The 42,392-nt window shown below is 71.1% G+C and carries 42 protein-coding genes; 21 read left to right on the forward strand and 21 right to left on the reverse strand.

Going from position 1 to position 42,392, the window contains the following annotated elements:
• Nucleotides 1-129 precede the first annotated feature (129 nt).
• The gene (locus tag MFF13_RS18410; RefSeq protein WP_147830298.1) at nt 130-372 is read left to right on the forward strand and encodes a hypothetical protein; all 243 of its coding nucleotides are present in this window, start codon (nt 130-132) and stop codon (nt 370-372) included.
• 9 nt (nt 373-381) lie between these two features.
• Here MFF13_RS18410 and MFF13_RS18415 read toward each other — a convergent pair whose 3' ends face one another.
• Both MFF13_RS18415 and MFF13_RS18420 read right to left on the reverse strand, forming a co-directional pair.
• Entirely contained in the window at nt 382-1,872 is a 1,491-nt protein-coding gene (locus MFF13_RS18415) for an amidase (RefSeq protein WP_187273703.1), read from the reverse strand.
• A gap of 315 nt (nt 1,873-2,187) precedes the next feature.
• On the reverse strand, nt 2,188-2,709 hold the full coding sequence (locus MFF13_RS18420) for a DUF2244 domain-containing protein (protein ID WP_147751283.1): 522 nt from the start codon (nt 2,707-2,709) through the stop codon (nt 2,188-2,190).
• Nucleotides 2,710-2,729: 20 nt separating this feature from the next.
• Here MFF13_RS18420 and nth point away from each other — a divergent pair, with 20 nt between their 5' ends.
• Complete coding sequence (gene nth / locus MFF13_RS18425; protein ID WP_147751282.1) at nt 2,730-3,458, forward strand: endonuclease III; 729 nt, start codon at nt 2,730-2,732, stop codon at nt 3,456-3,458.
• Nucleotides 3,459-3,850: 392 nt separating this feature from the next.
• A complete protein-coding gene (gene purC, locus MFF13_RS18430) occupies nt 3,851-4,645 on the forward strand; it encodes a phosphoribosylaminoimidazolesuccinocarboxamide synthase (protein WP_147728905.1) in 795 nt (264 codons plus the stop codon).
• Here purC and MFF13_RS18435 read toward each other — a convergent pair.
• From MFF13_RS18435 to MFF13_RS18450, 4 genes are all read right to left on the reverse strand, one after another.
• On the reverse strand, nt 4,593-6,338 hold the full coding sequence (locus MFF13_RS18435; RefSeq protein ID WP_238272670.1) for a glycosyltransferase family 2 protein: 1,746 nt from the start codon (nt 6,336-6,338) through the stop codon (nt 4,593-4,595). The genes purC and MFF13_RS18435 overlap by 53 nt on opposite strands.
• Nucleotides 6,339-6,340: 2 nt before the next feature.
• Nucleotides 6,341-8,224 carry a glycosyltransferase family 2 protein gene (locus MFF13_RS18440; protein ID WP_373322578.1) on the reverse strand — a complete coding sequence of 628 codons (1,884 nt, stop codon included), beginning with the start codon at nt 8,222-8,224 and terminating at the stop codon, nt 6,341-6,343.
• 184 nt (nt 8,225-8,408) lie between these two features.
• On the reverse strand, nt 8,409-9,062 hold the full coding sequence (locus MFF13_RS18445) for a hypothetical protein (RefSeq protein ID WP_238272672.1): 654 nt from the start codon (nt 9,060-9,062) through the stop codon (nt 8,409-8,411).
• Between the two features lie 17 nt (nt 9,063-9,079).
• The gene (locus tag MFF13_RS18450; protein ID WP_373322575.1) at nt 9,080-9,589 is read right to left on the reverse strand and encodes an invasion associated locus B family protein; all 510 of its coding nucleotides are present in this window, start codon (nt 9,587-9,589) and stop codon (nt 9,080-9,082) included.
• A 328-nt stretch (nt 9,590-9,917) separates the two neighbouring features.
• Here MFF13_RS18450 and MFF13_RS18455 point away from each other — a divergent pair, with 328 nt between their 5' ends.
• Nucleotides 9,918-10,292, forward strand: coding sequence for a hypothetical protein (locus tag MFF13_RS18455; protein WP_147751280.1), 375 nt, complete (start codon nt 9,918-9,920; stop codon nt 10,290-10,292).
• Between the two features lie 96 nt (nt 10,293-10,388).
• Here MFF13_RS18455 and MFF13_RS18460 read toward each other — a convergent pair whose 3' ends face one another.
• From MFF13_RS18460 to MFF13_RS18470, 3 genes are all read right to left on the reverse strand, one after another.
• The gene (locus MFF13_RS18460; RefSeq protein WP_147830304.1) at nt 10,389-11,120 is read right to left on the reverse strand and encodes a M48 family metallopeptidase; all 732 of its coding nucleotides are present in this window, start codon (nt 11,118-11,120) and stop codon (nt 10,389-10,391) included.
• Between the two features lie 68 nt (nt 11,121-11,188).
• On the reverse strand, nt 11,189-12,463 hold the full coding sequence (locus tag MFF13_RS18465) for a polyhydroxyalkanoate depolymerase (protein ID WP_147830344.1): 1,275 nt from the start codon (nt 12,461-12,463) through the stop codon (nt 11,189-11,191).
• Between the two features lie 188 nt (nt 12,464-12,651).
• Nucleotides 12,652-13,269 carry a YqgE/AlgH family protein gene (locus MFF13_RS18470; RefSeq protein WP_147751278.1) on the reverse strand — a complete coding sequence of 206 codons (618 nt, stop codon included), beginning with the start codon at nt 13,267-13,269 and terminating at the stop codon, nt 12,652-12,654.
• 276 nt (nt 13,270-13,545) lie between these two features.
• Here MFF13_RS18470 and MFF13_RS18475 point away from each other — a divergent pair, with 276 nt between their 5' ends.
• Both MFF13_RS18475 and MFF13_RS18480 read left to right on the forward strand, forming a co-directional pair.
• On the forward strand, nt 13,546-14,028 hold the full coding sequence (locus MFF13_RS18475) for a peroxiredoxin (RefSeq protein ID WP_147751277.1): 483 nt from the start codon (nt 13,546-13,548) through the stop codon (nt 14,026-14,028).
• Between the two features lie 97 nt (nt 14,029-14,125).
• Complete coding sequence (locus MFF13_RS18480; protein WP_147751276.1) at nt 14,126-14,767, forward strand: DedA family protein; 642 nt, start codon at nt 14,126-14,128, stop codon at nt 14,765-14,767.
• Between the two features lie 15 nt (nt 14,768-14,782).
• On the opposite strand, the gene rnhA is transcribed toward MFF13_RS18480, so the two are convergent.
• The 5 genes from rnhA to MFF13_RS18505 form a co-directional block, all read right to left on the reverse strand.
• Nucleotides 14,783-15,253, reverse strand: coding sequence for a ribonuclease HI (rnhA, locus tag MFF13_RS18485; RefSeq protein WP_147830306.1), 471 nt, complete (start codon nt 15,251-15,253; stop codon nt 14,783-14,785).
• Nucleotides 15,250-16,215, reverse strand: a complete 966-nt coding sequence (locus MFF13_RS18490; protein ID WP_147830308.1) for a homoserine kinase — start codon at nt 16,213-16,215, stop codon at nt 15,250-15,252. Before MFF13_RS18490 ends, rnhA begins: the two co-directional genes overlap by 4 nt.
• A gap of 113 nt (nt 16,216-16,328) precedes the next feature.
• Complete coding sequence (gene ispH / locus MFF13_RS18495) at nt 16,329-17,336, reverse strand: 4-hydroxy-3-methylbut-2-enyl diphosphate reductase (protein ID WP_147751273.1); 1,008 nt, start codon at nt 17,334-17,336, stop codon at nt 16,329-16,331.
• Nucleotides 17,337-17,621: 285 nt separating this feature from the next.
• Nucleotides 17,622-18,554: a cytochrome c oxidase assembly factor Coa1 family protein gene (locus MFF13_RS18500; RefSeq protein WP_147751272.1), complete on the reverse strand. Its 933-nt coding sequence runs from the start codon at nt 18,552-18,554 to the stop codon at nt 17,622-17,624.
• 291 nt (nt 18,555-18,845) lie between these two features.
• A complete protein-coding gene (locus MFF13_RS18505; protein WP_147830310.1) occupies nt 18,846-20,534 on the reverse strand; it encodes a methyl-accepting chemotaxis protein in 1,689 nt (562 codons plus the stop codon).
• Between the two features lie 311 nt (nt 20,535-20,845).
• Here MFF13_RS18505 and MFF13_RS18510 point away from each other — a divergent pair, with 311 nt between their 5' ends.
• The 3 genes from MFF13_RS18510 to MFF13_RS18520 all read left to right on the forward strand — a co-directional run bounded on the left by MFF13_RS18510 (nt 20,846) and on the right by MFF13_RS18520 (nt 25,254).
• Nucleotides 20,846-22,876, forward strand: a complete 2,031-nt coding sequence (locus MFF13_RS18510) for a monovalent cation:proton antiporter-2 (CPA2) family protein (protein ID WP_147830312.1) — start codon at nt 20,846-20,848, stop codon at nt 22,874-22,876.
• On the forward strand, nt 22,866-24,320 hold the full coding sequence (locus MFF13_RS18515; protein WP_373322576.1) for an MATE family efflux transporter: 1,455 nt from the start codon (nt 22,866-22,868) through the stop codon (nt 24,318-24,320). Before MFF13_RS18510 ends, MFF13_RS18515 begins: the two co-directional genes overlap by 11 nt.
• A 157-nt stretch (nt 24,321-24,477) precedes the next feature.
• Complete coding sequence (locus tag MFF13_RS18520) at nt 24,478-25,254, forward strand: DUF937 domain-containing protein (RefSeq protein WP_147830314.1); 777 nt, start codon at nt 24,478-24,480, stop codon at nt 25,252-25,254.
• A gap of 99 nt (nt 25,255-25,353) precedes the next feature.
• Here MFF13_RS18520 and MFF13_RS18525 read toward each other — a convergent pair whose 3' ends face one another.
• The 3 genes from MFF13_RS18525 to MFF13_RS18535 form a co-directional block, all read right to left on the reverse strand.
• Nucleotides 25,354-25,563 (reverse strand): Flp family type IVb pilin, encoded by a 210-nt coding sequence (locus MFF13_RS18525; RefSeq protein WP_238272673.1) that lies wholly within the window; start codon nt 25,561-25,563, stop codon nt 25,354-25,356.
• A gap of 336 nt (nt 25,564-25,899) precedes the next feature.
• On the reverse strand, nt 25,900-26,184 hold the full coding sequence (locus MFF13_RS18530) for a DUF3072 domain-containing protein (RefSeq protein WP_147830316.1): 285 nt from the start codon (nt 26,182-26,184) through the stop codon (nt 25,900-25,902).
• A 429-nt stretch (nt 26,185-26,613) separates the two neighbouring features.
• A complete protein-coding gene (locus MFF13_RS18535) occupies nt 26,614-27,501 on the reverse strand; it encodes a branched-chain amino acid aminotransferase (RefSeq protein WP_147830318.1) in 888 nt (295 codons plus the stop codon).
• Nucleotides 27,502-27,716: 215 nt separating this feature from the next.
• Here MFF13_RS18535 and MFF13_RS18540 point away from each other — a divergent pair, with 215 nt between their 5' ends.
• Both MFF13_RS18540 and MFF13_RS18545 read left to right on the forward strand, forming a co-directional pair.
• Entirely contained in the window at nt 27,717-28,259 is a 543-nt protein-coding gene (locus MFF13_RS18540) for a MarR family winged helix-turn-helix transcriptional regulator (protein WP_147751267.1), read from the forward strand.
• Nucleotides 28,259-28,972, forward strand: a complete 714-nt coding sequence (locus tag MFF13_RS18545) for a response regulator (protein WP_147751266.1) — start codon at nt 28,259-28,261, stop codon at nt 28,970-28,972. Before MFF13_RS18540 ends, MFF13_RS18545 begins: the two co-directional genes overlap by 1 nt.
• Nucleotides 28,973-29,122: 150 nt before the next feature.
• On the opposite strand, the gene MFF13_RS18550 is transcribed toward MFF13_RS18545, so the two are convergent.
• Nucleotides 29,123-31,033 carry a potassium transporter Kup gene (locus tag MFF13_RS18550; RefSeq protein WP_238272680.1) on the reverse strand — a complete coding sequence of 637 codons (1,911 nt, stop codon included), beginning with the start codon at nt 31,031-31,033 and terminating at the stop codon, nt 29,123-29,125.
• A 249-nt stretch (nt 31,034-31,282) separates the two neighbouring features.
• A complete protein-coding gene (locus MFF13_RS18555; RefSeq protein WP_147751264.1) occupies nt 31,283-31,513 on the reverse strand; it encodes a pentapeptide MXKDX repeat protein in 231 nt (76 codons plus the stop codon).
• A gap of 218 nt (nt 31,514-31,731) precedes the next feature.
• Here MFF13_RS18555 and msrA point away from each other — a divergent pair, with 218 nt between their 5' ends.
• The 4 genes from msrA (at nt 31,732) to MFF13_RS18575 (ending at nt 35,434) form a co-directional block, all read left to right on the forward strand.
• Nucleotides 31,732-32,460: a peptide-methionine (S)-S-oxide reductase MsrA gene (gene msrA, locus MFF13_RS18560; protein WP_147830323.1), complete on the forward strand. Its 729-nt coding sequence runs from the start codon at nt 31,732-31,734 to the stop codon at nt 32,458-32,460.
• Between the two features lie 248 nt (nt 32,461-32,708).
• Nucleotides 32,709-33,068, forward strand: a complete 360-nt coding sequence (locus tag MFF13_RS18565; RefSeq protein WP_147830324.1) for an HVO_A0114 family putative DNA-binding protein — start codon at nt 32,709-32,711, stop codon at nt 33,066-33,068.
• Nucleotides 33,069-33,180: 112 nt separating this feature from the next.
• Nucleotides 33,181-34,488, forward strand: coding sequence for an MFS transporter (locus tag MFF13_RS18570; protein WP_147763548.1), 1,308 nt, complete (start codon nt 33,181-33,183; stop codon nt 34,486-34,488).
• A gap of 76 nt (nt 34,489-34,564) precedes the next feature.
• Entirely contained in the window at nt 34,565-35,434 is an 870-nt protein-coding gene (locus MFF13_RS18575) for an amidohydrolase family protein (RefSeq protein WP_147830326.1), read from the forward strand.
• Between the two features lie 50 nt (nt 35,435-35,484).
• Here the strand turns inward: MFF13_RS18575 and MFF13_RS18580 are convergent, their stop codons facing one another.
• Complete coding sequence (locus MFF13_RS18580; RefSeq protein ID WP_147830329.1) at nt 35,485-35,793, reverse strand: YciI family protein; 309 nt, start codon at nt 35,791-35,793, stop codon at nt 35,485-35,487.
• A gap of 317 nt (nt 35,794-36,110) precedes the next feature.
• Between MFF13_RS18580 and MFF13_RS18585 the strand changes: the two genes are divergently transcribed.
• The gene (locus MFF13_RS18585; protein ID WP_373322577.1) at nt 36,111-37,337 is read left to right on the forward strand and encodes an ABC transporter substrate-binding protein; all 1,227 of its coding nucleotides are present in this window, start codon (nt 36,111-36,113) and stop codon (nt 37,335-37,337) included.
• A 106-nt stretch (nt 37,338-37,443) separates the two neighbouring features.
• Here the strand turns inward: MFF13_RS18585 and catC are convergent, their stop codons facing one another.
• Entirely contained in the window at nt 37,444-37,719 is a 276-nt protein-coding gene (gene catC, locus MFF13_RS18590; RefSeq protein WP_147751258.1) for a muconolactone Delta-isomerase, read from the reverse strand.
• 205 nt (nt 37,720-37,924) lie between these two features.
• Here catC and MFF13_RS18595 point away from each other — a divergent pair, with 205 nt between their 5' ends.
• The 5 genes from MFF13_RS18595 to MFF13_RS18615 all read left to right on the forward strand — a co-directional run.
• The gene (locus MFF13_RS18595) at nt 37,925-38,173 is read left to right on the forward strand and encodes a FitA-like ribbon-helix-helix domain-containing protein (protein ID WP_147830331.1); all 249 of its coding nucleotides are present in this window, start codon (nt 37,925-37,927) and stop codon (nt 38,171-38,173) included.
• Entirely contained in the window at nt 38,170-38,592 is a 423-nt protein-coding gene (locus tag MFF13_RS18600) for a type II toxin-antitoxin system VapC family toxin (protein ID WP_147830333.1), read from the forward strand. Before MFF13_RS18595 ends, MFF13_RS18600 begins: the two co-directional genes overlap by 4 nt.
• Before the next feature lie 187 nt (nt 38,593-38,779).
• Nucleotides 38,780-40,135, forward strand: a complete 1,356-nt coding sequence (aptA, locus tag MFF13_RS18605; RefSeq protein ID WP_238272674.1) for an omega-aminotransferase AptA — start codon at nt 38,780-38,782, stop codon at nt 40,133-40,135.
• Nucleotides 40,136-40,239: 104 nt separating this feature from the next.
• Nucleotides 40,240-41,301 carry an SDR family oxidoreductase gene (locus MFF13_RS18610; RefSeq protein ID WP_147830337.1) on the forward strand — a complete coding sequence of 354 codons (1,062 nt, stop codon included), beginning with the start codon at nt 40,240-40,242 and terminating at the stop codon, nt 41,299-41,301.
• Nucleotides 41,302-41,489: 188 nt separating this feature from the next.
• The coding region (locus tag MFF13_RS18615) for an MCP four helix bundle domain-containing protein (protein WP_238272675.1) at nt 41,490-42,392 on the forward strand (903 nt) is incomplete at its 3' end.

Here is a 42,392-nt window from a genome sequence, read left to right on the forward strand (position 1 = left end):
AGACTGGAAGGCGGCCCCGAGGCGAACAGCGACGCCCTTCCATGACCCGGGGGGCATCCGCATCGCGGAACGATCCGCCCCCCGATCCGTAGAACCGCGTCGCCACGGGGGCGGCACGGAGCATGCGCGATGGCGATCAAGGCCTTGAACGACCGCAAGAAGCTGTCGAACGACTTCAACGAGGCCAACGACGCCTTCATCGATGCGGTGCTGACCGCGCTGAAGGCCGACGAGATGCCTCTGGAGCTGGCGCGCGCCTACCTCGCCCACCCGGTGGCGATGATGCATTCGGACGGGGCGCAGGCGGTGGCCAACTACTTCGACCGCATTCTGGCGCAGCGCCCGCGGATCGACTGGACGCCGGGCGAGTAAGGCGATCGCTCAGAGCGCAGGCGGGGAGAAGCCGCCGAAGCTCGCCTCGAGATGGCGGCCGAGCGCCAGGGCGACGTCCTCGCGCCACGGATGGGCCGCCACCTGCAGGCCGATCGGCATCCCCTCCGGCGAGGTCCCGACGCGGACCGCCACCGCCGGCCAACCGGTGAGGTTGTGGTTCTGGGCATAGCCCGCCCCCCGTTGCAGCACCGGATCGAAGCTGGTGCCGTGCGGCGGCGCCACGTAGGGTAGAACCGGGGAGAGCACCGCATCGTAGCCGTGCAGGAACGCGAGCTGCGCGTTGCGGAACGCGTCCCAGCGGTTGAACGCCGCCAGCGCCGCGGTGATGTCGGGCATGGCCGGGGCCGCGCGCGAGTTCAGCGACTGCTCGAACAGCGGGGAGATCCGGTCGGTGCCGATCGATCTCAGGAAGGCGCGGGTGCCGGCGCCGCCGTCGCCCCGGGTCATGTCGTAGTAGATGGCAGCCGCCTTGTCCGCGTCCGGCAGGCGACGCTCCTCGACAGCGAGGCCCGCCTCCGCGAAGGCCCGCGCCGCCGAGCGGATCGCGGCGGCGATCTCCGGGGTCGGGGCGGAGGCGCCGTCGTCGTCGAAGTAGGCGAGCTTCATTCCGCGCAGGACGACCGCGCGGGGATCGCGCAGGGGCATGTCGACGATGGTGTAGTCGGAAAAATCCGGCCCGGCGACGACGGGCAGCGCCAGCGCGAGGTCGTCGACGCGACGGGCGATCAGGCTGACGTGGAACACGCTGTTGCGCGCGCCCATCGGCCGGGGGAACTGCCCGGTGCGCGGAATGCGGCCGGAGGTCGGCTTCAGGGCGGCGAGGCCGCAATAATGCGCCGGCACGCGGATGCTGCCGCCGGCATCGGTGCCGAGGCCGAGGGGCGAACCGCCGGCGGCGACGATCGCCGCCTCGCCGCCGCTGCTTCCGCCCGGGGTGCGGGCGAGGTCGTAGGGGTTGTTGGTGCGGCCGTAGACCAGGTTGTCGGTCTCCAGCGCGCCGGCGAGCTCCGGTACGTTGGTCTTGCCCAGCACGATCGCGCCGGCCGCGCGGAGGCGGGCCACCGCGGTGGCGTCGGCCTTCGGCACGAAGCCGGCGCGGCCGAGCGTGCCGCCGGTGCAGATTACGCCCGCGGTCTCCAGCGTGTCCTTGATCGTGACCGGCACGCCGTGGAGGGGTTTTGGTGCCTCGCCCCGCGCCAGGGCAGCGTCGGCGGCGGCGGCCTCGCGGCGGGCTGACTCCGCCGTGACCTGGACGACGGCGTTGAGCCGCGGGTTGACCGCGGCGATGCGGGCGAGATGCGCCTCCACCACCTCGACCGCACTGTAGCGCCGGCTGCGAATCGCCTCGGCCAGCTCGCCCGCCGAGGCGGCGGTGATGGCGTTCGCCTCGGTCCCACGGGCGGGCGACGCCGCGACGGCCGCAGCCGTCGCGATGCCGCCGAGCAGGGTGCGCCGGTCGATGGTGGGGGTGTCGTGCACGTGCGCCCTCCGCTCAGGTGTGAGGACCGAGGCATCTTCCGTGCCGACGAGGCCGGGAATGACAGGTGGTGCCGCGCATCCCCTCTCCCCGCATGCGGGGAGAGGCCCGCACGGACCTCGTCGTCCGTGCGGGGAGCGAAGGCGAAGCCGAAGCGGCGGTGAGGGGGAGGTGGCGGACTTGGCTCTTCCGGCCAAGCCCCCTCACCTTCGGCTACCGCCTCGCTTTGCCGACGACGAGATCGGCAAAGCCCTCTCCCCGCACGCGGGGAGAAGGGGTGCACCTTAGTTTGGGTGATGCGTCGTCGGTTCCTTCCGTCAGTACCCCTTCTTCACCTGCGCGAGCGCCCCGGTGAGGCCGCGGGCGATGCGGGCGCGCTCGTCGGGCGATGCGTCGCGGGCGACGACCACGTATTCCCGGCGCGAGACCAGGGTCAGGCGCTGCAGCCCGTATTCCTCGTCCTCGACCTGGGTGAGCTTGGTCCAGAGCGGGTTGAAGCGCCATTGGTGGCGCTCGCCGCGGTGGCTGACGCGGGTGAGCAGGATTTCGAGCTGCGAGATCATCACCTCCTCGAAGGAGCGGCCGCGGCGGAAGCTGACCTTGAGCGCGGCGTAGATCGCCAGCATGTCGAGTCCGAAGAAACCGGCGATCGGCCAGAAGCCCATGCGCCAGCACCACACCGAGATCACCAGGGAGACCAGGCAGCAGCCGGTCATCACCACCTTGAAGCCGACGCGGCTGAGGGATTGGGCCGGCCGGATGGTAGCCGAGAAGACCGGCTGGTCGATGGTGTCGGGATCGAGGCCGTCCGGGTGGACGTGGAGGTTGCCGCTCGCCATGGGGCCAATATAACCCGACGATGCCAGCCAGGAAGCCGCCCGCCGTGAAGAAAGCCGCGATCGGGGCCACGCTCGCCCGACCGATCGTCGCACGCGCCACCCGCGCGCCCGAGCCCGTCGGGCCGGAGACCCTCGTCGAGATCTTCTCCCGCCTGCGGGCGGCCGACCCGGAGCCGCGGGCCGAGCTCGAATTCCTCAACCCCTACACGCTGCTCGTGGCGGTGGTGCTGTCGGCCCAGGCGACCGATGTCGGCGTGAACCGCGCGACCGGGCCGCTCTTCGCCGTCGCCGACAACCCGGAGGCGATGCTGGCGCTGGGCGAGGAGCAGGTGCGCGGGTTCATCCGCACGATCGGGCTGTTCAACACCAAGGCGAAGAACGTCGTCGCGCTCTCGCGCATCCTGGTGGAGCAGCACGGCGGCGCGGTGCCGCGCAGCCAGGCCGAGCTGCAGGTGCTGCCCGGCGTCGGCGCCAAGACCGCGAGCGTGGTGCTCAACGTCGCCTTCGGCGAGCCGCGCATCGCCGTCGACACCCACATCTTCCGCGTGGCCAACCGCATCCCCCTGGTGGTGGCCGCCACCACCGACAAGGTCCAGGCCGGGCTGGAGGCGCTGGTGCCGGAGCCCTTCCGGCTCAACGCCCACCATTGGCTGATCCTGTTCGGGCGCTACGTCTGCAAGGCGCGCAAGCCCGATTGCCCGCGCTGCCCGATCGCCGACCTGTGCCGCTACCCGGACAAGACGGTGTGAGGGCGGCCCGCGGCTCTATCGTCCAGAGGGAGTGGGAACCCGCGCTTTTACCTTTCCTCTACCGTGATCGAACTTTCGCATCCGTGGGCGACGGCATCGAAGGAGTCGCTCGAAACGCCGACCGTCTCCCTGTCCCGAACGGGAGAAGGGACTGGCGCCCGCTTCGGTACCCGCGGAGCTCGACGAAACCGGCGGCCTTTCCGGGGAAGTGAAGAGCGCACGGCGCGTATCCCCCACCCGGCTAACGCGTTGTGCTGCCAACGCGCTTCGGGTAGTTTGCGGCACGGCCGCCGGAGTTCTGGAGTCATGACTTGTGCCCGCGGCCCGACCTCTCGCGAGGTCTGAACGCCGCGGAATCCGCGCACGTCACGTCGCCCAGGAGCCACGGCCCGATGGACTTCCTCAAACCACGGTACACGCCTATGAACCGCCGCCGTCGCATCTACGAGGGCAAGGCGAAGGTCCTCTACGAGGGTCCGGAGCCGGGAACGCTCATCCAGCACTTCAAGGACGACGCGACCGCCTTCAACGCGAAGAAGCACGAGATCATCGACGGCAAGGGCGTGCTGAACAATCGGATCTCGGAATTCGTCTTCCAGCACCTCAACGACATCGGCGTGCCGACCCATTTCATTCGCCGGCTCAACATGCGCGAGCAGCTGATCCGCGAAGTCGAGATCATCCCGCTCGAGGTGGTGGTGCGCAACGTCGCCGCCGGCTCGCTGGCGACGCGGCTGGGCCTCGAGGAAGGCACGCAGCTGCCGCGCTCGATCATCGAGTTCTATTACAAGAACGACGCGCTCAACGACCCGATGGTCTCCGAGGAGCACATCACCGCGTTCGGCTGGGCCACGCCCCAGGAGATCGACGACATCATGGCGCTGGCGATCCGCGTCAACGACTTCCTGTCTGGCCTGTTCCTCGGCGTCGGCATCCGCCTCGTCGACTTCAAGATCGAGACCGGCCGCCTGTGGGAAGGCGACATGATGCGCATCGTCGTCGCCGACGAGATCTCCCCGGATTCATGCCGCCTGTGGGACATCAAGTCCGCGGACAAGCTCGACAAGGATCGGTTCCGCAAGGACCTCGGGGGGCTGATCGAGGCCTACACCGAGGTCGCCAAGCGTCTCGGCATCATGTCGGAGAACGAGAAGGTCCAGACCGGCGGACCGCGCTTGGTCCAGTAGGCCGGTCGAACCATCCCGCGCGCAGCCGCGCGTGGGTCGAAAGGTTCGGGTCGAAGGCCGGATGATAATGGGGGTCCTGCGCCAGCAGCGGCCCCCATCGCATTTGAAATGCCGCGACCTCGCGGGCGTGGCGGCTTTCGGCCTCCTGCGAGCGCTTCCGGCTCGCCCCCTCGTGGTGATGCAGCACCGCGCCCGGCGCCACCAGCGTGCGATGGCCGGCCGCATTCAGGCGCAGGCATAGGTCGACGTCGTTGAAGTCCACCGCGAAGTGCTCGGCGTCGAAGCCGCCGACCGCGCGGAATTTCCGCGCCTCGACCACGAGGCACGCGGCGGTGACGGCCGACACCGCGTGCGTCGCCTGGAGGCGCATCCCGTAGCCGGGGGCGGCGCCCGGAAAGTGCCGGTGCGCGTGGGTCGCCAGCCCGCCGGTGCCGAGCACGATGCCGCCGTGCTGGATCCGCCCCGCCCCGTCGAGCAGCTTGGCGCCGACCGCGCCGACCTCCGGCCGCAGCGCCTCGCGCACCATCCGCCCGAGCCAGCCCGGCGCGAAGGCCTCGACGTCGTTGTTGACGAAGGCGAGCACCGCGCCCTGCGCCAGGGCGGCGGCGGCGTTGTTCATGCCGGCGAAGTCGAAGGGGCCGGGGCAGTCGACGATGCGCACCCCCTCCCCTTCCAGGATGCGGAAATAGGCCCGCGTCTCGGGCGCGCCGCTGTCGTTGTCGGCGACCAGGATCTCGAGGTTCGGCCAACCGGTCTGCGTGCGCAGGCTTTCCAGGCAGGGCCGCAGCAAATCGACCCGGTCGCGGGTCGGCACGATCACGCTGACGAGCGGGAGCGGGTCGGGCAGCGGATGCAGGACGACGACGACGCCGTCGGGTTCGCGCGCGAGCTCCGTCTCGGCCCGCCCGGTGCGGTCGAGGTGGCGGCGGAGGATCGCGAGACGCCGATCCAGCGAATGCTCCTTCTGCGGACTCGATGTTTCCACCTCGCCGACCGGCCCCCTCTCCCGTCCGGGAGGGGGTTGGGGTGAGAGGTGCGACCGCGCCGGAAAAACCTGGTCCCTCACCCTGTCCCTCTCCCGGACGGGAGAGGGGACCCGCGCCGCGCTTCGGACACCGGCGTCGCCCACATCCGCCCCGATTTGAACCGACGCGATCCCCGGCAGGTGCCCGATCGCGCCGACGCCGTAGCGCTCGGCGATGCGCAGCACGGCCTCCCGCGCAGAGATCTCCGCATCCGCGCCGGCGATCTGCAAAAAGCTCGTTCGGCGCAGCGCCAGCACTGGGCCGAGCCAGTCGACGGCCATCAGGTAGTCCGCATCGAAGGCCGGGCGCAGCAGCGGGAACACCGGCCCCCCGGGCGTCGGCTGGATCAGCGCGTCGCCGTAGAGCGCGTGCAGGCTGGGATCGGCGGCGAAGGCGTCGGCGAAGGTTCGGCACGCGCCCGCGACGAGGGTATGGCCCGGCGCGGTGAGCACGCGCAGGTCGGGCTCGTCCGTCGCCTCGCGTTCGATCGGGAAGCGGTCGAGGATGGCGGCCGGCAGCGCCAGTTGGTGGTCGATCCCGACGAGGGCGGCGAGGCGCTGCCGAGCGCGCAGGCGCCGGCCGGTCAGCCGCGCCCAGAGGATGTCGAGGGTCCGCTGCGGGTGACGTGCCAGGGTGGCGACGATGCCGGGGGGCCTTGCGCGCGCCATGGCTATTCCAGGTCCTCGCCGAAGGTCGTAAGCGACAGGCCTGGATGGTAGTACGGGTCGTGCCGGATCGCGTCGCGCCAGCGCTCGGCGAACCGGGCGGCCTCCTGTTCGAATCGGACGCGTTTAACCCCGACCGAAGGGCCGCGGCTCACCGATTCGAGATGGGCCAGGGTCGCTGCCGGCGTCCACATCGTCTTGCGTCCGGTGGCTTCGAGGCGGAGGCAGAAATCCACGTCGTTGAAGTCGACCGGGAACGCCTCCGCGTCGAAGCCGCCGACGGCGAGGTAGTTTTCCCGTGAAACAGCGAGGCACGCGGCGGTGACCGCCGAGACCTCGTGCGCGACGCGCAGGCGCCCGAGATGCCCTGCGGTGTCGCCCGGGCGCTTGCGCAGGATGTGCCCGGCCCGGCCGCCGAGCCCGACGACGACGCCGGCATGTTGCAGCGTGCCGTCGGCGTAGAGCAGCTTGGCCCCGACCGCACCGACTTTAGGCCGCAGCGCCTGCCTCACCATCGCGTCGAGCCAATCGGGGCGCAGCACCGCCACGTCGTTGTTGAGCAGGACGACGACCGACCCGGTCGCGGCGGCGACCCCGGCGTTGACCATCGCCGAGAAGTTGAACGGCGCGTCGTAGGCCACGATCGTCACTCGCGGATCGCGCCGGAGCGCGTCGTAATGCGCGAGCACGGCCGGATCGGTCGAGCCGTTGTCGACGATCACGCATTCGATCGCGGGATAGGCGGTCTCGTGCAGCACGCCGCGGCAGACCCGTTCGATCAGGTCGAGCCGATCGCGCGACGGGATCACGATGCTGACGCGTGGCGCTGGATCGGGCAGCGGCCAGAGCAGGTCGACCACGCGATCGCGGATCAAAGGCTCGGCGACAGCGGTCCGATGCTGGATGAGCAAATCGGCGCGCGCGACCGCATCCGGGTCGGCGCCGACCGTCTCGGCCAGCACGCGCGGCAAGTGTGCCACGCCGGCCGCGGCCTGCCCGAGCATCAGGTCGAGGGCGAGGGGAAAGGTTTCCCTCGGCCCGACCGGACCATCCGGCAGCCGCGCGAGCAGGGCCGGCGCAGCGAGCCAGGGCCGGCCCTGGTAGCCGGTGACGCGCGCGAGGTCGGGGCTCCAATCGGGCTTCAGCCGCGGGGCGCCGTCGCGCAACTCGTCGGCATAGATCAAGTCGGCCTGCCCGATTTCAGTGGCGAGCAAGCCCAGCGCCTCCGATACGAGGCGGTCTCCGGCGCGGAGGAGGCAGAGGGAGGCGTCCCCGACGAGATCGCGAAGGCTGCGGTCGTCCCGCCACGGCGCGTGCGCGATTCGGGGGTCGTCGAGCGTGGCTTGGTGGGGGGCCTCATGCAGGACGACGGCGCGCCAGCCGGGATGGCTCTGCGCCCGCAGGCTACCGAGCGTCGCAGCGAGGCTTTTGGAATCCGCATCCGCCAGGACGAGCACGCGGATCGCCATTGGATCGCGGGTCCCCTCTCCCGTTCGGGAGAGGGGGTCGGTCGCGGCAGCCGCGTTCCGTCGGTCCATGCCGCCACGGGGTTCGGGCAGCGGTGCGGCCCGCTCCGCCGCCCAATCCGAATACCGTGCGCGCGGCGTCACCGCGCAGGTGCCGCGGAGGGTGTCGCGGTAGCGGCGTTCGTCGCCGCGCAGGCCTTCGTAGAGCGCGGAGATTCCGCGCAAGGGCTTGGTCGCCAGGGCCTGCAGGAACAGGCTCGCCGTGCTGCGGCGCCCGACGCGCTCCAGCACGAAGCCGGGTTCGGCGGCGAGGTGGATCTCGCACAGGTCGTCCGGCAGCAGACCGAGCCAGTGGGCGTAGGCCTGTGTGACGCCGGGCAGCACCACGTCCTCGACGCCCTCCGCTCGGACCAAGCGAAGCATCGGCCGGCGCGGGCGAGTCGTCGGCGGTTCGCGATAGGTGAGGACGATCCAGCCGCCGCCCGCCATCTCCGGCAGCACCAGGCGCAGGTCGAAGACCGGGTCGGCGGCCGGCACGAGGCGGAACGGGGTCGCGCGCCCGAGGCGGGCGGTCAGGCGCGGAACGGGCCGTGTCCCGGCTGCGGCCTCACTGCGCGGCGCCCGCCTCGACGGGGGCTTCGGACGTCGTCGCTTGAGACGGCGCCGCGGCCACCGGGGCGCGGCGGCGAGGTTTCGGCTTCGTCGGCGCCTTCGGGGCGCCGCCCAGGCCGACCACGATCTCGTAGTCGGCGCTCATCGCCGCGGGGACGGGGATGTCGTCCTCCACCATCGAGGTGAAGCCCTGCGCCTCGCCGGGGCCGACCACCACCGCGACGCGGCGGGTGCGCGTGGTGACGGTCTTGTCGTCGTGCTTGATCGCGATGGTGAAGGGCACGTCGAACCGGCCCGCCGCGCCGGAGGGACCGAGCAGGACGCGCGCCTCGACGCCGACCTTGACGGAGATCGACCCGTCCGCGCGCCGGGTGCATTCGCGGGCGACGCGCCCGAGGGAGACCTGGCTGCGGATGCCGGCCGCCGTGGCGCCAGGCGGGTTGGTCAGCGCGGCGCCGCCCTCCGGCACGTCGACGGTCGGGCAATAGGCCGCCTCGAGTTCCTTGGGCTGCGACGGGGGCACGGTGGTGCCGCCGTACTTGAACAGGTTGGAGAAGACGTTGCCCTCCTCGGCGCCCGCCGGCGCCGCGCCGAGCGCCAAGACGAGCCCGCAAAGCGCCGCTCGTCCGATCCCCAAAGCCCCGATCATGCCGCGCCTCCCGATGGTCACTTCAGGCTGTCGAACCCGGCGGCGAAGCCCTTCATCGACAGCGGGATGCCAACGCCCTCTTCCGGCGTCTGGAACACGATGAAGGTCGCCTGCGTGCCGGCCTTGAACTGGCGCACGAGGCCCTCGTCCATCACCACCTCGGCGACACAGCCGGTGGTGAGGCAGCGCACGAAGCCGGCGCGGCCGACATCGGTCTGGTCGATCTTCAGCCCGAGCCCGGAGGGCAGCAGCACGCCGAGCGGCGCCACCACGCGGAGCAGGTAGCCGCGGTTGTCGGCGGTTTTCAGCACGATCACGACGAGGGTGAGGTTCGGCCGGTCCTCGGCGGCGAGGTACTGCACCATGGCGCATTGCTCGGCCTTGGCCCCGGCCGGCGTCTCGCAGCGCAGCTGCCAATCCTCGAAGGTCTTGCGCACCATCCCCTGCGCCTGAGCCGCCCCGCCCAGGCCGGCGAAGAATCCGGCACCGAGCAAGCCGGCGGCGAGGGCCGCGGATGCCAGGCCCAAGGCCGGGCGCCGGACGCGATCGAAACTCCTCCCGAAACTCCTGCGCAGCCGCACGGACGATCCCTTCACGAGCGTACCCCAAACCCGCCGCGGGCGGGGCCTTGCCGAAAACCCGGGTGTTCCGACCATGCGGGGGCCGGCGCTGTCAAGCGAGGCACACGCGCAGGCGCGGCATTCGAGGGAAGCCGACACTCGGTTCGGTCCGCGGAGCCGTCGAACACGCGGGACCCGGCCTTCCGCGGACCAAATGTTGCCGCAATGCGCTATCCCCCGAATGCGGCGCGGCCTAGATATCGCTGCGATGCATCACCACACGAGAGCCGGCGCCATGCGTGTCCTCGCCCTGACCGTCCTGCTGCTCGGAGCCTCCGGCGTCGCCGCGACGGCCGAGCCGCTTCCCATCGGCGAGACGACCTATGTCGAGCGCTCGCTCAACCACGACGGCCTGCTCACGGTGGAACACCCGCCGGTGGAGCGGAATCCCTACGGCCGCCGCAACGGCAACGCCGCCATCGCCGGCTTCTGCCGCGAGGGCGGCCTGGTCCGCCGCCGCGACGAATACGGCAACCCGATCATCGTCCGCCAGCGCGAGCTCTGCGACAGCGTCGCCCCCCGCACCCTGGCCCCCGGCGAGGTCGACCCGCGCCCGACCTGGCCGGCGGAACGGGTCTCCCGCGAGCGGGTGCTGCGCTCGAAGGGCTGAGGGGCGCTGCCTTCGATACTGCGGCCGAGGGCGTCATGACTTCTCGCGACGCATCCCTCCCCCCTCTGCGCGGGAGGGAATGTTCCGCTTACGCCCTCACCCGTAGCGATGCAGCGCCGTGCCGTTGCGCTTGAGCCAAGCTTCCGCCGCGTCGACCTCGGGGCAGAGCTGGCCCAGCAGGGTCCAGAACCGGGCCGAGTGGTTCATTTCGCGCAAGTGCGCCATCTCGTGGGCGACGAGGTAGTCGAGCACGAAGGGCGGTGCGAGGATCAGGCGCCAGGAGAAGTTGAGGGCGCCGCCCGCGGTGCAGGAGCCCCAGCGGCTGCGCGTGTCGCGCACGGTGATCCGCACCGGCCCCTGGCCGAGCTTGGCGGTGTAGTGCGTCACCGCGCGCGCGAGGTCGGCCCGCACTGCCTCGTCGAGGAAGGCCCGCACCCGGCGGGCGACGTGCTCGGGGCCGCACGAGACCGAGAGCGTGGGCTCGGCCGCTTCCTCGATCCGGGTGATGCCGCTGCGCGAGCCCCGCCGCACGATCCGGTGCGGCACGCCGCGCAAGGGCACCATCGCGCCTTCCGCGAGCGGCACCCGTTCGGGCACGCGGGCGAGGCGGGCGGCGATCCAGCCGCCGTGACTCACGGCGAAACGCTGCGCCGTGCTGATCGCGCTGCGGGCCGGCAGGGTGATCACCACCTCGCCGGTCGCGGCCGAGACGCGCAGCGTCAGGCGCCGCGCGGTCGGGCGCCGGCGCACCGCGATGCGATAGGTCTCGCCCGCGTGGACGATGTCGAGATGGTCGGGATCGGGGCGTCGCAGCAGCGCGAAGGGCATGGAGACAGTCTAGCTCCGCCGCCCCCGCCCCTAAAGAGCGAAGGCGACAGATTCTTGCGGTCGTCCGCTCAGCTCGCGAGCCGCAGCGGCCGCTCGGCGGCGGGCAGCCCCTGCATCTCGCGCACGAAGGCGGCGATGCGTGGGGCGATGACCGTGCGGTAGCGCGAGCCGTTGAACACGCCGTAATGCCCGACGCCCGGCTGCAGGTGGTAGGCCTTGCGCTCGGCCGCCAAGTTCGGCGTCAGGTCGAGGGCGGCGAGCGTCTGGCCGACGCCGGAGATGTCGTCGTTCTCGCCCTCCACCGCGAGGATCGCGCAGCTTCGGATCGCCGTCAGGTCGACCGGGACGCTGTGGTGGCGCATCGTGCCCTTGGGCAGGTCGTGGTTCACGAACACCGTCTCGACGGTCTGGAGGTAGAACTCGGCCGTCAGGTCCATCACCGCCAGGTACTCGTCGTAGAACGCGCGGTGCTTCTCGGCCGAGTCGCCGTCGCCCTTCACGAGGTGGTCGAACATGTCGGAATGGGCGTCCCTGTGCCGGTCGAGGTTCATCGCCATGAACCCCGCCAGCTGCAGGAAGCCGGGATAGACCGCCCGGAACGCGCCCGGGTGGATCGGCGGCACGTAGGAGATGGTGTTCGATTCGAACCACGCCTGCCCGCGCTCCTGCGCCATGCAGTTCACGGCGGTGGGCGAGCGGCGGGTGTCGATCGGCCCGCCCATCAGGGTCATCGAGACCGGCACGCCGGGGTCTCCGGCCGCCTCCATCACCGCCACCGCGGCGAGCACCGGAACCGCCGGCTGGCACACGGCCATGACGTGGAGGTCCGGCCCGAGGGCGGCGAAGATCGCCTTGCAGTAGTCGATGTAGCTGTCGAGATCGAACCGCCCGGCGAGCAGCGGCACCATGCGCGCATCCGACCAGTCGGTGATGAAGACGTCGTGGTTCGGCAGCATCGCCTCGACGGTGCCGCGCAGCAGCGTGGCGTAGTGCCCCGACATCGGCGCCACCACGAGGAGCTTGGGCTGCGGCTCGGCCGGCGGGTTGGCGAAGGCGCGCTCGAACGCGATCACCCGGCAGAACGGCCGCTCCCACACCACCCGCTCGGTCACCCGCACGGCGACGCCGTCGACGACCGTCTCGGACAACCCGAAGGCCGGCTTGCCGTAGCGGCGGGTGGCGCGCTCGAACATCTCGCACCCGGCCACCATCGAGCGGGCATAGGGAGAGTAGGAGAGCGGGTTGGCCGGGTTCTGCAGACCGAACCACGCCATGTCGGCGGCCATGCGCGCCGGCGCCATCATGTACCGTATGCCCTCGAAGGCAGTGTAGGCGAGATCCATTCGAGCCATGGGAACGCTCCTTCACCCGGACGTCGACGTGGGGCGTCGCAGGCAACCACCTTACCACGGCGATGGTTCCGGGTAAGGCCGGCTGCGCAGACGTGCCGACGGTCGCGCGAGCGTGATGCGATCGGTGTCAGCGCGGACGTGTTCGCTGTCGTCGCCCCAGCGGATCGACCGGCGCGCCCTCAGGCCCGCCCGGCGCTCACCGAGAGCATGGCCGGGTCGATGCCGTTGCCGCGCAGCGCCCGGTCGTACTTGCCGGCCAGATCCGCGTGGAAGATCAGGTCCGGGTCGGCCGGGCAGTTGAGCCAGCCGTTGGCCATGATCTCGCTCTCGAGCTGGCCCGCCTGCCAGCCGGCATAGCCCAGCGCCAGCACGGCGCTGGCCGGCCCGTCGCCGGCCGCGATCGCGCGCAGGATCTCGACGGTGGCGGTGAGGCAGATGCCGTCGTCGATGATCAGCGTCGACTGGTCGATGTGGAAGTCGTCGGTGTGGAGCACGAAGCCGCGCTTGCCCTCGACCGGGCCGCCCATCAGCACCGGCATGTGGCCGACCCGCTCGCGCAGGCGGATCGCGTCGGCCTCGCCCGCCACGTCGAGCTGCACCAGCAGGTCGGGCATCGACAGGTCGGTCACCGGCTTGTTGACGATGATGCCCATGGCGCCGTCGGCCGAGTGCGCGCAGACGTAGATGACGGATCGGGCGAAGCGCGCATCCGCCATCCCCGGCATCGCCACGAGGAACTGGCCGTCGAGGTAGGCGGGATCGCTGGAAGCGGGCGTCGGTGTCGAAGGCCTGGGCATCCCCGCATGCTACGCTCAGCCCCCCCGATGTCCAGCGGACAAAACGCCGTGCAGCCCCGGCCTCGCGGGCGCGCGGACGGCCGCGTCTCGCTCGACAGCCCCGGCGGGCCGCGCTAGGTCACCGGCCATCCGAAGCGGTGCCGTCCCGCGACGCGCCGGCGCCGTTCCGGGTCGCATCGCGACGGGGAACGGCACCAAGCTCTTCTCGTGACGTGCGTCCTTCGCCGAACCGGCGTTCCCTTCGGCGGACCGCACTTTAGTAAGGAACGTTCAGCCATGACGATTCAGGTCGGCGATCATCTGCCCCAGGCCACCTTCCGCATCACCGGCCCCGAGGGCCCCCTGGCCAAGACCACCGACGACGTGTTCAAGGGCCGCCGCGTCGTGCTGGTCGGCGTGCCGGGCGCCTTCACCCCGAGCTGCCACCGCAACCACCTGCCTGGCTTCGTCGCCAACAAGGACGCGCTCCTCGCCCGCGGCGTCGACGCCATCGCCGTCACCTCGGTCAACGACGTGTTCGTGCTCGAAGCGTGGTCGAAGGCCAGCGGCGCGGAAGGGCTCGAGTTCCTGGCCGACGGAAACGGCGACTTCGCCAAGGGCCTCGGCCTCGAGATGGACGGCAGCGGCTTCGGCCTCGGCCTCCGCTCCAAGCGCTACGCGATGCTGGTCGAAGACGGCGTGGTGCGCGTGCTCAACGTCGAGGAATCGCCCTCGAAGGCCGACACCTCGAGCGCTGAAGCGCTGCTCAAGGTGATCTGAACCCAAGGGTTCGGTCGGACGGGGGCGCGGCGGACCCGCGCCCTCGAATGGCCACCTTCCCGTTGCGAATTGCGGCCCGTCCAACCTCAGGGGCCGCATGTCCTTCCTGCACGAACTGCCGATCGCCGACCTGATCGCCTCCTACGGCTACGTCGCGATCTTCGTCATCATCACCCTTGAGAGCGCCGGCGTGCCGATGCCGGGCGAGACGGTGCTGATCTCTTCGGCGGTCTACGCCGGCACCACCGGCAACCTCAACATCGCGCTGATCATCGCCGCCGCCGCGGCCGCCGCGATCATCGGCGACAACCTCGGCTACTGGGTCGGCCGGCGCTGGGGCATGCCGCTGCTGCTGCGCTACGGCCGCCTGATCGCCCTCGACCACGGCCGACTCAAGCTCGGGCAGTACCTGTTCCGCGAGCATGGCGGGAAGATCGTGTTCTTCGGCCGCTTCACCGCGATGCTGCGGGCCTACGCGGCGCTGCTCGCCGGGGTGAACCGGCTCGACGCCCGCCGCTTCATGCTGTTCAACGGGCTCGGCGGCCTCACCTGGGCGACCGCGATGGGCCTCGGCTCGTACTATTGCGGCCGCTCGATCGAGACCATCGCCGGCCCCGTCGGGCTGGCGCTGCTGGCCGTGGTGATCTTCGGCGGCCTGGCCCTGTGGCTGTTCGTGCGCCGCCACGAGACGCGGCTGCTGGCCGAAGCCGAGCGCGCGATCCCCGGCCCCCTCGCCTGAGCGGCGGCGAGCCGTTCAGCGCCTGGTCTTGAACGGCGCCATCGCGGCCACCGCGAGGGCGTCGACGCGGTTGTTCAGCGGGTCGCTGGAGTGGCCCTTGACCCAGTGCCACTCGACCGCGTGCCGGGTGCGGGCCTCGTCGATGCGGCGCCACAGGTCCTCGTTCTTCACCGGCTTCTTGTCGGCGGTTCGCCAGCCGCGCGCCTTCCAGCCGTGGATCCAGGTGGTGACGCCCTGGCGCAGGTACTGCGAGTCGGTGAACACGTCGACGCGGCAGGGCCGCTTGAGCGCTTCCAGCGCCTCGATCGCGGCGAGCAGCTCCATGCGGTTGTTGGTGGTGTGCGCCTCGCCTCCCGAGATCTCGCGGCGCGTGTCGCCGTAGATCAGGATCGCGCCCCAGCCGCCGGGGCCGGGATTCCCGGAGCAGGCCCCGTCCGTGTAGATCTTCACCCGGGTGGGGGCCTCGTCGGTCGCCGCCTCGCTCATCGCGTCCACCCGTAGGCGGCGGCATCCCGGGCCTGCCGGTGGAAGGTCAGGCGGCGATCGTACTCGCGCGGGTCCTTCGGCTGGACCAGGGCGCCCGGCGGCACGTTCAGCCAGTCGACCAGCCGGGTCAGCATGAAGCGGAGCGCGGCACCGCGGCACAGGATCGGCAGGGCCTCGACCTCCGCCGGCTCCAGCGGGCGCACCGCCTCGTAGCCGGCGATCAGCGCCGCGCCCATGTCGCGGTGGTAGGTGCCGTCAGGGGAGAAGCACCAGGCGTTGAGGCAGATCGCGAGGTCGTAGGCGAAGGCATCCGTGCAGGCGAAGTAGAAGTCGATCAGCCCCGACAGCCCGTCGCCGATGAAGAACACGTTGTCGGTGAACAGGTCCGCATGGATCACGCCGCCGGGCAGGTTCGCGGGCCACGCGGCCTCGAGCCAGGCGAGGTCGTCGCGGGTGCGCGCGGCGAGGCCGGCCGAGACCACGTCGGCCTGGCTCGCCGCCTGGTCGAAGAGCGGGCGCCAGGCGCCGACCGAAAGGCTGTTGTCGCGGCGCATGCCGAAGTCGGCGCCGGCGGCGTGGAGCCGCGCCAGCGCCTGGCCGAGCTCGGCGCAGTGATGCGCGGTCGGCGCCTTGACCGAGACCCCGTCGAGGAAGCTGACGATCGCCGCCGGGCGGTCGCAGAGGGTGCCGAGCGCCGTGCCGTCGCGGTTTCGGACCGGCTGCGGGCAGGCGAGCCCGCGGGTCGCCAAGTGCTCCATCAGGTTGATGAAGAACGGGAGGTCGCCGGCCCGCACCCGCTTCTCGTACAGGGTGAGGATGTAGGCGCCGCCGGTGGTGTGCAGGAAGAAGTTGGTGTTCTCGACGCCTTCCGCGATGCCCTTGTAGGAGAGCAGCCCGCCGATCTCGTAGTCGGCGAGGAAGTCGGTCAAAGCCGCGTCGGATACCTCGGTGTAGACGGCCACGGCGCTTCTTTTCTGACGATCTTCAGGTCAATCGGCACACGACGATGTGTCCCGCCGGCTCGAGCCGGCGGGACGGGCGGATGATCGCACCCGCCACCCAAAGTCGCAAAAACCTACTCGGCGGCTTCGCTGCGAAGCTCGCGCGGCAGCGGGAAGACCATGTCCTCGACCACCGTCTGCACCGTGTCGACCGTCACCGTGTAGCGGGCGGCGAAGGCGTCGATGATCTCCTCCACCAGCACCTCGGGGGCCGAGGCGCCGGCGGTGAGGCCGAGCTTGGTGATGCCCTCGAAGGCCGGCCAGTCGATCTCCTCGGCGCGGAGAACGAGGCGGGTGATCGGGCAGCCGACGCGCTCGGCGACCTCGCGCAGGCGCTGCGAGTTCGAGGAGTTCGAGGAGCCGACGACGATCAGCGCGTCGACCAGCGGTGCGATCTGCTTTACCGCCTCCTGGCGGTTGGTGGTGGCGTAGCAGATGTCGTCCTTGTGCGGCCCGGTGATGGTCGGGAATTTTTGCTTCAAGGCCGCGACGATGTGGAGGGTGTCGTCCACCGAAAGCGTGGTCTGCGTCACCCAAGCGAGATTGTTGGGATTCTCGGGGGTCAGCGCCGCGATCTGCTCCAGGTCCTCGACCAGGGTGATCGAGCCCTTGGGCAGCTGGCCCATGGTGCCGACGACCTCCGGGTGGCCGGAATGGCCGACGAGGAGCACGTGGCGGCCGCGCTTGTGGTGGATCTCGGCCTCGCGGTGGACCTTGGTCACCAGCGGGCAGGTGGCGTCGATGGTGATCAGGCCGCGGTTGTCGGCGTTGGCCGGCACGGTCTTCGCGACGCCGTGCGCGGAAAAGATCACCGGCGCCTCGCCGTCGGGGACCTCGTCGAGCTCGCGCACGAACACCGCGCCTTTGCGCTTCAGGCTCTCGACCACGTACTTGTTGTGCACGATCTCGTGGCGGACGTAGACCGGCGGCCCGTAGATCGCGAGCGCGCGCTCGACCACGTCGATCGCCCGCACCACGCCGGCGCAGAAGCCGCGGGGGGCCGCGAGCAGGATCTCCAGCGGCGGCTTGACCGTTGCGGTGGCCCCGTCTGAGGCGGTGTCGAGATTCGTGATGGCGCTCATGATCCGGGATGTGGCGAGGGGAGACCCGCCCTGTCAACCGGGCGGCCGCGGCAAACCCACCGCGTGGTCGAACCGTGTAGCACGTTTGCCGGCGCGGGTGACCCCCGCGGGCGACGGTTCGTCTGCGCGGGTTTTTCGGGCGGAGGTGAGCGCTAGCAGGAGCCGCCGACGTCACCTCTTCCCTTCCCCGGCAGTGGGGGAGGGAAGAGGTGGTGTCCTCGTCTGCACGATGCGTGAAGCTGGCAGCCCCTGAGAGAAGGCGCCACCGGTGCGCCCCGCGATCCGTCAGGGGGCGACGGTGAAGGTCGCCGACTTCGGCGGGATGCCGTCGCCGGAAACGGTGACCCGGTATCGGCCGGCCTGCCAGCCGTCCTTGAAGGTGACGGTGAAGCTGATCAAGTTCTTCGCGACGTCGTCGAGGACGACCTTGCTCTGGTAGAACGTGTCGTCCGCCTCGCCGCCCGCCGCCTTCAGCTTGGTCCAGTCCGCGACCAGGGTGGTGCCGGCCGGCACGCCGGACGGGGTGAACTGGAGCAGCACCGCCTCCTCGCCCGCCTTGAAGGTAGTCTTGGCCTCGCCGGCGTTCGAGGTTTTCAAGCGCAGGTCGACCACGTTCGCCTCGGGGCGGGCAAGGTCGAGGGCCTGCTCCTGGCCGGCGGGCGTCAGGCGCAGGCCCGTGAGCCGCCACATGTCGGCGTCGCGCACGGCCTTCACGAACACCTTGCCGTCTCCCTTCGGCCCGGTGGCGGTGAAAGTCAGGTCGGCGCTGCCGTCGCCCTTGCCGTCGTCGGTCTTGATCGAGCCGCCCGCGCTGCCGGCGGTGATCGGGGCGCCCAGGCGCTCGATCGCCTGCGGGCTGGCCTGCAGCCGCACTACCGCGAGCTTGTAGGGCTCGGACTCGTTCAGCAGGGTGCTGACGCCGAGGACGACGCCCAGGATCAGGAGGCCGAACAGGGCGAGCGAGCCGACCATCGCCACGACGCCCCAGATCGCCCATGTCCGCTGGACCCGCTGGAAATGCTCGACGCTGGTCCAGCGCCCGTTCCGCCACGCCCAGGCGCTGCCCTTCGCGCCGAGCACGAACGGCATCACGAAGCCGACGAACGGCGCGAACACCAGGAGCGCCAGGAAGGTGTTGTTGCCCAGGCCCCAGATCCAGTTGAGCAGGAAGGCGCCCCAGTTCCAGCGGTCGAGTTCCGGCGGGATCTCCCGCGGCAAGCCGAGTCCCGGGGCCGATCCGGGCAAAGGCGCGGCGGAACCGGGCGCGGGGGCAGCGGGGGGCAGGGTCGCGGTCGACATGGTCCAAGTCCGGGAGCTCGATCGAACGTGTCCGGCCCGCGCGCCCCGACGACCCGGGTGCGAGCTCAGGCCGCACCGTCCTGATAGCGGCCGATCGCGGGTCCCGCCCGGGGGAGGACTTGGCCCTCCGTCCCGCTTTCGTATCCGCGCGTCCCGAATCCCGGAATTCGAGGCGCGCCCGGCGCCGTTCGGGCTCCCTATGCCCTCGTCTCAGGCGGCCCGCAGCGAGGCGAGCATGCGGCCCATCTCGGCGTCGAGGTGCTCGGACTGGCGCGACAGCTCGGTGGCCGAGATCAGCACCTGGGAGGCCGCCGCGCCGGTCTCGTCGGCCGCCGCCGCGAGTCCGCCGACGTTGGCCGTCACCGCCCCCGTCCCGGACGCCGCCTCGCTGACGTTGCGCACGATCTCCTGCGTCGCCGCGCCCTGCTCCTCCACCGCCGCAGCGATCGAGGCCGAAACCCCGGAGATCTCGCGGATCCGGCCGGCGATGGCGTCGATCGCCGCGACCGCCTGACGGGTCGAGGCCTGCATCCGCCCGATCTGGCCGCCGATCTCGTCGGTGGCCCGCGCCGTCTGCGCGGCGAGTTCCTTCACCTCCGTGGCCACCACCGCGAAGCCGCGGCCGGCTTCGCCCGCGCGCGCCGCCTCGATCGTGGCGTTCAGGGCCAGCAGGTTGGTCTGGCCGGCGATCGACGAGATCATCGCCACCACGTCGCCGATCCGGGACGCCGCCTCGCTCAGCTCCTGCACCACGGCCGCCGTCTGCGCGGCCTCGGCCACGGCACCCTGCGCCAGCGCCGACGAGCCGCCGACCTGCCGCCCGATCTCCAGCACCGACGCGCCGAGCTCCTCGGCGGCGGCCGCCACGGTGTTGACGTTGGAGGCCGCCTCCTCGGCGGCCATCGCCACCGTCGTCGATTGCGAGGCCGTCTGCGTCGCGGTCGCGGTCATGCTCTGCGCCGTCGCCTGCAGCTCGGTCGCCGCCGCGGTCACGGTGGCGACGATGCCGCCCACCGAGCGCTCGAAGGTGTCGGCCATCTGGCGCATCGCGTCCTTGCGCTGCGCCTCGGCGCCGGCCCGCGCCAGGGCGGTGTCGGCCTCCAGCGCGCGCATCCGCAGCAGCGCGTCCTTGAACACCTGCACCGCGTCGGCGACGCGACCCATCTCGGTGCGGGTGCCCTGGAGCGGGATCGCCACGCCGAGGTCGCCCTCGGCCAGGGCCTGCATCGGCCGCACGACGCGGTCGATCCCGCGCCCGACGCCGACGGTCAGCAGCACCGCCATCGCGACCGCGAGGGCCAGAGCCGCCCCGAGGGCGGCCACGATCCAGAACCGGGTGCGCTCGACGGAGACCACGGCGGCGGCCTCCGCCCGCGCCGCGCCCTCGGCGTTGAGCGCGATGATCTTCTCCAGCGTGATCGAGGCCTTGCGGCGGGTCTCGATCCCCTTCGACTGGTACACCGCCAGCGCCTCGGCCTTCTCGCCGGCGCGCGAGTGGGCGAGGATCGGGGCCTCGGTCGCCGTGAAGGCGCGCCAGTCCCGCACGAAGGCCTCGTAAAGCGCCCGCTCCTCGGGGGAGGTGATGTTGCGCGCGTAGGTCGCGATCGCCGCGTCGATCGTCTGGTTGCGCTGGGCGATGTCGGCATCGATCGCGGCCAGCGCCTTCGGCTCGGTCGTCAGCATGTGGCGCAGCAGGCTGGTGGTGTAGCGGCCGGTCAGGGCGTCGACGACGCCGGCATCCCGCACGCTCGGCAGCCAGTTCGTCTGCACGTCCACCAGCAGCCCGTTGACGCTCGAGACGCCGACGAGGCCGAGCATGCCGAGCCCGAGCAGGAACGCGGTCAACGTCGCGAAGGCGGCGACGAGCTTGGCACGGATCGAGAGGATTTTCAGCGACACGACGGACTCCGGGAATATTGTCTTCAGCGGATCATGCTCCCCCGAACATTGCCCTCCTCAGGTCTAGGGGCGCAGCGTTAACGAATACAAAAGTTCAACCGCAAACTGCAGCTGCGCCGCAGGGACGGGATTCCGCGCAGCGCCCGCCTCTAAGGTCGCGCCGTCGCCCCCGCAACGCCGCGCCGTGGGCCGGCCGGGTGACGAACGGCACGCGCAAAGCCCTCGCGCCTCCGCGCCGACCGCGGTAAGGGCAGGACGTCTAGTCCAAGACCTCCCACCCAAGACCTCCCGTCCTCGCGATCAGGCACTTCATGGCGAGCCCGGCCGAACATGCGAGCTTCCTGCCGCCGGTGCTGACGTTCCTGTCGGCGGCGGTGATCGGCGTGCCGATCTTCCGGCTGCTGGGGCAGAGCGCGGTGCTCGGCTACCTCGTGGCCGGCGTTCTGATCGGCCCGTCCGGCCTGTCGCTGATCGCCGAGCCGGAGACGGCGGCGAGCGTCGCCGAGATCGGCGTGGTGCTGCTGCTGTTCATCGTCGGGCTGGAGCTGCATCTGTCGCAGCTCGTCTCGATGCGCCGCGACATCTTCGGGCTCGGCACGGCGCAGCTCGTCGTCTGCGCGATCGTGCTCGGGGGCCTCGGCGTGCTGTTCGGCGCGGCGCCCAGCGCCAGCGGGATCATCGGCATCACGCTCGCGCTCTCGGCCACCGCGGTGGCGCTGCAGCTGCTGGAGGAGCGCGGCGACCTCGGCACCGCCTACGGCAGCCGCGCCTTCGCGGTGCTGCTGTTCCAGGACATCGCGGTCGTCGGCATCCTCGCGGTGATGCCGCTGCTGGCGTCCGCCGGCGGCGGCAGCGGCGCGCCCTGGCTCGGGGACGCCGCACTCTCCACGGGCAAGGCGCTGGCGGCGATCGTCGCCGTCGTGCTCGTCGGCCGCTACGGCCTGAACCGGTTCTTCCGCCTGCTCGCCGCGAGCGGCGCCCGCGAGGTGATGACGGCGGCTGCACTCCTGGTGGTGCTCGGCACCGCGCTGCTGATGCAGGAGGTCGGCCTGTCGATGGCGATGGGCGCGTTCCTGGCCGGCATCCTGCTCTCGGAATCGAACTTCCGCCACCAGCTCGAGGCCGACATCGAGCCGTTCCGCGGCATGCTGCTCGGCCTGTTCTTCATGAGCGTCGGCATGTCGATCGACGGGGAGCTGGTGCGCGCGGTCTGGCCGCTCCTGTTCGGGGCGACGCTGGCCGCGATCCTGGTCAAGGTCGCCCTCGTGGCCGGGCTGTTCCGCCTGTTCGGCTCGACCTGGCTCGACGCGGTGCGCGGCGCCGCGATCCTGGCGCCGGCCGGCGAGTTCGCCTTCGTGCTGCTGCCGCTCGCGGGCTCCCTGGGGCTCACCGACGCCACCGCGACGCGCTTCGCGGTGGCGCTGGCCGCGCTCACGATGCTGATCGGCCCGGTGGCGGCCAAGGGCCTCGACAAGGCCCTCGACGTCGTCCGCGCCCGCCGCGGCGGCGAGGCGCTGCCGGCGACGGACGTGGTCGAGAGCGCGGAGGCGCGCGTGCTGGTGATCGGCTTCGGCCGGTTCGGGCAGATCCTGACGCAGGTTCTGCTCGCCGAGGGCGTCGGCGTGACCGTGATCGACAAGGACGTGGAGCAGATCCGTTCGGCCTCGCGCTTCGGCTTCCGGATCTACTACGGCGACGGCACGCGCCTCGACGTGCTGCGCGCCGCCGGCATCGGCCGGGTCGACCTCGTCTGCCTGTGCCTCGACGACGCGGAGGCGAGCCTGAAGATCGTCGACATCGTCCACGAGGAGTTCGAGTCGGTGCGCACCTACGTCCGCGCCTACGACCGGATGCACGCCGTGGAGCTGATGAACCGCGACGTGGACTACGTCGTCCGCGAGACCGCCGAATCCGCCCTCGCCTTCGGCCGCGCCACCCTGGAGGGCCTCGGGCTGTCCTCCGCCGACGCCGCGGCGCGGGTCGAGGACGTCCGCAAGCGCGACGTCGCCCGCCTCGTGCTGCAGCAGGCCGGCGCGTTGCCCGAGGGCGGCGGCTGGATGCGCGGCATCGGGGTGGCCGAGATGAAGCCCGAGCCGCTCACCGCCCCGCAGCGCCCCGCCCGCGCGCTCAGCGCCGAGACCCGCGACATCATCGGCAACGACCGCCGCGAAGCCGCCGGCCGCATGCTCGACCGCCCGCCGACGGAGACCGCCGAGGCCCGGGCCGAGCGCGAGGCCGAAGCCGAGGCGCAGGCCGAGGCCGACGCCCGCGCGGAGGCGGAGGCTCAGGCCGAACGCGCGCTCCGGACCCCGGCGATGGAGGTTCAGAACGGTGAGCGGTGAGACCCTGGTCCCTCCCCCCTCCACGGGGGAAGCGGGCCCGCCGGCACCCGAATCCGGGCGCTTCGTCACCGGCTCGATCTTGCGCCACGTGGTGGTGATGAGCGCGACCGGCTCGATCGGGCTGATGGCGGTGTTCGTCGTCGACCTGTTATCGCTGCTCTACGTGTCGAAGCTCGGCGACACCAACCTCACCGCCGCGGTGGGCTTCGCCGCGATCGTCCAGTTCTTCGCCATCGCGATCAACATCGGGCTGATGATCGCCGCCGGCGCGCTGGTCAGCCGCGCGATCGGCGCTGGCGACGGCGCGGGCGCGCGGCGGATCGCGACCTCGGCGACGCTGCTCGGGATCGCGGCTTCCGCCCTCCTCGTCGCGCTCCTGCTGCCGCTCTCGGACCCACTGCTGCGGGCGATCGGGGCGGAGGGCGAGACGCTGCGGGTGGCCGAGCGCTTCCTCTGGATCGCCCTGCCCTCCAACGTGCTGATGGGCCCCGGCATGATGTTCTCGGGCCTGCTGCGGGCGGTGGGCGCGGCGCGCCAGGCGATGTTCGTGACGCTGGGCGGCGCACTGGTGACGGTGGGCCTCGATCCGCTGCTGATCTTCGGGGCCGGGCTCGGGGTCGACGGGGCGGCGATCACCACCTGCGTGGCGCGCGCCACCTTCGCGCTGGTCGGCTGGCACGGGGTGCGGCAGCACCGGATGCTCGCCGCCCCGCGCCTCGCCGAGACGCTCGCCGACGCGTCGCTGGTGTTCAAGATCGCCTTGCCGGCGGTGCTCACCAACCTCGCGCCCTCGGTGGCCAGCGCCTTCCTCGCCCACGTGCTCGCCCGATACGGCGCGGTGGCGGTGGCGGCCAACGTGGTGATCGACCGCCTGACGCCGGTTGCTTTCGGCGGGCTGTTCGCGCTGTCGGGCTCGATCGGGCCGATCCTCGGACAGAACTGGGGCGCCGGCCGCTTCGACCGGATGCGCGGCGTGCTTCGCGACGGGGCGCTGGTCACGTTTCTCTACAGCGCGATCGTCTGGGCGGCCCTGGTGCTCGCCCGCGGCCCGCTGATGCGGCTGTTCGAACTCGACGGGGTGGCCGCCGACCTGTTCGGGTTCTTCTGCTTCGTCAGCGGCGGGGTGTGGTTCTTCAACGGGCTGCTGTTCCTCGCCAACGCCTCGTTCAACAACCTCGGCTTCCCGTTCCGCTCGACCCTGCTCAACTGGGGCCGGGCGACCCTGGGCACGATGCCGCCGGCGCTCGCGGGCGCCGCGTTGTACGGCCCGCGCGGCGTCCTCGCCGGCGTCGGAATCGGCTCCCTCGCCTTCGGCGTGGCCGGCATCCTCATGGCCGTCCGCACCGTGACGCTGCTCGAGCGCGACGCCGTCGCGCCCGTGCGCGCGCCCGATCCCGAGGCGGCGATGGCCGCGGGGCCCGCGCAGGGCGGCGCGCTGGTCTAGTTTTCACGCGATCCGCGGTGGATGCGCGGCCCGATCGTCCCGCCCCGCGACCGGACCCCGCGCCGGCAACTGGTCAGCGGCGTCGATAAGGGTCTAGACTTCGTCCGCGCGGCCCGAAGTGGGATGTCGCGTGACGAACAGACCAAGGCCGTGCGCGATGTTCAACCCGCTCGACATGCTTCAGGCCCAAAACGGCGCCGGGATGCAGAATGTCGCGCAGCAGTTCGGCCTCACCCCCGAGCAGACGCGCAGGGCCATGGAGGCCCTGATGCCGGCCTTCGCGCTGGGGCTGCAGCGCAGCGCCATGCCCGACCCGACCGGCCTGTCGCAGATGTTCGGGATGGGCGGTGCACGGCCCGCCGCGAGCCCGGCCGAAAGCATGCTCGGGCAGATGTTCGGCTCGCCCGCCCTGACCCAGGCGATCCTGCAGCAGGCCTCGTCGGCGAGCGGCGTCGGCTCGCAGGTGCTGCGCCAGATGCTGCCGATGATGGCCGGCGCGGTGGTGGCGAGCATCGTCCACATGCTGCTGAACCAGCAGGCTCCGGAGGCCAAGGCGGCGCCCGCCCCGGCGCCCTCGCCCTTTGCGGTCGCACCGGGCTGGGCCGAGATGATGAAGGCCTTCGTGCCCGCCCAGGAGGCGACCAAACCGCAGCCGGCCAGACCTCAGCCGGCAAAGCCGCAGGCTGCCCGGGCCGCGCCGAAGCCGGAGGCCGACGCGACGCCCGGCATGTTCGAGCAGATGCTGAAGACCGGCGCCGAGGTCCAGGAGCAGAACGTGCGGGCGATGCAGGGTCTGTTCGAGGCGTTCTGGACCGAGGCCGATCCGGCCAAGGCGGGCGCAACGAAAGCCGGCGCCGACCTCAAAGCCCGGCACGCGCCCGAATCCCCGGACGCCTCGCACAGGCCGCGCAAGGGGCCGCCGGGCGCGCGGTGAAGGCGGCATGAGAACATGGTCGAGCGCGATGGCTGCCGGCTCGCGTGAAGGCAATGCGCGTACACGGTGGCCGAGAGCGTTTTCGCGTCCCGGAGAGGCTCAGTTCTGGCTGATGGTGTTGCCGATGGTCGCGTAGACTTGGCCGACCCTGGAGGCGTAGAGGCGGATGCTGCCGACCGCGACCAGGAAGACGAATCCGGCGATCAGGGCGTACTCGATGCTCGTCGCACCGCGCACGTCGGCGGCGAAGCGGCGTATCGGAGAGGCGGCCTCGGCCCTCTCCCGCATTTCGACGACCGGCCCCGACATCGATGATCGCTTTCCTTCGCCGAACCGGCCTGACACGATCCTAACGCACGCCACCTTGCCGATGTTTTAAACCCATCGCCGGCAACCGGCCTGAGCAAGATAAGATTTTAGGAATAAACGGCGAATGCCGCCGAGCGCGGAGCGTCCCCGAACGCCCTGCGGGTTCCGCTCTCTCACCATTCCGTCAGGTTCCTCCAGGTCGGCTCCCCCCATCACCGGACGCGTCGCGCGAAGCACCACGAGGCTCCCTCTCCCGTACGGGAGAGGGTTGGAGTGAGGGGATGCTCTTGGATATCCGCCAAGCGCCGCACCGCGTCGTCAGGCGTCCCTGCCCGCTCAGCCGTGGCCGGCTTCCTTGCGCAGGGCGTCGATGCGCTTGGAGGCCTCGGCCTTGTCGAGGTCGGGATCGAACGCCTCGGGCTCCTTGGTCTCCTCGGACAGGGTCTTGAGGTAGGAGGCCTGCGCGCCGGTCATCGGCTCGCCGCCGGTGGTCCACTGATCGGGATCCTTGATCTGGTTCGACACGTCTTTCGGGTCGGTCTTGGGGTTCTCGTTCGAGGCAGACTGGGTGTCAGCCTTGGGGCTGGACTTCGCATCGGACTTGGCGGCGGCCTTGGTCATCGGGCACTCATGCGTTCTTGGAATGTTCCGTTAGAACGCAGCCCGGACCGCCACGGTTCCTCGCTGGCGGGAACCGCCTGGGGATAGGATGTCCGGCCCGCAGCTTTCCGCGCGAAGGCGTGTCGAGCGGGCGCATTTGGTCGGCCGGGCCCCATGCCGCGCATCATCGCGGTCGCCTCACGAAACAACCCGAACGCCGTGCGAGCTGTCGTGTTCACACGTCTTCCGCAAATGGCCCCGGACGGATCGGTGGAGGCGCTGGCGCGGACCCCTCTCCCGAACGGAAGAGGGAACCCGCGCCTCACCGGCACGAGGGATGAAGCGCGGGTGGGACGAGACGAAAACGGCGGCCCCATCGGACCGCCGTGCCTTCCCACTCAAGCCGCTCGCGCGTTTCTTCCCCTCGGGCCGCTCGAGCTTCTTCCCCGCTCAAGCTGCTCGGGCTTGAGGCTGCACCTCGGCGAGGTAATCGTCCATCAGCGTCTGGGTGATGGCGCCGGGCACGAAGCGGTAGGGACCGATCTCGGCCACCGGCGTGACCTCCGCGGCCGAGCCGGTGATGAAGCACTCCGAAAAATCGGCCATCTCCTCGGGACGGATGCGGCGCTCGGTCACCGCGATGCCGCGGCGGCGGGCCAGATCCATCACCGTCTGACGGGTGATGCCGTTGAGGAAGCGGTCGGCGGTGGGGGTGTGGATCGCCCCGTCGCGGATGAAGAACACGTTGGCGCCGGTGCACTCGGCGACGTTGTCCTCGAAGTCGAGCATCAGCGCGTCGGCGTAGCCCTTGTTCTCGGCCCGGTGCTTGGAGATCGTGCAGATCATGTACAGGCCCGCCGCCTTCGAGGCGCAGGGGGCGGTGCGGGGATCGGGCCGGCGGTAGTCGGCGATGTCGAGGCGGATGCCCTTCATCTTGGTGGCGGCGTCGAAGTAGCTCGGCCATTCCCAGGCGGCGATCGCCAGGTGGATGGTGTTGCCCTGCGCCGAGACGCCCATCATCTCCGAGCCGCGCCACGCGACCGGGCGGAGGTAGGCGTCCTGGAGGCCGCTGACCTTCAGCACAGCCTCCTTGGCCGCGACGATCTCGGCGGCGGAATAGGGCACGGCGAAGTCGAGCAGCTCGGCGGAGCGGCGCAGGCGCTCGGCGTGGGCGAGGCTCTTGAAGATCACGCCGCCGTAGGCGCGCTCGCCCTCGAACACCGACGAGCCGTAATGCAGGCCGTGGCTCAGCACGTGGATCTTGGCGTCCCGCCACGGCACCATGGCGCCGTCGAACCAGATGGTGCCCTCGCGCTCGTCGAACGGGATCACGGACATGGGGGGTCTTCCTGGAAATCGTCGCGGCCCGTAGGCACGGGCACTTCGGCGGGGACGATGTCGGCGGGCCGCACCACGGCGGCTCGAGCGGGGTTGACGGGTATCAACCGGCCTGGAATATGTCAACGACACTGACGTATATCGCTTCGGCGTCGCCCCCTCCGACGCCGACCGTCCTTCCTGCCCTTCGCGCCGCAACGGGACACGGGCCGCACGTGACATCCCCCGCCCTCCGCGAACGCGACGAATCCGGCGCGCCGGCCGCCCGCGAGCACGACGCCGCCGCTGCGCCGGCCGCCTGCAGCAGCGACGACCTGATCGAGCTGCTGTTCTTCGCCTATCGCGACTTCGTCGGAGACCCGGACCGGATCCTGGCCGAGTACGGCTTCGGCCGGGCGCACCACCGGGTGCTGCACTTCGTCGATCGCTATCCCGGCCTGACCATCGCCGAGCTGCTCGACATCCTGCGCATCACCAAGCAGAGCCTGAACCGGGTGCTGAAGGACCTGATCGGCCAGGGCTACGTCGCCCAGCGCCCGGGCACGAGCGACCGGCGCCAGCGTCTGCTCACCTGCACCGAGAGCGGCCAGCGCCTGGCCGCCGACCTCACCCGCGTGCAGGCGCGGCGCCTGGCGCGGGCGCTGGCCTCGCCCGAGGACGCCGCCGCCCCCGAGAGCTTCCTGATGGCGATGATCGAACCCGACGAGCGCGCGGTCGTCCGCCGCCTGATGGCGCGTCGCGGCGGCGGGGCCGCCTGATGGCCGCCCACGCCCGCACCGAGCTCTCCGACGGCGCGCCGCACGTCCTCGTGGTCGACGACGACCGGCGCCTGCGCGAGCTGCTCGCCCGCTACCTCGCCGAGCAGGGGTTCCGGGTCACCGCCGCCGCCAGCGCCGCGGAGGCGCGGGCCAAGGCCCAGAGCCTGGTCTTCGACGCGATGGTGCTCGACGTGATGATGCCGGGCGAGGACGGCTTCGCCTACGCCCGCAGCGTGCGCGAGACCTCGCGCGTTCCGATCCTGATGCTCACCGCCCGCTCCAACCCGAACGACCGGGTGATGGGGCTGGAGATCGGCGCCGACGACTACCTGCCGAAACCGTTCGAGCCGCGGGAGCTGACGCTCCGGCTCACCAACATCATCAACCGGGCGTCCGGCCCCCGCCGCGACACCGGCACCGGCGACGTGGTGACGTTCGGGCCGTTCTCCTACCGGATCGAGCGCGGCGAGCTGAGGCGCGAGGACGAGATGATCCGCATCACCGAGCGCGAGCGCGAGATCCTGACGATCCTGGCCGGCGCGCACGGCGCCAACGTCGAGCGCGAGGCGCTGGCCGGCGCCGGGGGGCTGGCCGCCGAGCGCACCATCGACGTGCAGATCAACCGCCTGCGCCGCAAGACCGAGGTCGACCCGGCCAACCCGACCTTCCTGCAGACCGTGCGCGGCGTGGGCTATCGGCTCGCGGTGGATTGAGGCGATTCCGGATCGGGCGCGGGTTCCTTCTCCCAGGGGGAGAAGGACAGGATGAGGGGCGTGAGCTTTCCGGTTAGGTCACGCCCCTCACCCCAACCCTCTCCCCCTGGGAGAGGGAGCCGGTCGGCGCTTCCCGCGCGGTCCCGCCCCTCAAATCTCGATCTCGGTCCCCACCTCGACCACCTGTCGCGTCGGCAGCCCGAAATGCGCGCCGGTTCGCTCGGCGTTGCGCTTCATGAAGGCGTAGAGGCCCTCGCGCCAGCTGTACATGCCGGGGTTGGTGGGCGAGGGGATGATCGCCTCGTGGCCGACGAAGTAGGTGATGTCCTCGATGAACTCCGCCGGCAGCAGTCCGCTGGCCACCGCGCATTGCAGCCCTTCCGGGATCGAGGCCGTCTGCATGAAGCCGTAATGCAGCACCACGCGCTCCATGCCGGGGGTGTATTGCGAGATCGCCTTGCGGATGCCCGAGGCCACCAGGGTCACCTGCGCACGCTGCGTGGCCGGCACGATCGGCTCCTCCTCGTAGATCACGGTGATGAGGAGGATGCGCTCGTGCAGGCAGCGACTGCGCTCCACCAGGCGCCCGAGCGCCATCGGGATGCCCTCGCTCGCCGCCGACAGGAAGGCGGCGGTGCCGGGCAGCGTCACCGGAGGATGCGAGGCGAGGCGGGCGAGGAACGCGGACTCCTTCTGGCGCAGAGGCTCGCGCACCGCCTCCAGCACCCGGTTGCCCTTCATCCAGGTCAGCATCAGGAAGGCCACCGTGAAGGCGAGAACCAGCGGGAACCAGCCGCCCTCGAGCAGCTTCGTGCTGTTGGCCGCCAGGAACACGAGGTCGATGGCCAGGAAGAAGCCGTTGACCGCGAGCACCGCGGCCAGGCTGTAGCCCCAGCGCAGGGCGATCAGCGCAGCGAGCAGCGTGGTGATGCCCATCAGCGCCGAGACGGCGATGCCGTAGGCGCCGGCCAGCGCATCGGAGGAGCCGAACACGACGACGGCCACGAGGGTGGCCAGCGCGAGCAGCCAGTTCACCGCCGGCACGTAGATCTGCCCGCGCTCGTCCCGGTCGGTGTGGACCACCCGCATCGTCGGCATGAAGCCGAGCTGGATCGCCTGCTGCGTCAGCGAATACACGCCCGAGATCACCGCCTGCGAGGCGATGACCGTGGCCATGGTGGCCAGCGCCACGAGGGGATAGTGCGCCCAGTCCGGCGCGAGCCGGTAGAACGGGTTCTCGATGGCGTCCGGCTCGGCGATGAGCAGCGCGCCCTGCCCGCAATAGTGGATCAGCAGCGCCGGGAGCACGAGGCCGAACCAGGCGGTGCGGATCGCCGGGGCGCCGAAATGCCCGAGGTCGGCATACATCGCCTCGCCGCCGGTGACCGCGAGGAAGGCCGCGCCGAGCATCAGGAACGACACGTGCCAGCCGGCATGGAACAGGAAGTCCACCGCCCGCCAGGGGTTGGCCGCCGCCAGGATCTGCGGCACCTGCCAGATCGCGGGGACCGCCAGCAGCACCAGCACCGTGAACCACACCAGCATCACAGGGCCGAACACCCGGCCGATCACCGTCACGCCCTTCCGCTGCACCAGGAACAGGCCGATCAGGATCAGGATCGTCAGCGGCACGACGAAGGGCGTCAGCACCGGCGCGTCGACCTTCAGCCCCTCGATCGCCGACAGCACCGAGATCGCCGGGGTGATCGCGCCGTCGCCGTAGAGCAAGGCCGCGCCGATCAGCCCGACGACGAGCAGCAGCGCCTGCCAGGTGCCGGCCTTGGCGTGGCGGGCGCCGAGCAGCGCCAGCATCGCGACGATGCCGCCCTCGCCGCGGTTGTCGGCGCGCAGGATCAGCACCGCGTATTTCAGCGAGACGATCAGGATCAGCGACCACAGGATCAGCGAGACCGCGCCGGTGGCCGCCGCCGCGACGGGCGCCCCGCCGGAGATGCCGGCCTTCACCGCCTCCTTGAAGGCGTAGAGCGGGCTGGTGCCGATGTCGCCGTAGACGACGCCGAGGGCCCCCAACGTCAGCGCCGGGCCGGCCGCGTGCCGCACGGCCCCGGGCTTTCGCGCGACGGGGGCGACCGGAAGGCCGTCTTTCTCCGCGAGGGGGACGGCTTGGCTCACGCGGGGTGCCCTCGGATCGAAGATCGCGCAGACGCTGCCCGCATCCGCATGCCCGTTCAAGGGGCCGGACCCGGCGAATCCGGAGGACCCACGGCGATTTGTTCCGATCGGAGGCGGACGGCGCCCGCGCCGCTGCTCGATCCGCGGCCGGCCGGCGCCGGCCGCGGGCGCAGGACCCTACTTCTTCATCGGGTCGGCCTTCATCGCGTCCTTGCTCATCGCGTCCTTGTGCATGGAGTCCTTGTGCCCGGACTCCTTGGCCATCGAATCCTTGTGCATCGAATCCTTGGCCATGGAGTCCTTCTTCATCATCGCGTCCTTCGACATCGATTCGGCGGCGTGGACCGGTGCCGACAGAGCGAAGGCGGCGAGCAGCAGGGAGGCGGTGGCGGCGAGGCGATGGCGCATGATCGGACATCCTTGAGGACGGGACACCGTCGTCCCGATGCAGCCCCTTCGACCGGGTTTCGCCACCGGTTACGCGGCGCGCGACCGCCATGAGGCCGGCGATTTTCGCCGTTGTTCGCCCTCGGCGGAACCGCGTAACCGCGCGCCCGTCGCCGGCGAAAAGACCGGATGGGCGCGCGATCACCGCGCCGCATCACCCGATCCCGACGGAGACCGCCATGTCCCTGAAACCCGAACGGTCCGGCCGGAGCGGCGTCGCACTCGCAACGGTCGCGGGCCTCGCCCTGATGGCCGGCGCGTTCTCGCTGCGCGGCCTCGCCCACGCGGAGGAGCCCGGCCGCCGCCTGCCCGAAGCGGCCGTGACCGCCAAGGAGATAGGCCTGCGCACCGCGACGCTCGCCGGCGGCTGCTTCTGGGGCGTGCAGGGGGTGTTCCAGCACGTGCGCGGCGTGCGCCAAGCGGTGTCGGGCTATGCCGGCGGCGACGCGGCGGACGCCCGCTACAGCGCGGTCAGCACAGGCGGCACCGGCCATGCGGAGGCGGTGCGCGTCACCTACGATCCGGCGGTGATCCGCTACGACGAACTGCTACGGATCTTCTTCTCGGTGGCCCTCGACCCGACGCAGGTGAACCGCCAGGGTCCCGATTCCGGCCCGCAATACCGCTCGGCGATCTTCCCCGCCGACGCGGAGCAGGCGGCGGTGGCCAAGGCCTACATCGCGCAGCTCGACGCCGTCCACGCCTACGCAAAGCCGATCGCCACCCGGATCGAGCCCGGCGCGACCTTCTATCCGGCGGAGGGCTACCACCAGGACTTCATGGCGAGCCACCCGAACCACCCCTACATCGCCGCCAACGACGCCCCGAAGCTGCGCGACCTGCAGGCGCTGTTTCCCGAGCGCACCACGCCGGAGCCGACGTTGGTCGGCGGCCGCCCGCCGGCTTGAGCCCCGTCCTCCCGTCCACCGCCTCGTCCTGAGGTGCTTCCGCGAAGCGGAAGCCTCGAAGGAGACCTCCAGGGATCGCAGCGCGTTCTGGAGGCCTCCTTCGAGGCCCCTTGCCAGGGCAAGGGGCACCTCAGGATGAAGGGGCATGGGTAAGATGAAGGCCCAAGCGCGGCCTCCGTCGATGGTGACGGAGCCGCCTCCCCATGGCTCGTCCGTGCAGCTACGGTCGGCTCGCGGAGGATATCGACATGAGCACCCTGACGGTCGGCATCGGCTCCATGGCGGATGCGAGGACCCGGTTTCTCGAGGCGGCCGCTGGAGCCGCGGCGGGGCGTGCCTCCGCAGCCGCGCCGGCGATCTACTTTGCCAGCTACGACGAGATGCATCGCGTCCTGGCGCCTGCCCGTTTGGCGATCGTCAAGGCGATGGCGGGCCAGGGGCCGCTCGCCATCCGCGAAGTCGCCCGCCGCGTCGGCCGCGACGTCCAGGCCGTGCATCGGGACGTCGTGACGCTCTCGGATGCCGGAATCGTCGATCGGTCGGAGGCCAGCGTGACGTTCCCCCACGATCGCATCCATGTCGAGTTCGACGTCGGCGCCGCCGCCTGAACAGCCGCGGGCGACAAACACCGCCCTTGTCCCCGCCCGGCGCCGTCCCCGCCCTTGTCCGCGCGTCCCGATCCACGCCAGGATCGCGCATCAGGGGCGCGGGGACGAAATCATGGCGGCGGCTTCGGGACCGGGAACCTCCAAACCCCTCGACGTGGTGCCGATCGAGGATGCGAGCCTCGGGGCGTTCTACCGGAGCATGAACCTCACCGAGCGGCGCACCTTCTGGGCCTGCGCCGCCGGCTGGGCGCTCGACGGCATGGACTTCATGATCTACCCGCTGGTGATCGGCACGATCATCAGCCTGTGGAAGGTCGACCCCGGCACGGCGGGGCTCGCCGCCACCGTCACGCTGCTGGCCTCGGCTTTGGGTGGGTGGATCGCCGGGTTCGTCGCCGACCGCATCGGCCGTGTGCTGACGCTGCAGATCACCATCCTGTGGTTCTCGTTCTTCTCGCTGGTCTGCGCCTTCGTGCAGAACTTCGAGCAACTGCTCGTCGCCCGCGCGCTGCTGGGCCTCGGCTTCGGCGGCGAGTGGGCGGCCGGCGCGGTGCTGATGGGCGAGACCATCCGGGCGCAGTATCGCGGCCGGGCGGTCGGCTCGGTCCAGTCCGGCTGGGCGATCGGCTGGGGCCTGGCGGTGCTGTCGCAGGCGGTGCTGTTCTCCTATCTGCCGCCCGAGAGCGCATGGCGCTGGATGTTCGTGATCGGCGCGTTCCCGGCGCTGCTGGTGTTCTACCTCCGCCGCTACGTCGAGGAGCCGAAGGTCGCCGCCGAGACCCGCGCCAAGGCGCGCGCGGCCGGGGAGCAGCCCAAGCTCTGGGAGATCTTCGCCGGCCCGCTCCTGCGCACGACGATCCTCGCCTCGCTCGCCGCGGCCGGCTGCCAGGGCGGCTACTACGCCATCACCACCTGGCTGCCGCGCTACCTCACCACCGAGCGCGGCCTGTCGATCGTCTCCTCCACCGGCTACCTCTCGGCGCTGATCGTCGGCTCGTTCGCCGGCTATCTCGTCGGTGCCTGGCTCGCCGACCGGCTCGGGCGGCGCCCGCTGTTCCTGATCTTCTCCGTCGGCGCGATCCTCGTCATCGTCGCCTACACCCAGCTGCCGCTCTCGAACGCGGTTTTGTGGGTTCTGGGCTTTCCGCTGGGCTTCTTCGCCTCCGGCTACTTCTCGGGGATGGGCGCCTTCCTCACCGAGCTCTACCCGACACGGCTTCGCGGATCGGGCCAGGGCTTCTGCTACAATTTCGGCCGGGGCCTCGGCGCGCTGTTCCCGTACCTCGTGGGCGAGCTCTCCAAGTCGATCGGCCTCGCCTCGGCGATCGCGGTCTTCGCCGCCGGCGCCTACGGCGTGTTCTTCCTGGCCGCCTTCGCCCTGCCGGAGACGCGGGGCAAGGTGCTGCACGTGGACGGTTAAGGGGCGAAGAAGCCCTTGCATCCCCGCCCCCTCTGCTGGGGCGGGAAGACGCGTCGAGCCCGGACGAGAGGACGCCATGACCCCGATCCGCGATTGCCCCGCCCCCGATCCGACCCCATCCGGGCCGACGCGCTACGCCGTGCCGGCGGGCGCCGTCGACACCCACGCCCACGTCATCGGCCGGCCGCCGGCCTATCCGTTCGTGGAGAACCGCAGCTACACCCCGCCGGCCGCGCCCGCGGCGGCCTACCGCGCGATGCTCGACGCCACCGGCATGGCGCACGGCGTGCTGGTCCAGGTCAGCGTCCACGGCACCGACAACCGGCTGCTGCTGGAGACCCTGGCGACCGACCCCGCGCGCCTGCGCGGCGTCGCCGTGATCCCCCTCGGCCTGCCCGAGCGGGACCTCGCGGCGATGAAGGCGGCGGGCGTGGTGGGCTTGCGCCTCAACGTGCTCTACGGCGGCGGCATCGATTTCGATCAAGTCGAGGCCTACGGCGCGCTCGCCCGAGAGATGGGCTGGCACCTGCAGTTCCTGATCGACGCGCGCAGCCTGCCGCCGCTCGCCGCGCGGCTCTCGCGGCTGCCGGTGCCGTTCGTCGTCGATCATATGGGCCACATGCCGACCTCGGCGGGCCTCTCGGACGAAGGCTTCTCCACCCTCGTGGCGCTGGTGCGCGACGGCGCCTTCGTGAAGCTGTCGGGCGCGTTCCGCACCTCGGTCGCGGGCGCGCCCTACGCCGACACCATCCCCTTCGCCCGCGCGCTCAACGACGCCGCGCCGGAGCGCTGCCTGTGGGGCTCGGACTGGCCGCACGTCGCCGCCTGGGACGGGCCGCCGAAGCTCTCGACGCTCCTCGACCTGATGGCCGACTGGGTGCCGGACGAAGGGCGGCGCCAGAAGCTCTTCGTCGAGAACCCGCGCGCGCTCTACGGTTTCGGCTAGGCTTGGGGCTTCAGCTAGGTTTGGGGCTTCAGCTAGGTTTGGGGCTTCAGCTAGGTTTGGGGCTTCAGGTAGCTCCGGCCGTCGAGGTAGGCCTTGCGCCAGCGCTGGATCGCCACCCGCTCGAACAGGCCGGCCTTCGTGAACGGGTCCTCGGCGATGAAGGCTTCCGCCTCCGCCCGGGTTTCCACGTCGACGACGTAGAGGCCGCCGCCCGCATCCGACCCGTCGTCGGCGAGCTTGGCGCCGCAGGCGAGCAGCAGCGCGGCCTGGGCTTCCAGGAAGGCGAGGTGCTCGGCGCGGGCCTCGCGGCGCAGGTGCTGGTGGCCGGGCTTGTCGAAGGTCTCGATGATGAACGGCATGGCGGCTCCGGGCGCGCGGCTGATGTTTCCGATGCGCCAGGTGTAACGCGGCGCAGGGCGCGCGGCGCCGGCGGGCCCTGACACCGGGCAAGCGTTCTCACCGGTTCGACCCGGCCGGGCGCGATCGGTGAGCGGGACGCACCTATAAGAAGAGCGCCGACCCGCCGCGCGCCGCCGTTCTCCTGGCGGATTGCGCGCACGGCACCGGCCTGCCTCCGGACGCGGGACGACCCGCCAACCGGGGGAGGCCGCACCACCGCTTCCGCGCATGAGCACGCGGAGCGGCCTCGCGCCGCCAGCCCTCGGGAGGACCCTCCGTGACACGCATCATCCCGGCCTCCGCGCTCGCCGCAGCGCTGCTCGCAGGTGGCCTCGCGGCCACCCCGGCCCGCGCGCAATACGCCGACGGCGGCATCAAGATCGGCGTGCTGACCGACATGTCCGGCGGCTACTCGGACCTCGCCGGCAAGGGCTCGGTGACGGCGGCGCAGCTGGCGATCGAGGATTTCGGCAAGACCGTCGGCGGCCGCAAGGTCGAGCTGATCGTCGCCGACCACCAGAACAAGGCCGACATCGCCTCCACCATCGCCCGCCGCTGGTTCGACACGGAAGGGGTGGACGCGATCTTCAACACGAACTCGTCGGTGGCGGGGCTCGCGGTGCGCGAGGTGGCCCGCGCCAAGGGCAAGGTCGACGTCAATTCCGGCGCCGGCTCGATGGCGCTCACCAACGCCGCCTGCTCGCCCACCGGGGCGCACTGGTCCTGGGACACGCACGCGCTGGCGGCCGGCACCGCCGCGGCGCTCGCGGACGACCCGAAGAACACCTGGTTCTTCATCACCGCCGACTACACCTTCGGGCACGACCTCGAAGCCCAGGTCACCCGCGTCGTGAAGGCGAAGGGCGGCACCGTGCTCGGCTCGGTCAAGCACCCGTTCCCGAACGCCGACTTCTCGTCCTACCTGATCCAGGCGCAGGCCTCGGGCGCCCGGATCATCGGCATGGCCAACGCCGGCGCCGACACGATCAACACCATCAAGCAGGCCGCCGAGTTCGGCATCGCGGAGGGCGGCCAGTCGCTCGGCGGGCTCAACATCTTCCTCACCGACGTCAACTCGGTCGGCCTGAAGGCGGCGCAGGGCATGATCCTGACGACAGGCTTCTACTGGGACCTCGACGACCGCACCCGCGCGCTGGCCCAGCGCTTCGGCGCGCGCATGGGCGGCCGGATGCCGACCATGGTCCAGGCCGGCGACTACTCGGCGGTGCTGCACTACCTCAAGGCGGCCGAGGCGGCGGGCACCGACGACGGCCTCGCGGTGATGGCCAAGATGCGCGAGCTGCCGATCGAGGACGCCTTCGCCCGCAACGCCAAGCTGCGCCCCGACGGCCGCATGGTGCACGACATGTACCTGGCGCGGGTGAAGACGCCGGCCGAGTCGAAGGGCCCGTGGGACTTCTACACGATCCTCAAGACCATCCCCGGCGACGAGGCCTTCCAGCCGCTGGCGCAGAGCACCTGCAAGCTGGTGACGAACCCGTAGGCGGACGGGTAGCCCGCGCGTCCCTCACCTCCCCGTCGTCCCGCGCCTGCCTTCCGCGACCCGGGAGACGGGGAAGGGTGCCGTCGCGCGTCGGACCAAGGCCGGCTCAGATCGCCGACGGATGCCGGGCCAGCGGCGTCACCGCCACGCTCATGAACGGGAAGAGTGGCAGGCTGGAGAGGATGGCGTGGAGCTCGTCGTGGTCGGCCACGTCGAACACGCTGATGTTGGCGTACTGCCCGGCGATGCGCCAGAGATGCACCCACCGGCCCGATTCCTGAAGCGCCTGCGCCTGCGCCTTCTCCTCGGCCTTCAACCGGTCGAACTCGGCCGGCGGCAGGTGCGTGGGCGGATGGACCTCCATCCTGACGTGATACAGCATCGCTTCCTCCCCGCTCCCTCGTCGCCAGCCCGGCCGCGCCATCATAGCGCCGCCGCATCACGGTTGCGCGCGGATCGGCTCCCCCGGGTGTGCTAACCCGCGATCCGAGCAAGGAAGAGGCACCCGCCGAAGCCCCGCGCGCAAGGCGCGTTGCCGAAGCATCCATCGACGGATCATTTGCAGTCATTGACCGACGGGCGTGCCCATGGCCGTGCTGACGATCCGCAACATCGACGACGCCCTCAAGGCACGCCTCCGCGTCCGCGCCGCGATGCACGGCCGATCGATGGAAGACGAGGCGCGCGACATCCTGCGCTCCGCCCTTTCCAGCGAAGTTCCCCGCCCCCGCGATCTCGGCCGGGCGATTCATGAGCGTTTCGCGGCGCTCGGCGGCGTCGACCTGCCGGACGTGCCACGCGAACCCGGCCGGGAGTCGCCGGACTTCGAGGCGTGATCGTCCTCGACACCAACGTCCTCTTCGAGTTGATGCGGCCCAGCCCCGAGCCGAAGCTCCTGGCCTGGTTCGCGCTGCGACCGATCGCGGGCTTGTTCACCCCGCCCCTGACGCAGGCTGAAATCTTCTACGGCCTCGTCCTCCTCCCGGAGGGTCGGCGGCGCGATGGGTTGATGGCGGCGGCACGAACGATCTTCGAGGTCGAGATGGCGGGACGGGTCTTGCCCTTCGACGGCGATGCCGCCGCGGCCTATCCCGAGATCGCCATCGGGCGGCGCAAGGCCGGCCAGCCGATCGGTCCGATCGATGGCCAGATCGCGGCGATCGCTCGGTCGCGCGGCGCGCGGCTCGCGACGCGCAACGTTCGGGACTTCACCGGCTGCGGGATCACCGTCATCGATCCCTGGACGGTCGCCTGACGGAAGCGTCGCGTTTCTCACTGACGCGCTGGTCATCGCCTCGGCCGCGCAGCCGCCGCGCGTCGCATGTCGGGCGTGGGCCGCCTGCATCAAAAGCACTTGTTGCGACGCGCAAAACCGGTTCCCCTGCCGACGAGCCCAGGGATCCGAGCCCCCGCGCATCCCGCCCCCCACCGAGGAGCCATCCATGTCCGACCTGAACGCACCGACGGATGCGCCTGCGCGGAAGAACGCGCCCGCGTTGGAGGCGTTCTGGATGCCGTTCACCGCCAACCGCCAGTTCAAGGCGGCGCCGCGGATGTTCGTGGCGGCCGACGGCATGCACTACACCACCGACGACGGCCGGCAGGTGCTCGACGGGACGGCGGGTCTGTGGTGCTGCAACGCCGGGCACGGGCGGCGCGGGATCGCGAGCGCGGTCGAGCGCCAGCTCGCCACGATGGACTTCGCCCCGACCTTCCAGATGGGGCACCCGATCGCGTTCGAATTCGCCGAACGCCTGGCCGAGATCGCCCCCGGGCCGAGAGGAAAGAAGCTCGACCGGGTGTTCTTCACCGGCTCGGGCTCGGAATCGGTCGACACCGCGCTCAAGATCGCGCTGGCCTACCAGCGGGCCGTCGGACAGGGCACCCGCACCCGGCTGATCGGGCGCGAGCGCGGCTACCACGGCGTCGGCTTCGGCGGCATCTCGGTCGGCGGCATCGTCTCGAACCGGCGGGCCTTCCCGACGCTGCCCGGCGCCGACCACCTGCGCCACACCCACGATCCGGCGAAGAACGCCTTCACCAAGGGCCAGCCCGAGCACGGGGCCGAGCTCGCCGACGACCTCGAGCGCCTCGTCGCGCTTCACGGCGCCGAGACCATCGCGGCCTGCATCGTCGAGCCGGTGGCGGGCTCCACCGGCGTGCTGGTGCCGCCGAAGGGTTACCTCGAGCGCCTGCGCGCGATTTGCGACGCCCACGGCATCCTGCTGATCTTCGACGAGGTGATCTCCGGCTTCGGGCGGCTCGGCGCGCCCTTCGCCGCCGACTTCTTCGGGGTGACGCCGGACCTCGTCTGCACCGCCAAGGGGCTGACCAACGGCACCATCCCGATGGGCGCGGTCTTCGCCGGCCGCCACGTCCACGACGCCCTGATGGACGGCCCGGACGGGATCGAGCTGTTCCACGGCTACACCTATTCCGGCCACCCGGTGGCCTGCGCGGCGGGGCTCGCGACGCTGGACATCTACCGCGACGAGGGCCTGCTCACCCGCGCGGCCGAACTCGCCGACGACTGGGCCTCGGCGATGCACGACCTGCGCGGGCGCAACCGCGTGATCGACATCCGCACCATCGGCCTGATCGCCGGCATCGAGCTGGAGCCGCGCCCCGGCGCGCCGGGCAAGCGCGCCTACGACGTGTTCGTGGATTGCTTCGCGCGCGGCCTGCTGATCCGCGTCACCGGCGACATCGTCGCGCTCTCGCCGCCGCTGATCCTGGAACACGGCCAGATCGACGAGATCGCCCGCGTGCTCGGGGATGCGATCGACCGGGTGGCGTGAAGGGGGGACGGAGCGCGTCTTCGCCCTTCGCTGCAACGCAACGCACGCCCGCTGGTTGAACCCGCGAAACGAGGGCCGCGCGCCCTCGGCAGCGAGGATCATGCATGACGGGTTCGGTTCTGATCGTGGGCGCCAGCGGCATCGTCGGGAGCGCGGCCGCCGAACGGTTCTCCGCCGAGGGCTGGAAGGTGGCGGGGCTGGCGCGCAAGCCCGTGGCGCAGGACGGCGTCACACCGGTCTCGGCCGACCTGCAGGACCCCGCCTCCCTCGAGCGGGCGCTCTCCGGCCTGGCGCCGAGCCACGTGGTGCTCGCCACCTGGATGCGCCGCGACACCGAGGCCGAGATGATCCGCGTCAACGGCGCGATGGTGGAAAACCTGCTCGCCGCGCTCCGCCCGGCGGGCTCGCTCCGGCACGTGGCCCTGGTCACCGGCCTGAAGCACTATCTCGGGCCGTTCGAGGCCTACGGGAAGGGCGCCGTGCCGCAGACCCCGTTCCGCGAGGAGCAGGGCCGGCTCGACGTGGAGAACTTCTACTACGCGCAGGAGGATGCGGTGTTCTCGGCGGCCGCCCGCGACGGCTTCGCCTGGAGCGTCCACCGCCCGCACACGATCATCGGCAAGGCGGTCGGCAACGCCATGAACATGGGCACGACGCTCGCCGCCTACGCCACGCTCTGCCGCGAGACCGGCCGCCCGTTCCGCTTCCCCGGCTCGGGGATGCAGTGGAACGGCCTGACCGACATGACCGACGCGCGGCTGCTCGCCCGCCACCTGCTCTGGGCCTCGACCAGCGCGCGCGCGGCCAACGAGGACTTCAACGTCGTCGACGGCGACGTCTTCCGATGGAGCTGGATGTGGGGCCGGATCGCGGAATGGTTCGGGATCGCGGACGAGCCGTTCGACGGCACCGTGCGGCCGCTCGAGACGCAGATGGCCGAGGACGGGCCGGTCTGGGCCGAGATCGCGGCCCGCCACGGCCTCGCCGAGCCCGACCTCGCGAAGCTCGCCTCGCCATGGCACACCGACGCCGACCTCGGCCGGCCGATCGAGGTGGTCACCGACATGAGCAAGAGCCGCCGGTTCGGGTTCCTGGACTACCAGCCCACCGACGACGCGTTCTTCGACCTGTTCGCCCGCCTGCGGGCCGACCGGCTGATCCCGTAAGACGCTGGCTGTGAGAGCACGCGCCACGTCGGCGGGGCGCGACCAGCCCGTCGACGTGGCCGCCAAGACGAGACTAAGAATACTTAGACGAAGAAGGAATTATTATCCAATCAAGGGTAGTGGCGCCCTTATAGGGCAATCTTAATCGTGATCGGCAATCTAGGATCCGACGTTTCAAGGATTCCGCGATGTTGGCCCATGTCACGATTCGAACGCGCCTGATCGGCGCAGTGCTGGTGCTGTTCGCCCTCACGGCGGGGTTGGGCGGCTTCTGCTTTTCGCGCATCCACGCCCTCAGCGCGGTCACCGACGACCTCGGCGGCAACGCGCTGCCGTCGACGCGCACCCTCGGGCGGCTCGCCACGAACTTCGAGACCCTGCGCAGCCGGCAGCTCGCCTACCTGCTGTCGAGCGAGGAGCGCCGGCCGCAATCCCTGCCGCGGCTGCGCGCCAGCATGGCCGACATCGAGTCCGACATCGCCGCCTATGCAGGCCTCGTCAGCGACGGCGAGGGTGCGCTGTGGGACGCGGTGAAGGCGACGGTGCCGGCCTACTCGGCCATGGGAGAAGAATTCATCCGCCGCCTCGACGCCGCCGACACGAAGGGCGCCACCGCCTACGTGCTCGACGGAATGCTGCCGGCGCTCAACGCCGCCCGCGCCGCCCTGAAGGCCAACCTCGCCTTCAACGAGGCCGCCGGCAAGACCAGCGCCGCCGTCGCGCAGGCGTTGGGCGAGCGCGCCCGCCTCGCCATCGCCGTCGTCCTCGCCCTCGTCGCGGCGACCACCGTCGCGGTCGGCTGGATGTCGGTCTCCACGATCTCCGCGCCCGTCCGGCGGATGGCGCGGGTGATGGACGTGGTGGTGGCCGGCGACACCACGGTACTGGTGCCGCATACCGGCGAGCGCAGCGAGCTCGGCGCGATGGCGTCGGCGGTCCAGGTGTTCAAGGAGAACCTGATCCGCACGCGCAAGCTGGAGGCGGAGACGGCGGACGCGCGGCTGGCGGCGGAGGCGCAGCGCAAGGCCGGGATGCGGCAGATGGCCGACGACTTCGAGGCGGCGGTGGGTGGCATCGTCGGGATGGTGTCG

This window comes from Methylobacterium cerastii (assembly GCF_022179125.1).
Classification (GTDB): domain Bacteria; phylum Pseudomonadota; class Alphaproteobacteria; order Rhizobiales; family Beijerinckiaceae; genus Methylobacterium; species Methylobacterium cerastii.

What these genes read in the sequence shown, in the direction of transcription:
- MFF13_RS18520 (WP_147830314.1), top strand. Translation starts at nt 24,478, where the DNA reads ATGTTCAACCCGCTCGACATGCTTCAGGCCCAAAACGGCGCCGGGATG.
- MFF13_RS18480 (WP_147751276.1), top strand. Translation starts at nt 14,126, where the DNA reads ATGTCCTTCCTGCACGAACTGCCGATCGCCGACCTGATCGCCTCCTAC.
- MFF13_RS18470 (WP_147751278.1), bottom strand. Translation starts at nt 13,269, where the DNA reads ATGCCCAGGCCTTCGACACCGACGCCCGCTTCCAGCGATCCCGCCTAC.
- msrA (WP_147830323.1), top strand. Translation starts at nt 31,732, where the DNA reads ATGTCCCTGAAACCCGAACGGTCCGGCCGGAGCGGCGTCGCACTCGCA.
- MFF13_RS18445 (WP_238272672.1), bottom strand. Translation starts at nt 9,062, where the DNA reads ATGATCGGGGCTTTGGGGATCGGACGAGCGGCGCTTTGCGGGCTCGTC.
- MFF13_RS18455 (WP_147751280.1), top strand. Translation starts at nt 9,918, where the DNA reads ATGCGTGTCCTCGCCCTGACCGTCCTGCTGCTCGGAGCCTCCGGCGTC.
- MFF13_RS18535 (WP_147830318.1), bottom strand. Translation starts at nt 27,501, where the DNA reads ATGTCCGTGATCCCGTTCGACGAGCGCGAGGGCACCATCTGGTTCGAC.
- MFF13_RS18440 (WP_373322578.1), bottom strand. Translation starts at nt 8,224, where the DNA reads ATGCTTCGCTTGGTCCGAGCGGAGGGCGTCGAGGACGTGGTGCTGCCC.
- purC (WP_147728905.1), top strand. Translation starts at nt 3,851, where the DNA reads ATGGACTTCCTCAAACCACGGTACACGCCTATGAACCGCCGCCGTCGC.
- MFF13_RS18555 (WP_147751264.1), bottom strand. Translation starts at nt 31,513, where the DNA reads ATGCGCCATCGCCTCGCCGCCACCGCCTCCCTGCTGCTCGCCGCCTTC.
- MFF13_RS18580 (WP_147830329.1), bottom strand. Translation starts at nt 35,793, where the DNA reads ATGCCGTTCATCATCGAGACCTTCGACAAGCCCGGCCACCAGCACCTG.
- MFF13_RS18460 (WP_147830304.1), bottom strand. Translation starts at nt 11,120, where the DNA reads ATGCCCTTCGCGCTGCTGCGACGCCCCGATCCCGACCATCTCGACATC.
- ispH (WP_147751273.1), bottom strand. Translation starts at nt 17,336, where the DNA reads ATGAGCGCCATCACGAATCTCGACACCGCCTCAGACGGGGCCACCGCA.
- nth (WP_147751282.1), top strand. Translation starts at nt 2,730, where the DNA reads ATGCCAGCCAGGAAGCCGCCCGCCGTGAAGAAAGCCGCGATCGGGGCC.
- MFF13_RS18420 (WP_147751283.1), bottom strand. Translation starts at nt 2,709, where the DNA reads ATGGCGAGCGGCAACCTCCACGTCCACCCGGACGGCCTCGATCCCGAC.
- rnhA (WP_147830306.1), bottom strand. Translation starts at nt 15,253, where the DNA reads ATGAGCGAGGCGGCGACCGACGAGGCCCCCACCCGGGTGAAGATCTAC.
- MFF13_RS18595 (WP_147830331.1), top strand. Translation starts at nt 37,925, where the DNA reads ATGGCCGTGCTGACGATCCGCAACATCGACGACGCCCTCAAGGCACGC.
- aptA (WP_238272674.1), top strand. Translation starts at nt 38,780, where the DNA reads ATGTCCGACCTGAACGCACCGACGGATGCGCCTGCGCGGAAGAACGCG.
- MFF13_RS18545 (WP_147751266.1), top strand. Translation starts at nt 28,259, where the DNA reads ATGGCCGCCCACGCCCGCACCGAGCTCTCCGACGGCGCGCCGCACGTC.
- MFF13_RS18575 (WP_147830326.1), top strand. Translation starts at nt 34,565, where the DNA reads ATGACCCCGATCCGCGATTGCCCCGCCCCCGATCCGACCCCATCCGGG.
- MFF13_RS18525 (WP_238272673.1), bottom strand. Translation starts at nt 25,563, where the DNA reads ATGTCGGGGCCGGTCGTCGAAATGCGGGAGAGGGCCGAGGCCGCCTCT.
- MFF13_RS18465 (WP_147830344.1), bottom strand. Translation starts at nt 12,463, where the DNA reads ATGGATCTCGCCTACACTGCCTTCGAGGGCATACGGTACATGATGGCG.
- MFF13_RS18435 (WP_238272670.1), bottom strand. Translation starts at nt 6,338, where the DNA reads ATGGCGCGCGCAAGGCCCCCCGGCATCGTCGCCACCCTGGCACGTCAC.
- MFF13_RS18510 (WP_147830312.1), top strand. Translation starts at nt 20,846, where the DNA reads ATGGCGAGCCCGGCCGAACATGCGAGCTTCCTGCCGCCGGTGCTGACG.
- MFF13_RS18565 (WP_147830324.1), top strand. Translation starts at nt 32,709, where the DNA reads ATGAGCACCCTGACGGTCGGCATCGGCTCCATGGCGGATGCGAGGACC.
- MFF13_RS18530 (WP_147830316.1), bottom strand. Translation starts at nt 26,184, where the DNA reads ATGACCAAGGCCGCCGCCAAGTCCGATGCGAAGTCCAGCCCCAAGGCT.
- MFF13_RS18610 (WP_147830337.1), top strand. Translation starts at nt 40,240, where the DNA reads ATGACGGGTTCGGTTCTGATCGTGGGCGCCAGCGGCATCGTCGGGAGC.
- catC (WP_147751258.1), bottom strand. Translation starts at nt 37,719, where the DNA reads ATGCTGTATCACGTCAGGATGGAGGTCCATCCGCCCACGCACCTGCCG.
- MFF13_RS18475 (WP_147751277.1), top strand. Translation starts at nt 13,546, where the DNA reads ATGACGATTCAGGTCGGCGATCATCTGCCCCAGGCCACCTTCCGCATC.
- MFF13_RS18570 (WP_147763548.1), top strand. Translation starts at nt 33,181, where the DNA reads ATGGCGGCGGCTTCGGGACCGGGAACCTCCAAACCCCTCGACGTGGTG.
- MFF13_RS18410 (WP_147830298.1), top strand. Translation starts at nt 130, where the DNA reads ATGGCGATCAAGGCCTTGAACGACCGCAAGAAGCTGTCGAACGACTTC.